Origin of the sequence: Peteryoungia wuzhouensis (genome assembly GCF_003205195.1) — a bacterium.
GTDB classification, from domain to species: Bacteria; Pseudomonadota; Alphaproteobacteria; order Rhizobiales; family Rhizobiaceae; genus Allorhizobium; species Allorhizobium wuzhouense.
In genome coordinates this window covers 337,101-391,699 of sequence record NZ_QJRY01000002.1, presented here as the reverse complement: position 1 = coordinate 391,699, position 54,599 = coordinate 337,101, and the positions used below count along the sequence as shown (strand labels likewise).

Genomic DNA, 54,599 nt, shown 5'->3' with positions numbered 1-54,599 from the left:
ATGGCGGTGATGCGTCCGACGAAGCTGTCGCCGTAGTCGGCGCTGCGTTCTGTCTCTGCCTGGATGCAGCCGCAGGCATAACCGTAGTAACCATTTGTCTGGACAAAATCGCCAGTGGTGAAATCGGGCATGTTTTCCATGCCGAGTGGTTCCTGCTCCGAGCCCTGCGCCATCAACATCCAGGAGCCTTCGCCATCATCCAGCCAGTAATTGCCGGGCGTGGGGTTTTGGATCCAGCCACAGCGGTTTTCCTTGGCGAAGACTGTCGCGGTCGCGGCGATGGTCAAGGCGAATGACAGAATGAAGGGGGTTGCGCGCATGTTGGGCTCCTTGTTTGTTGCCCGACAATAGACACGGGCCTCCATGGTGGGGAATGACCAAGTTTGGAGCGGCGTGCAAAAACGGAAAAAACCCCGGAGCGTGCTCCGGGGTTTTTCGCCACGCTCTGATGGATATCAGGATGCGTTGGAGATCGAGCGGTTGACGAGGGTCACCGACTTGTCGGCGTTGACCTTGTAGATCTCGCGAACGTCACGACCGTCACCGTTGGAGAAGGTGTGGAAGAAGGTCGAACCGGCCGGTGCCTTTTCGAGCTGAACGTTGGCGTTGTCATAGGTGATCGAACCCGGGATCGGCTGGACGGCGGCGAAAGCGGCCGAGCCGGCAACGAGGGAGATCAGGGCTGCGGAAATGATGGTCTTCATGGTCGTATTCCTTTTTCGATGAAGGCGGCGGCTCGGGGCGGTGGAAAGGGGCGAGCCTGCCACTCAAATTGCGTCTAGAGAGACGCGTTGATGCTGACGCTTCGGATTAGGACGCGTTGGAGATCGTGCGGTTGACGAGGGTCACGGTCTTGTCGGCGTTGACCTTGTAGACTTCGTTTACGTCACGACCGTCACCGTTGGAGAAGGTGTGGAAGAAGGTCGAACCGGCGGGAGCCTTTTCGAGCTGGACGTTGGCGTTGTCATAGGTGATCGAGCCTGGGATCGGCTGGACGGCGGCGAAAGCGGCCGAACCGGCAACGAGGGAGATCAGGGCTGCGGAAATGATGGTCTTCATGGTCGTATTCCTTTTCGTTTGGGGGCGGTCGGTTCGGCTAAAGGGGGGAGGGCCGAGCCAACCGCTTGAGGTCTTCGCGTCTTGGGAGGCGCTTAACGGGGGACGCTTCTGATTTAAGAAGCGTTGGAGATCGTGCGGTTGACGAGGGTCACGGTCTTGTCGGCGTTGACCTTGTAGACTTCGTTGACGTCACGACCGTCACCGTTGGAGAAGGTGTGGAAGAAGGTCGAACCGGCAGGTGCCTTTTCGAGCTGGACGTTGGCGTTGTCATAGGTGATCGAACCCGGGATCGGCTGGACGGCGGCGAAAGCGGCCGAGCCGGCAGCAAGCGAGATCAGAGCGGCAGAAATGATGGTCTTCATGGTCGTATTCCTTTTCGTTGGGGGCGGTCGGTTCGGCTAAAGGGGGAGGGCCGAGCCGACCGCTCAGTGCGTCTTGGGAGGCGCGTTATGCGGGAGGCTGCTCGATTAGGAAGCGTTGGAGATCGAGCGGTTGACGAGGGTCACCGACTTGTCGGCGTTGACCTTGTAGATCTCGCGAACGTCACGACCGTCACCGTTGGAGAAGGTGTGGAAGAAGGTCGAACCGGCAGGTGCCTTTTCGAGCTGGACGTTGGCGTTGTCATAGGTGATCGAACCCGGGATCGGCTGGACGGCGGCGAAAGCGGCCGAGCCGGCAGCAAGCGAGATCAGGGCGGCAGAAATGATGGTCTTCATGGTCGTATTCCTTATCGTGAATTGAGCTGGCTTTATCGTCTGCAGCTCAGGATTGTGATTGAACGCGTGGTTTACCTGTTTTCAGAGGGTGTCTTGGTCAGTCGTTCGACATGGAGCGAGAAACCAGGGACACCGTCCGATCTGAATTCACCTTGTAGACCTCGTGGACTTCGGAGCCTTTGAAGTAAAAGGTGTGAAAGAAGTTCGAACCGGCCGGAGCCTGTTCAAGCCGGGGCTGCGCACCGCCATATGTGATCGAACCGGAGATCGGCTCTAGCGCAAATGCGGCCGTCGTTCCTGCGAAGGTCGTAAGGAGTGCTGCTGCAATCATCTTCATCGTCGTGTACCTTTAGAACCTTGTTCAATCGAACTGTGCGGTTCGATGATGCTGATTTGGCGCAGGGCGGCGGGGAAATCAATACCCCTTTGCGCACAATCGAACTGACTGGTTCGGTGAAAGTACCCGGTATCACAAACGGTACTTGAAATTTAAAACATTCAAATTCAATGGCTTAAGTCGTCATTTTGCCGTCATTTAACTATGACATATAACGATTATTTTTTATTTGTTTCACCCTTTTGTGAGAGGCCGGCATCGGCTCTGGCGGTTGTTTGACGGTGAAGGCTGTGCGCACGGCACGTGCGTTTGCGCAAAAGACGGTCACGTCCGCGAGGCAGATGCCGTAAATTTCTTCAAAGTGCTCTTGACCTTGCTGATCGCTCCGGACATAAAAGGTGGCGAACCGTACCGTACGGTACCAGGAGCCTTCCATGTCGACCGACAATCCGACCTCCGAATTTACTCCGCGCCAGAATGCCGTTCTGGCAGAGGCTCTGCGTTTGCTCGTTGAAGGTGGGGACAAGGCCGTGACGACCGCTGGCCTCGCACGGGCGGCCAATTGCTCCAAGGAAAGTCTCTACAAGTGGTTCGGCGATCGTGACGGCCTGCTGTCGGCGATGATCTCCTACCAGGCGAGCAAGGTGCGCACCTTCGAGCGTCCGGGCGAGCGGCTGACCGTCGCGAGCCTCATCGAACATCTGGAGGTCTTCGCGCATGACCTGCTTGAGGTGCTGGCGGGCGATGTCTCCCTGGCGCTGAACCGCCTTGCCATCGGGCAGTCCAGCCGTGACGGATCGAAGCTCGGGACCTTGCTGCTCGAGCGCGGCCGTCGCCAGATTGACCGCCGGGCGCGGGCGCTGCTGGATGCCGGCCAGCGTGACGGTCTGCTGCGCTTCGGCGACGGGGAAGACGCCTATCGCACCCTTTATGGTCTGATCGTCAGCGACCTGCATGTGCGCATGCTGCTCGGCGAAGCACCCCAGACTCAGAAATTTGGCGCCCGTGCTGCGAAGGCTGTTTCCGCCTTTCTCGCGCTCTACGGCACCGACCGCGTTTCGGCGGGACTGGACGGAAATTCCCGTACCGGTTCGTCGATCAACAACATCCACCACAACTGACAAGCATAGGGAAGGACACTACAATGCGCGTCTATTACGATCGTGATGCGGACTTGAACCTGATCAAGTCCAAGAAGGTTGCCATCATTGGCTACGGTTCCCAGGGCCGCGCACATGCGCTGAACCTGAAGGATTCGGGCGCACAGAACGTCGTGATCGCGCTGAAGGCCGGTTCCGCCACGATCAAGAAGGCCGAAGCCGACGGCTTCAAGGTCATGACCGTTGCTGAAGCCGCTGCCTGGGCCGACCTGATGATGATGGCGACGCCTGACGAACTGCAGGCCGACATCTACAAGGCCGACATCGCCGGCAACATCCGTGACGGCGCGGCCATCGCGTTTGCCCATGGCTTGAACGTGCATTTCGGCCTGATCGAGCCGAAGTCGACCGTCGACGTCGTCATGATCGCGCCGAAGGGCCCGGGCCATACGGTTCGCGGCGAATACCAGAAGGGCGGCGGCGTTCCCTGCCTTGTTGCCATTCATCACAATGCTTCGGGCAATGCCCTTGAACTCGCGCTCTCCTACGCCTGTGGCGTTGGCGGCGGCCGTTCGGGCATCATCGAAACCTCGTTCAAGGAAGAGTGCGAAACCGACCTCTTCGGCGAACAGGTCGTTCTCTGCGGCGGTCTGGTCGAACTGATCCGCGCCGGCTTCGAGACGCTGGTCGAAGGCGGCTATGCGCCGGAAATGGCCTATTTCGAGTGCCTGCACGAAGTGAAGCTGATCGTCGACCTGATCTATGAAGGCGGCATCGCCAACATGAACTACTCGATCTCCAACACGGCCGAGTGGGGCGAATACGTCACCGGTCCGCGCATCATCACGGCTGAAACCAAGGCAGAAATGAAGCGCGTCCTGCACGACATCCAGACCGGCAAGTTCACCTCGGACTGGATGCAGGAATATCGCGCCGGTGCAGCCCGCTTCAAGGGCATCCGCCGCATGAACGACAGCCACCAGATCGAAGAAGTCGGCGCGAAGCTCCGCGCGATGATGCCCTGGATCGGCAAGAACAAGCTGGTCGACAAGGCGAAGAACTAAGTCCTTCGCATCTGTCTGATACGACAAAGCCGGGGAGGGCGACCTCTCCGGCTTTTGCGCGTCCGATCCATCGATGGGGCGGGTGTCGCCTCATGCGACGACCCGATGCCCTGTCGCGACGCGGGCCGCGAAAAGCAGCATGCCGAGGATCGTCAGCAGCGAGCCGGCGATCGCCGGTCCCTCAGTCATGCCGAGAACGGCCATCGCAACGCCTGGGATCATGATCCAGAGGCCGAGCGTGGTCACTCCGACATGGATCTTCGCCAGCCGCGTTTCTGCTGCGGCCGGGACGGAGTGATAATACAGACCGTAAATGGCCATCGATACCCAACCCATGAGGTTGAGGTGCGCATGGGCCGTCATCAGCGTGTGGTCGTGCGAGGCGGCCATGACCATTCCGAAGGCCATGCCGGCCAAGCCATAGACGGCTGCTGATACAATACAGAAATACGCCAATCCGCGCATGAGGCGAACCTTTCGAGACAGGATTCGTGAAAGTCTGGTGGGATGCACCAGGCGTGCTTGAATGTCCGATGCGGCCCTTAGTGGTGCGGCGTCGGCAGGATGGTGATGCCGAAGCGCTCGGCTTCCGTCGTGAGATACGCGACGTCGGGTGCCCCCATCGGCGGGAAGACAGGCGGTTCGGCGTTCACGGGTTCGCCGACGGCCTTGAAGAAATTCTCATGCGGGCCGCCCGGCAGATTGATGATCAGCATCCTGGACGGTGTGCTCGCGGCGTTGCGGAACGCATGGACCACGCCGGGGGCCACATAGACGAATTCTCCGGGTCCGCAACGACGCCAGGTCTCACCCAGCATGAATTCGAAGGAGCCTTCGGTGACGAGAAACGCTTCCGCATCGGCCTGAAGGTGGGGCGGTGCGCCAGCGCCTGGGGCTGAGCAGGATTCCACGATGGAGAACGTGCCTCCCGTGTCGGCCGCGCGGGCACGGAATGTCAGAAGGCTACCCAAAAAGTGGACAGTTTGCGGGTGGTCGGTCGTTGCGTTTGCGATTGTCGTACTCATCTTGCATTTCCTCTCCTTTGTGATACTTTATCCCGTAATGAGATTGTTGTCTCATAATGAGGTGGAAATGAGCAGTCAAGAGAAAAGTTTCGAGCGCATCAACCAGAAGCGGCGGACGCGTGCGGAGTTGCTCCGTGCGGCCCGTGAACTCACGGAGCGCGGCGCGCAACCGTCCGTGGCTGAGGTCGCGGACCACGCAGGGATCTCCCGTGCCACGGCCTATCGCTACTTCTCCAAGCCGGAGGAAATGATCCGCGAAGCTGTGCTCGACGCGGTTGCCACGTCGATCCGCATCGAGCCTGTTGCGTCCGGTGAGGGGCCCGAGGCTGTCGGGCAGCAGTTGCAACTCCTGGTCGGCCGCATCTTCGACATGGTCCACGAGAACGAACCGATGTTTCGGGCGCTTCTCGCCAGCACGGTCACCGGCGACAGCAAGGTGAAGCGCGGGGCGCGGCGGATCGGATGGCTGACGGAGGCGCTCGAACCCCTGCAGCCACAACTGCCGCCGCGCGATTTCCAGCGCCTGATCTACGCCCTGTCGCTGCTGACGGGCATTGAGACGCTGGTCGTGCTGAAGGATGTTTGCGGTTTGAACGTGCAGGAGGCGCGCGAGACCACCGTCTGGGCTGCAAAAACCATGCTGGCTGGGCTCATCGGCGGTCAATGTGCTTCCGCGCCGGACTGATCACAGCGGGGAGCGCCAGAGCGCAGTGATCAGGCCGTCACGTCCGTCTGGTTTGTTCGTTCGATCATGCGTGCGCAGTTGCGCCCGGCCTGCTTGGCCGCATAAAGCCCCTGGTCGGCGCGGTTGATGAGGGCGTGCACGCAGTCATCGGTGCAGTCCATGGTGGCAAGGCCAATGCTGACGGTCAATGCCGCTGCTGGTAGCGCTAACTCCGGAAAGTCCAAAGCGGATGCCATCGCTAGGATGTGCGCTGCGAAGATTTCGGCCTCCTGCCGGCTCGCCCCCGGCATGATGATGGCAAATTCCTCACCGCCGTAACGGGCGGGAGAATAGGATCGGGCTGCGCACTCCTCCTTCAGCATGCGACCCACCCTGCGAAGGCAATCGTCGCCGGCGAGGTGACCAAATGTGTCGTTGAAACGCTTGAAATGGTCGACGTCGAGAAGGAGCAGGGACAGGCTGGCACCCGACGCTGTCGTCTTGTCGACCGCTGTCTGGAGGCTGGCATCGAAACTGCGCCGGTTGGCAAGGCCCGTGAGGTCGTCGGTTGCCGCATGGCGCATCAGTTGCTCGTTGGCACGGCGCAGCTTCTCGTTGCTCTGGGCGAGTTCCAGGACCAGGGTGTCCGTCTGCCGCTCGGCGGCGGCGCGGGCCTGCTCGAGGCCGACCAGTCGCGTCATATAGCTGGCCTGGAACGCGACATAAGCCAGACAGATGGGGAGCATCAGCCAATTGTCCTCGCTGAGGGCGGTGGCATTGAAGATGCCGATCATGATCAGAATGACCAGCACGGTGGAGGCCGGCGCCATATAGGCGCGTGCGGCGCAGGACTGGACGATGCCGCAGCCGACGGCCAGCACCACCACCTGCGCTTCAGGACCCGATCCGCGATAAAGGATCGCGATCGAGGTTCCCCAGGCAATGCCGGACAGGAGCGAGATGACGACAAAGCCAATGAGCCAATGCTTGAACTCCGCATCTTCGGCGCGCCGGCGATATCGGTACTCCGCTGCAAAGCGCATCATGAGCTGGAGAGCCAGGATGACCGCGACGACAATCACCTTGTCGCTGCCACCCTCTGAATAGGGCAGGACGGAAGCGCACAGAATAGCCGCCGCTGCGAAGAGGTGCGGAAGGATCTTATAGAGTTCTGTCAGCTTTTCCCACGGAGGTGGTTGCCCCTTGTCGTTTGCGCCCACCATCGGGATAGCGAGTGTCGCAAACAGTGGTGGTCTGGAGCGTTCTGGCATGAGCGATTCGGTTTCCAATTTGACTTCTGATAACCCAAATTCTGCTAATATTCATGGGAATTAACGATGCGCAATTGCGTCAAATTTCGGCGGTGGCAGGAGGTCGCATTTCCGTCAAGGGCCGATAGGTCAGCATTGTTGACCTATCGGGGTTTTCGTGATCTTGTATGAGAATAACGACAAGCCTTGAGGAAACCCCGATGCTGAACTGGGACCATGTCTTTGCGACGCGTGCCTCGCGCATGCGCGCCTCTGAAATCCGCGAATTGCTGAAACTGCTCGATCGCCCGGAGATCATATCCTTTGCCGGCGGCATTCCTGATCCGGCCCTGTTTCCGACGCAAGCGTTCGAGGCGGCCTATGCGGAGATCTTCGCGGGTGGTCAGGCGGCGTCGGCACTGCAGTATTCGGTTTCCGAAGGTTATCTGCCGCTGCGCCAATGGCTGCAAAAGGAGATGGCCCGGCTCGGCATCGCATGCGGTGTCGACAATATCTTCATCACCTCGGGTTCGCAGCAGGCGTTGGATTATCTCGGCAAGCTGATGCTCTCGCCGCGGGATACGGCGCTGGTCAACTGGCCGACTTATCTCGGCGCACTGCAGGCCTTCAATGCCTATGAGCCGACCTATGATCAGCTGAGCTTCGGCAATCGCACACCGGACAGCTACCGGGCGGCGGCCGACAATGCCGGGGGGGAGGTCAAGTTTGCCTATCTCTCCTCGGACTTTGCCAATCCAACCGGTCAGACGGTCACGCAGGAAGAACGCCTCGCCTTGCTTTCACTGGCCGACGAACTGGATGTTCCGATCATCGAAGACGCGGCCTATCAGCATCTTCGCTACAACGGAGAGGCGGTGCGACCGATTTTGTCGCTCGACATCGAGCGCAGCGGGTCGATCGAAGACACGAGAACCATCTATTGCGGCAGCTTCTCCAAGACCCTCGCACCGGGGCTGCGCGTCGGCTACGTCGTTGCTGCGACCCCGGTCATTCGCAAACTGGTGTTGATGAAGCAGGCGGCGGATCTGCATTCCTCGTCGATCAACCAGATCGCCATCACCCATGTTGCAGAGCGCCATTTCGACGCGCAGGTGGCCAAGATCAGGGGCGCCTATTCAGCACGACGTGACGCCATGCTGAAGGCGCTGGCTGCCCATATGCCGGCGGGGACGAGCTGGACCGAGCCGGAAGGCGGCATGTTCATCTGGGTGACGCTGCCGGAGGGGCTGGATGGAACCGAACTTTTGGCACGATCGGTGGAGACGGAGAAAGTGGCCTTCGTTCCGGGGCAGGCCTTCTTTGCCGACCGCTCGGGGACGAATACGCTGAGATTGTCCTTCTCCTGTGCCAATGAGGCGATGATTGCGGAAGGTATCAAGCGGTTGGGGCGTCTGATTGCCGGGAGCCTGCCGGCTGCCGCCTGAGGCATGGGCTCGCGGATCGTGCGTGGGAGATATCTCGGTCTCTGTGGCACGCTCCGCATTCCGCTCGGCAGACCTCCTTCACGGTTGCCCGTCTTCGGGTGGCGTGATTGATTGGGGCACCTGCCCCTTGGAGGCCGATCCGGAATCACGCCATGACGCTTCGCATAGCCAGCTTCAACATCGAAAACCTCGTCGCGCGCTTCGATTTCACCGGCTTTCGCAACCAGTTGCGCTCGGACCGCGTGCTGAAGCTCTTCGAGATCCGCAGCGAGGTTGACTACCAGCGGCTGGAGGCGGCACGGGTCGTCGCGGCCACCGACGATACCCGGCAATTGTCGGCACTCGCCATCGCCGACACCGATGCCGACATCCTGTGCCTGCAGGAAGTCGACAACATGGAGGCGCTGAAGGCCTTCGAATACGGCTATCTCTTCCGCATGGTCGGCTCCGGCTATCGGCAGAAATATCTGGTGGAAGGCAATGACAGCCGCGGGATCGATGTCGCGGTGCTGATGCGCGAGGAGACGCGGCATGGTGAGCGGATCGAGGTGCAGGACGTCAAGAGCCACGCCGCGCTGACCTACCACGACCTTAATCTCTATACGCCGGCCCTCGGTCCCAATCTCCAGCCGCAGGACCGGATCTTCAAGCGCGACTGCCTCGAACTCGATCTCCTCATCGGCGGGCGTCCTCTGACGGTCTATGTCGTGCATTTCAAGTCGATGACCAACGGGCGCGACGGCGCCGACGGGCGGGCCAGCACGATGCCGGTGCGCGAGGCCGAGGTGCGGGCGGTTCGTCATATCATCGAAAACCGTTTCGGCCGCGACCATGCACGCGAGCGCAATTTCATCATTTGCGGTGACATGAACGACTACCAGGAGAGGATCGACGTCATCGGCGATCGTCGCCACGGATACGAGTTTGCACCGCGCGACGGGCTTGCGAGTGCACTCGACATTTTTTCACAAGATGGATTTGTCGAGAACGTGATGCGACGACGCGATGTCTTCGACCGCTGGACGCTCTACCACGCGCGCGGGCCGGAGGAGCAGCATCTTTGCCAACTCGACTACATCTGGCTGTCGGCGGGCCTCGCCAGGGCCAATCCGAAGGCGGTGCCCGACATCATCCGCAACGGCCAGCCGTTTCGCACGCCGTTCCCGCCAGGACAGGCGGTCGAGCGCTATCCGCGAATCGGCTGGGACCGGCCCAAGGCGTCGGATCACTGCCCGGTGGCCATTTCCCTCCATCTGCCCTAGGAGCCGTCATGATCGATGTGGATATCGGTCTGCCGATGGACGGACGCGTCGTGCCCGTGCGAGGGCTCGACCTCCGCGTGGATGACGCCCCGCATCCGCTGCAACTGGCGCATGCTGATGCCATCGCCGCCCATTGGCGCGACGAACAGGCCGCCAACCCTGCGCTCTACAATGGACGGCTGATCCTGCAGCGGGAGATGCAAGTCGACAATGGTTTCGTCCGAGCGGTCGGGCACGAGGCCTCCTTTGCCTGTTTCCTCTGGTGGCGAAAACAAACGGAACAGTTGGGCGCCTGTCACCTTTTTGGCTATCCTGTGCTCGTCGCAGGTGACGGGGCGCTGGTCGCGATCGAAATGGCGCCGCATACCGCCAATGCCGGGCAGGTCTATTTCGCGGCGGGCTCTCTCGATCCGTCCGATGTCATTGACGGCCGTTGCGATCTGGCCGGCAATATGCGCCGTGAAGTGCTGGAGGAAACCGGGCTCGACCTCGCCGATGCCGCTGCAGATCCGGTGCTCTATGCGAGTTATCGGCCGCACAAGCTGACACTTCTGCGGGTCCACCGTTTTGCGGAGCCGGCAGAAAGCCTGGTTGCGCGCATCGAACACTTCGCGAAGACGGCGGCAGAGCAGGAGATCGCAAGAGCTGTTGCCATCCGCAGTGCGGATCGCAGTGCAAATCGATATAGCCCCGCCATGTTGCCAATCCTCGATTGGTACTTCGCGGCCATGCCGTGAAGCTGCTTTCTTGCCTTGGGGGAGTTGCTCGGGCAGTGTGGCGGCGAGCGTGACCTTCAGAGCGGAGACGGCCCGTGGCGAGACAGTATGCCATTTATGACGTATTCACCGATCGCAAACTTGCGGGCAATCCGCTTGCCGTGATCTTTGATGGAGAGGGGTTGTCGGATGAGGCGATGCAATCCGTTGCGGCCGAACTGAACCTCTCGGAAACCGTCTTCGTGCAGCCCGCCGATCATGCGGCCCACACAGCCCGGCTGCGAATCTTCACGCCCGGCCGAGAACTGCCCTTTGCCGGACATCCGACCGTGGGCGCGGCCATTGCCCTTGCCGAGCGCAGCTATGCCGGTAGCCAGGACAGCCTCGACCTTGTCTCCATGCTTGAGGAGAACATCGGGCCCGTGCGTTGTGCGGTGCGGCTGCGCGAGGGCGAGGCGAGCTTTTGTGAATTCGATTTGCCCCGACTTTCGACCCGTCATCAGTTGTCGCTGGACCCTCAGGGCCTCGCTGACGCCTTGTCCCTGCAGGCGAGCGCCATCGGCTTCGAAAATCACATTCCGACCGTCTGGAGTGCCGGTGTGCCCTTTCTGCTGGTGCCAGTCCACGATCTCTCCGCCGTGGAAAGGCTCGAATTCGATCCGCATCTCTGGGAGCGGGTGGCGCCGATGAGCGAAGGGCGCCTGACATCGGCTTATGTCTATTGTCGAGGTGGGGTGCATCATGCCGCAAAGTTTCATGCGCGCATGTTTTCTCCCGATATGGGGATTGCCGAGGACCCCGCGACGGGATCTGCCGTCGCCGCGCTCTCTGGCGCGATCCACCATTTCGACGCGCTTCCCGACGGCCATCATCCGCTGATGATCGAGCAGGGTGTGGAGATGGGACGGCCTTCTCATATTCATCTGCATGTGGATGTGAAGGATGGCGCCGTGTCACGCGCCCGGATCGGCGGACAGGCCGTGCAGATTGCGTCCGGCGAACTGTTTCTTTGAAAAACAAAGATAATTTCGCTTCTGCGAAATTTTTTTGACCAGAAGGCCAAGATTTTTTGCAGACGCGCTGGACAAGGTCTCGGATCATGTTTATACGCCCGGTCACGCCACCGGAAACGGAGCGGACGCCACCAAAAACGGCGCGGTCGGGTGATTAGCTCAGTTGGTAGAGCAGCTGACTCTTAATCAGCGGGTCGTAGGTTCGAGCCCTACATCACCCACCAAATTCTCTTTCCATGTTAATGGTTTTCGTCGATTGCCTCAGGTTATGCCTGAAGTGCTGCGACGCAGAACTATTTTCACAATTGAAGATTTCCTGAGCCGTTGCGGTGAAGATCGGCGCTTTCTTGCGGGCCGGGCTTTAACGCCTGTATGCGTGCGTCTGTCCGCCCTTTGCCGATTCGGCGCGGTCGTTGGAATGGTCATTCGCTTTGAAGGATGTGCCTCGGCGACACCAGCGCAACCTCGGACTCGCACTGTAACGTGGCGCGGCGTTTGACCGGCGTATCAGTCTGTCGTCGTTATTCGCCGGCGATCAGTTCTGCAGCGCGATTTTCCTTCGCCACGAATTCATCCAGGGACATGTTGTCGAGGATCGTCGCGATCGCGTCGCGGACTTCGGTCATGGAAAGCCGGACCTGACAGGTTTCCGGATCTGCGCAGTCATCGCAGGTCTCAAAGGCTGTGCGGCTCGCGCAACGGATCGGCGCGAGCGGACCATCAAGCGCGCGTATCACTTGGCCAATGCGGATTTCGGCGGCTGGCTTCGACAGGGAATAACCGCCATTGGGGCCCTTTTTGGACCGCAAAATTCCAGTGTTCCGCAGTTCCAGCAGGATGGTGTCCAGGAACTTCTTGGGAATATTGTTGCGGACAGCGATTTCCGTGACGAAAGCGGTCTCGCCTGGCGCCAGTCGTGCAAGATCGACCAGAGCCTTCAGTCCGTACTTGCCTTTTTTCGTGAGCATTTTGATGCCTGGAGGTTCGCGTGCGGTGGGAGGAAACTACCATTTCCTAGTTAGTAAATAGTTTTTACCGGAATGCTTCTCAAGGCTCGTGTCGGGATTTGCCGCTTGTGCTGCTCATTTTCACTGGCAACGTTGCAAAATCGCCCATGGTGTCCGATGCCTGCAGGATCATCTATTTCTATTGAGTCCATCAGGAATGGAAGAATTTTCCTTTCATTGGCTTTTGCCGACGCTATGAATGGCGACGTGGTGCTGCGACGGTTGCTCCGGGGAGATGTGTATGAAAAGCGTGAGCAGAAGCAGTTGGCGGCAGCCGAGCATCTTGCCTGGATTTGGTCTGACGCTGGGCTATACCCTCGTCTATCTCACGCTGATCATTCTCATTCCGCTCGCCGCACTCGTCATTCGGGCAAGCTCCCTGGGGTTTCAGGATTTCTTCGCAGTCCTTATGGATGAGCGAACCTTGCTGGCGCTCCGGATCTCCTTCGGAGCTGCACTGATCGCTGCTCTGGTGAATGTGGTATTCGGCGTCTTGGTCGCCTGGGTCCTCGTTCGCTACGATTTTCCAGGGCGCCGGTTGCTGGACGCAATCGTTGATCTGCCCTTCGCGCTGCCGACGGCCGTTGCCGGCATCGCGCTTGCCGCACTCTATGCGAACAATGGCTGGATCGGCGCCTTGTTTGCGCCGCTCGGGATCAAGATCGCCTTCACACCGGCCGGCATCGTCGTGGCCTTGATCTTCATCGGACTGCCGTTTGTGGTGCGAACCGTGCAGCCCGTGATGGAAGAGGTCGACCGCGAGGTGGAAGAGGCCGCAGCGACGCTCGGCGCCAACCGTTTCCAGACCGTGCGGCTCGTGGTGCTGCCATCCCTGCTGCCGGCTATCCTCACCGGCTTTGCGCTCGCCTTTGCGCGTGCCGTCGGCGAATACGGCTCGGTTATCTTCATCGCCGGCAACATTCCCTATGTTTCGGAGATCGCGCCGCTTCTGATCGTGATCCGGCTGGAAGAATTCAACTATGCCGGCGCGACTGCCATTGCCGCGATCATGCTGATCATTTCGTTTGCCATGCTCTTCCTGATCAATCTGCTGCAGGCCTGGAGCCGTCGGAGGTACTCCAATGTCCGCTGATCTGCGTCCACGATTTCGCGATCCGGCCACCGAGACGCCGTTTGCACGCGTCGTGCTGATTGCCATCGCTGTCTTCTTCATGGCGGTGATTTTGTTGCTGCCACTGGTTCTGGTCTTCATCGAAGCCTTTCGCCGCGGTGCGCTGGCGTTCTTCGAGGCGCTGGCCGAGCCAGACACGCTGTCTGCCATCCGGTTGACGCTGACGGTTGCCGCCATCGCCGTGCCTCTCAACCTCGTCTTCGGGGTTTGTGCGGCCTGGGCCATCGCCAAGTTCGAATTTCGCGGCAAGTCGTTTCTGACGACGCTGATCGATCTGCCGTTCTCGATCTCGCCGGTCATCTCGGGTCTGGTCTACGTGCTGCTCTTTGGCGCAAACAGCTTTCTGGGTCCGATCCTGAAATCCTGGGGTATCGAGATCCTCTTCGCCATTCCGGGGATCGTGCTTGCCACTGTCTTCGTGACCTTCCCGTTCGTGGCGCGCGAACTCATTCCGTTGATGCAGGAGCAGGGGACGGGGGACGAGGAAGCGGCGCTGTCGCTCGGGGCTTCCGGCTGGCAGACCTTCTGGTATGTGACGCTGCCGAACATCAAATGGGGTCTGCTTTACGGCGTGCTGCTCTGCAACGCCCGTGCCATGGGCGAATTCGGTGCCGTCTCCGTCGTCTCCGGCCATATTCGCGGACTGACCGAGACCATGCCGCTGCATGTCGAGGTTCTCTACAACGAATACAATTTTGTCGCGGCGTTCGCCGTATCGACCCTCCTGGCTCTCCTCGCGCTCGTGACGCTGGCGCTGAAGACGATCCTCGAGATCCGGTACAGTGCCGAACTTTCCGGCACTCGCAAGCACTGAAAGGTTCCCCTCCATGGAAGTCGCGATCAAGAACATCAGGAAAGAGTTCGGACAGTTTCCGGCGCTTCATGATGTCTCTCTTTCCGTCAAGACGGGCGAGCTCATTGCCCTTCTCGGCCCGTCGGGCTCGGGCAAGACGACGCTGCTGCGCCTGATCGCAGGGCTTGAGCAGCCGACCGAGGGGCGGATCTTCTTCGGTGACGAGGATGCCTCCTTCAAGACCGTGCAGGAACGACATGTCGGGTTCGTCTTCCAGCACTATGCGCTCTTCAAGCATATGACGGTTGCCGAAAACATCGGGTTTGGTCTACGCGTGCGGCCCAAGGCCACCCGGCCATCGAATGCCGAAATCAAGGCGCGTGTGGCCGATCTCCTCGCCATGGTTCAGCTCGAAGGTCTCGACAAGCGCTACCCGGCGCAGCTTTCCGGCGGCCAGCGCCAGCGCGTGGCGCTGGCTCGTGCCATGGCGATCGAGCCGTCGGTGCTTCTGCTCGACGAACCCTTCGGCGCGCTTGACGCCAAGGTGCGCAAGGATCTGCGCCGCTGGCTGCGCGAATTCCACGACCGCACCGGCCATACGACCTTCTTCGTCACCCATGACCAGGAAGAGGCACTGGAGCTTGCGGACCGCGTCGTTGTGATGAGCCAGGGCAAGGTCGAGCAGGTCGGGACGGCCGATGATGTTTACGATCGGCCCAATTCTGCTTTCGTTTTCTCGTTCATCGGCGAATCCTCGCATCTTCCGGTTCAGGTGAAGAACGGGAGTGTCGTGTTCGAGGGTGTGACGATTGCAGCCGCAGGCGGGGAAGCCGACGGCGAGGGGCAGCTCTATTTCCGTCCGCAGGATGTTGTGCTGGCCGATGGCTCCGACAGTATCGTCGGGACGGTAACGGCGCAGCGGCGCCTTGCGGGAACGCGGATTGCTGAACTCGATGTCTCCGGGGGTGGCCCAGCCCATCACATCGAGATCGAGATCCCGCTCAGTGCGGAAGTCGCGATCGGTGCCCAACTGCGCTTCAAGCCGACGACGTGGAAGATCTTCCGCTAAGGCCGCCGCAGCCCTTTCGCGTCATCCAGAGATGGCAATCGTGCGGGTGGATACGCTCGCCTGACGGATCACCATGTCGGCAATCGCCGCCGCCTGGGCAGCGATCTCGGGAACGCCGGTGATCTCGCCGAAGGTGCCGCGGGTGAGGGGCCCCGCAATCAGCAGCGAGGCCTGTGGAACACCGGCTGACGAGACGGCGCGGCAGTGCGCGTCGCAGGCAATGCCAAGGCCGAGCGCATTGGGCACCAGATGGCCACTGTCGCGCATTGATCGCAACAGCGTCTGATAGTCAAGCATGTTGGCGGCATCGGGACCCGTTGCGATCACCAGACGATCAACTTCCAAGGGCGTATTGCCCTGTCCCATAGGTCGGCCAACCTGGACTTCGAGCTTCCCGTTCACGTCGCGAACCCTCTCGAGGCGACCCCGCGAGACATCGATCGGGCTTGAACCCTGCTTGTCCAGCAATGCCTCGACCTGGGGTGGCATCCGGAAGCGGTGCACCTCATAGATCCTCCGGAGATGGCGCAGCACGCGTTTCTTTTCCGGTTCGGGCAACTGGGTCCAGATCGCCTGACCCTGGTGGCGTAGGGCATCCATGACGCTTTGCCAGGGAAGACCGTTCCTTTCCGTCTCGGCCACCAGCGAGCGGACCTGGCGCAGCAAGCCACGGGCTGTCGCGTCGGTGGTCTCGAACACACCGTGTGGTGCGAAGTCGCCGGAAGCATGGGGACGCGGCAGCAAGCCACTTCGCGACATCAGGTGGATTGGCCCCGTATGTCCATGGGTTTTGAGGCTGGCCACCACGTCGAGCGCTGTGAGACCGGTTCCAAGAACCAGCACGCTTTCTGCCGGTGCAATTTCTGATATGGCCGCGTCCAGTCGGTCCGCCGGGATGCAGCGGCGCGAGCGCACCAGCGATGCCGGTATCTGGTCCGGGATTTTTGGGGAAGCGTGCCCTGTGGCGATGATCAGCGTGTCGGCCTCGTCGACCCGTCCATCGCTGCGCGTGATCGACCAGGACGATCGGTTTCGCTGGACCTCAGTCACGTACTGGCGGACATGGGCGATCTGTCCGGCTTCGATGAGCGGTTTCAGCAGGTCGTTCATGAAGAGGCCAAAGTCGCGCCGCCTCGAGAAGGTGCCACCTCGGGTGATCGAGGCCGGATCGGTCGAGAGGCGACTGTTGTCTTCCAGCCATTTGAAGAAGGCGGTCGGAACGCCGGGAACGGCCCGCATCCGGTGGGCGGCCACATTGAGGCGAAGATCGAGGTCGCCACTGCCATAGGCAAGGCCGGCACCAAGGGTTTCTCGCGGTTCAAAGACGGTGATGGATGCCAGGTTCTCGTGGCTTCGTTGGGCCAGGAGATAGGCCGTGATGGCGCCGGTGTAGCCGCCACCGATGATGGCGATCCGTCCCTTTCGGGCTGGACATGACCGGGACGCCTGCGGGATGGATATTGTGATGCGCAACATCGACAGCCTCCTCCATAGATTGTCTATAATAGTTATAGAAATACAGAAGTCCAGTCGAAGTTCCTCGGCCCAGGGGCTGTGAAGTCGAGAATTGGCGATCCGGTGATGCAGACGTGCCGGAACCTAAGCTCTGCCTGCCACGCCATCGCGGTGAATTCGAGGGGCGGCGAACAAGGCTGGAGGCGAGCCGATCATCGCTTGCCCGGCTAACATCTGCCGCCAAGCCAAAAGCATGACCTGACCCAGCCTCCCATCCCGGATATTCTCTTTCTGTTCCGTGGTCTGGTCGGGTGCGTTCTTTTAATGTTCCGAAATTCGGCTGATTTTGATGTGTTGCACCCTGTGGATAACTGTGGACAACTCGCGTAGCCGGCTAAGGTTTACACGCCTAGTCGCGCCTGGGGGAGAACGAAAGGCACGCCGTGTCCCGGAACGCGGCCGACCGCGCCGCTGATGCCATAGACGCTGCTGACGACATCGTCGGTCAAGGTGTCGCGGACCGGACCTTCCGCCACCAGTCTTCCCTGGTGCAGAACGGCCAGATGATCGGCGAATTCCGCAGCCAAGTTGAGGTCGTGGAGGATGGCGAGCACCGCACCGCCCTGTCGTGCGAAGTCGCGGGCAAGTTCCAGCACCGAGATCTGGTGGCCGATGTCGAGACTTGCCGTCGGCTCGTCGAGAAAGATCGCACGCGGCCGCCCGCCGGCGAGCGGATCCGGCATCTGCGCGAGGACACGCGCCAATTGAACGCGCTGCTGCTCGCCGCCCGAGAGGGCATTGTAGCTCCGCGCTTCGAAACCGCCGAGGCCAACGCGGGCGAGTGCCTGTCGGGAAGCCTGTCCCGGTTCCAGACTGCCGCTGGCAATCGCGCCCATGCGCACCACCTCAAGCGCGGTGAAGGGGAAGGAGAGGGCGGTGGACTGGGGTAGCACTGCGCGCTCGGCGGCGAGTGCAAGGGCAGTCAGGCTGCTGATGGGGCGATCCTGGTAGGTGACCTTGCCGTCTTCGGGCACGAGTTCGCCCGACAGAACTTTCAGAAGAGTCGACTTGCCCGCGCCATTGGGGCCAATCACGACGGTGAAGCGGCCCGGCTGCAGCGCGAGGTTGACGCGATCGAGAAGACGGCGACGGCCGCGGACCACCGTGATGTCATGCGCCTTGATCATCAGAGACCTTCCATGGCCTGGCGGCCGTTGCGGCCGAGCAGCAACATCAGAAACACCGGTGCGCCCAGCAAGGCCGTGATGATGCCGATCGGGAGTTCCGCAGGAGCGGCGATGGTGCGCGCGGCGGTATCTGCCAGCAGCAGCAGGGCGGCGCCACCCAGTGCAGATGCCGGCAACAGGAACCGGTGTGAGGGGCCGATGGCAAGTCGCAGGAGATGGGGAACAACGATGCCAATGAAGCCGATCGATCCGGCAACCGCGACGGTCGCGCCACAGGCGGCGGCGACTGCGAGGATCGTCAGACGTTTGAGTCGCTGCACGGGTATGCCCATGTGAAAGGCTGCGGCATCACCGAGGATCAATGCATCAAGACCACGCGCGACAAAGGGAATGATGCCGAGGACGAAACCGACAAAGGGCAGGATGGAGAGGATCTTTGTCGTGTTGGCCCCGCTGAGCGATCCCAGCGACCAGAAGGTGATGTCGCGCAATGCGCGGTCGTCCGCCATGAAGATCAGCATTCCGGTCGCAGCACCGGTAAGGGCGGCAATGGCAATTCCGGACAGGACGAGTGCGGTGGTCGAGGTGCGGCCGTCACGGGTGGCGATGACATAGAGGAGGAAGGTGTTGCCGAGGCCGCCCAGGAAGGCCATCAGCGGCAGGAAGAGATTGCCGAAAAGAGCAGCCAGCGGCAACAACACCGTCGGGCCAAGGACGATGGCAATGACTGCAGCGAGCGCGGCGCCGGAACTGACGCCGACGATTCCCGGATCTGCGAGCGGGTTGCGAAACAGTCCCTGCATCATGGCGCCCGAGACGCCGAGTGCCGCCCCAATCAAAAGGCCCATGCCCGTGCGCGGCAGGCGCACCGCTTCGAGGATGATCAGGTTTTGGCGGTCAAGCGTCTGCGCGTCGCCGCCGAGATAGGCGATGAGATCCGGCAGACCGACACCGGTTGGTCCGATCACGATCGAGACGAGCACGGAGACCGCAAGCAGCAGGATGAGCGCTGCTATGACGAGATGACCGATGCCGGACCGGTCGCCCGACATCCGATCGCGCATGCCAAGGAGGGGGATCGCGCTCACGGCTTGGTGCTTTCAGGATAGAGCTTTGCATGCAGCTCTGCGGCGGCTTCGGTGGCGCGCGGCCCAAGGCCGAGCAGGAAGAGGCCGTCCATGGTGAGGAAGGCGCCAGTCTGGCCTGCCGGGCTCGCTGCGAGTGCCGGGAGGGCGAATGCCTGTTCGGCGGTCAAGTGCATGGCCCCGCCGCTCATGACCAGCACCACGTCGGGCGCTGCGGCAATCACGGCTTCATCGGTGAGCGGCTTATAGCCGGAGATGGAGGATACGGCATTCTCGCCGCCGGCAAGCCGGATCATCGCGTCTGCCGAGCTGTTGGCGCCTGCCGCCATGATGCGGCCATTGGCGAGCGACAGGGCAAAAAGCACCTTCTTCTTTGGACCCGTCTGGGCGGCAACCTTCTCTTCCAGAGCCTTGAGCTTGCCTGCGACGTCGGTCGCCAGCGCCTCTGCCTTGTCGCTTTCGCCGATCGCCGCCCCCACGGCCCGGATCTTGTCCGGGATGGACGCGGTTTCGGGTGGCGAAGGAATCGAGATGAAATTGACGCCGCTCGTCTTGAGAATTTCGATCGCATCTGCCGGGCCTGCGCCGGATTCAGCGACAATCAGATCGGGTTTCTGCGACAGCACGCCCTCCGGCGAGATCTGCCGGACATAGCCGACATCCGGCTTGTCTGCGGCTTCCTTCGGATAGGTGCTGGTGCTGTCGACAGCGGCAATCCGGTCGCCTGCGCCGATTGCATAGAGGATCTCCGTTACGGTGCCGCCCAGGGCAACGATGTGGCTCGATTCGGCGGCCTCAGCCGGTTGAAAGAACGCAGGTTGCGTGACGAGCATAATGGCAGCGGCAGCCAGAACGGAGCGGCGGGAGGCGGCGGAAAAGGACATTGGCTGGATCGTACCTATGCTTGCGAAGGCGATGCCGGGGAGGCAGTTCCTGCCTTCGGCACCCACGAAATTGAAAAAATCCTGCCGCGAGCGCGTCGCGACAAATAACTTGACTATTATGCACAAGTTTATCTACCAAGGCAAGATATCGCGGTTGTTCCCTTTGTCCGACGATGCCGTCATACTCGGCATTCCGGCGAGTATCCGGCCGTGTCCGCCATCGTGTTTTTTGAAGAGAGGTAGCCACTCCATGTACATTGCCATGAACCGTTTCCGCGTCGTCCCGGGCTTTGAAGAAGCCTTTGAAAACCAGTGGCGTGCGCGCCAGGGCCGGCTCGCCGAAATGCCCGGTTACGTCGAGTTTCACATGCTGAAGGGTCCGAAGGCCGAGGACCATACGCTCTACGCATCCCACACCGTTTGGGAGACACAGGCTGACTTTACCGCCTGGACGAAGTCGGAACAGTTCCGTTCTGCCCATGCTCGCGCTGGGGAAAGCAAGGTGCAGTACCTGTCGGGCCCGCATTTCGAGGGTTTCGAAGTGATCATCCACGAAGACCGCTCCGGCAACCGTGCCGAAGTTGCAGCGGCCTGAGCGTCCGATGGCTGTTATTTCCCCCTCGACGCCCGCGCGCAGCGAACGGGCACTTGCGGCTCTTGCCGAAAAGCCGGATGGCGTGATCGAGCAGATTGCCGCCAAGGCGGATGTCACGCCGGCGGAAATTCTTGCCGTGCTTCCGGAAGGGGCGGCAGTTGTCGTTCCGGCCGAACGTTGGGAACCGATCTGGAAAGACCTGTCGTCCTGGGGCGATATCCTGATGATCGTGCATACCGAGGATATCGTGCTGGAAGTCGAAGGCAGCCTCCCAGCGGGCAGCGAAGGTCACGGCTGGTTCAACATCCATGGCGACAGTCCCATCGGCGGACATATCCGCAAGGAGCGTTGCGTCTCGATCGCCTTCGTCGATCGGGGCTTCCACGGTCGCCGTTCCTGTTCCGTCTGGTTCATGAATGCCGAGGGCAAGGCGATGTTCAAGGTCTTCGTTCGCCGCGACAAGGAACGGGCACTGATTGCCGAGCAGGTGACCCGTTTCGAGGCCTTGCGCGAAGCGAGCCTCTGAATCCGTCCTGATCACGGGCGTCGGCAGGAAATGCCGGCGCCTGTTCTGGCGATTGGTAAGTCGTTCTTTCTTTTGCCTATAACTGGTCCTATTGTCGCGCCATCGTCATCCATGACTGGACCTCCCCCTTGATCCGACTGCGCCCGCCTCGTCTCCTCCTCGCCCTGTCGCTTGCCACGATCCTGCTGTCCCCGCTTGTTTCGCCAACCGGCGTCAATGCACAACAGGATGCTGTCACGCCATCGGCCGCGAGTGAAACGCAGGCGCCTGCGGCCGCAGGAGATGCTGCGCCGGCCGCTGAAACACAACCTGCGCCGGCGGCTCCGGCGACGGCGGTGGTCGAGCCGACCCGTGACGAGCAGCTGGTCGCCGCCGGTGAACGCCTGGCCGCTGCCAAGAAGCAACTCGCAGCGCTGCGTGATCAGGTCGAAAAAAACAAGCAGGACGATTCCCTCCTCGCCGAACTGAAGGTGAAGGTCGATGCTTTGGTCCGCGACGTGCTGCAGATCTCGGTTGATCTGCGACCCCGGCTGAACGACGTCCAGACCCGGCTCACCGAACTCGGTTCTGCACCAGCGGACGGACAGCCGCCTGAGCCTGCCAGTGTCACAGACGAGCGCGGCCGTCTGAATGCGGCTCGCGCGGAGATCAATGCCATTACCGGTCAGGCGGAAGACCTGTCGATCGATGCCAAGTCGTTGTCCGACGAGATCTCCGACATTCGCCGCGCACTTTTCACCAATGCGCTGTTTGCCCATACCGATATCGACGGGCAGATGTTCGAGGAGGCAACGCAATCCTTCTGGAGCGATGCCGAACGGGTTCGACGCAGCATCAGCAGCTGGATCGTCTTCGTCATCAAGTTCAAGGCGCTGCCGCTGACGCTTGCGATCATCCTGTCGCTGGCGCTGGCCTCCGTGATCATGTTCGTTGAGAAGCGGGTGTTCAGCGATATCAACCGGCGCGATCTGACCATCGAAGATCCGTCCTATATGAGCCGGTTCTCGGTCGCCTTCTGGTCGACGATCCTCCCGTCGATGGCGCTGAGCTTCTTCCTCACGTCGGCCTATTTCCTGCTTGACACGTTCAATGTGCTTCGACCGGACATAGCGCCGATCGCCGCCTCTTTCTTTGCCCTGATTGGCCTGGTTTTCTTCGTTACGGCCGTTTCACGGGCCGTGCTTGCCCCCTCGGCTCCGCACTGGCGTCTGGTGAAACTGTCGAACAAGGGCGCGCGCGACGTCAGCATCGCCATCTTCCTGATGGCTGTCGTCAACGGTCTCGACTATTTGCTGGCGGTGATCAGCGAGACCTTCAGCTCGCCCGTGGTTCTCACCGTGATGAAGAGCCTCGCCTCGTCGGTCATCGTGGGCTTCCTTTTGTTCTTCGTCTCCTTCCTGCGGCCTGTCCTGTCGGAGAAGGGGGATCCCTATGCGCCTGGGCGACCATGGCCGCGCGCCGTCTCGGTGACGCTGCGGGTGATCGGCGTGATTCTGATCCTGTCGGCCGGCATAGGCTATATCGGGCTGTCGCGGTTCCTCGCGACCCAGATCATCGTGGCCGGCGCGGTCGTCGCGACCATGTATATCGGCATTCTCTCCGGCAAGGCGATCTCTGCCCCCAACCAGTTTGGCGAGACCCGGGTCGGCCGCTATCTCGCGGGCCGCTTCAAGCTGGGCCCGGTCGGGCTCGACCAAAGCGGCATTGCGGCTGGCCTTCTGATCTATGCCTTCGCCCTGGCGACCGGCGTGCCGCTGATCCTGATGTCCTGGGGCTTCCAGCCGCGTGACATGCAGCTCTGGCTGTTCAATCTGTTCACCGAGATCAATATCGGCACGATCCGCATCTCGATCTTCGGGATCCTCGGCGGACTGCTGCTGTTCGCCGCCGGGCTGACGTTGACGCGCTGGTTCCAGAAATGGCTTGATGGCAATGTCATGGCCCGGTCTCAGGTCGATGGCGGCGTGCGAAATTCGGTGAAGATGGGGGTCGGCTATCTCGGGGCGGGCCTGGCTGCAATCATCGGCATCTCCGCTGCCGGGATCGATCTTTCCAGCCTGGCGCTCGTTGCCGGTGCTCTCTCGCTCGGTATCGGTTTTGGCCTGCAGAACATCGTTTCGAACTTTGTGTCTGGCCTCATCCTGCTCGTTGAGCGGCCGTTCAAGGTCGGCGATCACGTGATTACCGGCGTCAACGAGGGCATCGTCAAACGAATCTCAGTGCGTGCCACGGAGATCGAGACGTTCCGGCGCCAGTCGATCATCGTGCCGAACTCGGAACTGATCAACGCGCCGCTCGGAAACTGGACCCATCGCAACAAGGTGCAGCGTTCGGAGGTGCCGGTCAGTGTCGCGTTCGATGCCGATCCGCAGGAGGTGATCGACCTGTTGCTTGCGGTGGTCAACGGGATGCCGGAAATCCTGCGCAATCCCGAGCCGCATGTCGAATTCCTCCGCTTCGGTGCGTCCTCGCTTGATTTCGAGTTGCGCTTCCATCTGGCCGACATGGGGGAGGGGTTGAATGTTCGCAATCGGGTGCGAATGGAAATTCTGCGCTCCTTCCGTGCGCGTGGGATCGTCATGCCTTACCCACACCAGGACGTGATGCTGCATGTGCGCGAGCAGGATCGAAACGCCCTGCTGCGGCGAAAGTCGAAATCGGAGGCCGAACGGAAGCCCCTGGCCGTCGAATTGCCAGCAGAGCCGGATGATGACAAACTCTTGCCATGAACGCCGCATTCAGCCGCCATTCAGGCGGAATGCGGCATAAGAGGGGCGTGGCTGATCGGAATTGCTCCGATCGCATTTGGCAAGGGACAGGGCTGATCAGGCCCTGCTGCAGGCATGACAATGCGAGTGGTGACGGGTGCGTTTTCAGTGATTGTTTCTGTGCTCGCTGCCGGGTTCGCATCCGCGGCATCGGTGCACAATGCCGGCCCCTCTTCCGTCGTGCTCGTCGTTGTCGAAGACGGCAACAAGATGGAGGTGCCGATCGACGCTGGCGGATCGGAAACGATCTGCCCGGCGGGCTGCTTCCTCACGCTGCCGAACGGCGACCGGATCGGTCTGGCCGGCGGCGAGACGGTCGAGATCGTCGATGGTGTCGCAACGGTCAAGTGAGCTGGGTCTTGCCGGTCGTAAATTGCGATACCGAAGCAACCCGTTTTCGTTATATTTGCACGCGCTTAACTATTTTTGCGGATGCAAGCCACTGACAAGCCTCAGTTAACGCTTCTGCAAACGAGCTTTGTTAGATGTCTCTGTGTTGAACACTTCACAGAAGGCACCCTCGATGGCTATCCTTGGTATATCCGGAATGCAGTATTCCGGGGAGACATTTCCCGACGTCCGGATCATCCTCGGGGAGGACTCGAATGTCTTCACGCAGATGATCAGCCAGCGCCTTCGAGAATTGATGGGTGTCGATGTCGAGATCTGCAGAACCTTCGAGGATCTGCAGATGGCCAATGAACTGTCCGACGAGCCGGTAACTCTTGCGATCTCCAACATCAACCTGCCGGGTGCCGAGAATGGCGAGGCCTTGGAATATCTGATCGACTGCAACATCCCGACCATCGTCTTTACCGGGACGTTCCACGATGAGATCCGTGAGAAGCTGCTGGCCAAGGACATCGTCGACTATATCCTCAAGGACAACATCTTCGCCGTGGAGATGCTGGCTGAATCAGTCTACCGCTTCCTGACCAATCACCGCCATCACGTCCTGATCGTCGACGACAGCGCAACGGCGCGCGTTCTGCTTTCCAGCCGCCTGAAGCGTTACAATTTCCGTGTCAGCCTGGCTGAAAGCGGGGCCAAGGCTATCGAGATCCTGAAGGCCAATTCCGACATCGGGCTCGTCGTCACCGACTACAACATGCCCGACATCGATGGTTTCGAACTCACACGACGCATCCGCGCTGTTCGCGGCTCGCACGAGTTGCGGATCATCGGCGTTTCCTCTTCGACCAACCGTCTCTTGTCGGCGCGCTTCCTGAAGGTCGGCGGCAACGACTTCATGCTGCGCCCCTTCATCGACGAGGAATTCTACTGCCGAGTCAACCAGAACCTGGATACGCTGGTCCAGATCAAGGCTGCACAGGCACGCTCGAAGTAATACGGGGCGCGTTGAACGTCCTTCTCTGTTGCGCTTGAGGCATCACGGTATGGCGTCGGAGTTTCCGGCGCCATTGTCTTTGACGGTGGACAGTGCGTCTCCGGCCGGGCTCTGGCGAAACTGGGCGAGGCGCCTATATAGGTCACACCTTTTCAGTGACCGAGCGCCCCATGCCCCCCATCATCTCCATTCGCTCCCTTTCCAAGACTTACGCCAATGGTTTCAAAGCCCTCGATGACGTCAGCTTCGATATCGAGGAGGGCGAGATCCTGGCACTGCTCGGTCCGAATGGCGCCGGCAAGACGACGCTGATCTCGATTATCTGCGGTATGACCAATCCAACGGCCGGCAGTGTCATGGTCGCCGGTCATGACGTGGTGACGGAGTTCCGCAAGACCCGCGGCGAAATCGGCCTCGTACCGCAAGAGCTGACCACGGACATGTTCGAGACGGTGTTCAATACCGTCAGCTTTTCACGCGGCCTCAACGGCAAGAAGGCCGACCCAGCCCTGATCGAGCAGATCCTGCGGGACCTGTCGTTGTTCGATAAACGGAACAATGCCTTGCGCGAATTGTCCGGTGGCATGAAGCGCCGTGTGCTGATTGCCAAGGCGCTGTCGCACGAGCCGCGCATCCTGTTTCTCGATGAGCCGACAGCGGGTGTGGATGTCGCCTTGCGCAAGGACATGTGGCAGTTGGTGGAGCGTTTGCGCAAGACGGGCGTCACCATCATCCTCACCACCCACTATATCGAGGAGGCGCAGGAGATTGCCGACAGGATCGGGGTGATCGACAAGGGGCGTCTGCTGCTGGTCGAGAACAAGGATGCGCTGATGCGCAAGCTCGGCAAGAAGCAGCTGGCGATCAATCTCCAGGCGCCGATTGCAGAGATCCCGGACAGCCTGGCGGACTGGGACCTGACATTGAACGATGCGGGTGATCAGTTGCTGCACAATTACGAGCTTGGCAGCAATGATGCGCATATCGGGCGGCTGTTGCAGGCGCTCGAAGCGGCGGGCGTTCGCTTCGACGATCTCTCGACGCGCCAGACCTCGCTGGAAGATATCTTCGTCTCGCTGATCGGAGCCAAGGCATGAACATTGAAGCGATCAAGTCGATCTATTTCTACGAGATGGCAAGGACCCGCCGCACCCTGCTGCAGAGCGTGATCTCGCCGGTTTTGTCGACCGCGCTCTATTTTATCGTGTTCGGCGCTGCGGTCGGATCGCGCATGCAGGAAGTGGGCGGGGTCTCCTATGGGGGCTTCATCACGCCGGGGCTGATCATGCTTGCGCTGATCACCCAATGCATCTCCAATGGCTCGGTCGGCATCTATTTCCCGAAGTTTACCGGGACCATCTACGAGATCCTATCGGCCCCCATCGCCATGGGCGAGATCCTTCTGGGTTACGTCGGTGCGGCGGCCACCAAGGGCATGATGATCGGCCTGATCATCCTGTTCACGGCCATGTTCTTCGTCGACCTTCATATCGCGCATCCGGTGTTGATGCTGCTGTTCATGGTGCTGACGGCGGTTACCTTCAGCCTGGCGGGTTTCATCATCGGCGTGCTCGCGAAGAATTTCGAGCAGCTGAATCTCGTGCCTTCGCTCGTCGTTCCGCCGCTGACCTTCCTCGGTGGCACCTTCTACTCGATCGACATGCTGCCGCCGTTCTGGCGGGCGGTCAGTCACCTCAATCCCGTGCTCTATCTCGTCAGCGGTTTCCGTTGGAGCTTCTTCGAGGTGTCGGATGTGCATCCGATGATCAGCGTGGCGATGATCGGCGTCTTCCTCGCCGTGTGCATGGCGGTTCTCACCTTCATCTTCCGCACGGGGTACAAGCTCAGGACCTGAACCTCAGTCGCGCAACCGCAACTCGTCCGTCTGCATCTGCAGTGAACCCAGCGTCGACAGGAAGCTCATGCCGAGGAGGCTCTGATCCAGTCGTCCCTCCTCGAGCACGACTGCGGCGACATCGGTGCGCACGATCGGCCCGAGACGCAGTTCCGGCAGGCGTAGAGGGGCTGCCTGTGCCTGGCCGTTTGCGGTCAGGACGGTGCGGGTGAATTGAAGCGTCGCGGGATCGATGCCGATCCGAACCGCATCCTCGAAGCGCAGGGCGACGGAGCTTGCGCCGGTGTCGATCAGGACCGGCACGGAGATCGGGCCGATCTCTATGCTGGTCTCGAAATGGCCGCCGAGCGACTTGTGAAGAACCACTTCAGTTGAGCCGTCGGGCGTCGTCACTGTAACCGCACGGCCAGGGACCAAGCCCGCGAGCACCCGCTCGCCCACGGTGCGCATGTCATGGCGGTAGAGATAGCCGGTGACCAGCGTCAGCGCGATCAGCACCCAGATGGACAATTGCCGCAGACTTTGGCCGAGCGAGCGCCGGCCGAGCAGGATGCCGCTCGAAATCATCAGCAGAATGGGGAGGGCAATCACGATCCGGCCGACGGCGTCATTGTCGATTCCGAAGGTCTGACCCTGGTTGTGATTGACGATCAGGAGCACGAGACCAACGGCGAGGATCGCAATACCGAGCAGAAATCGCATCAGCCGCGCTCGCGTTGCATGCGTGTCCGCCTTGTCTCGCGGCGGGGTTTGCGTTCCACCGTTTCGAGCCTGGCCGGCAGGCCTTGCATGATCGCCCGGCGCTCTTCGCTGGTATAGGCGGTCCAGCGGCCGATCTCGTCACGGGTGCGTCCACAGCCAAAACAGAAGCCGGTTTTGTCGTCGATCGAACAGATCAGAATGCAGGGGGATTCCATCGGGTTCCTCTCGGTCACATTCTATATCGGATGACTATAGGAGGATGGCAAGGGAGACGAGAAAACCGATCTCGGCGATCTGTTGGCTGGCGCCGATGGTGTCGCCGGTATGGCCCTCAATCTTCGATCTCACGAAGGCGGTAAATCCAGCCGACAGGAAGCCTGCCACAATCAGAGCAACGACTGTTGCGCCGAAGGGCAGGACAAGGACGCCGAGAAGAGCCGGTGCTGCGATCCCGAAGGCAAGGGCCATGCGCGTGGCGCCTGGGTCGGGTTGGCCAACGGATGCCGCGACACCCTCTGTCTTTGCTGGGGGGAGAGATGACCAGTGCCAGACCATGACGGCGCGACTGAGCGCCGCAGCGGCAAGCCAGGCAAGTGCTGTTGCCAGCGGCGGCCAGGCAGGCACAAGTGCGGCGATCGAAGCGATACGCAATCCGACCGACAGGATCAGGGCGAGAGCGCCATAAGTCCCGATGCGGCTGTCCTTCATGATCTCCAGGGCCCGCGCGCGGTTGCGGCCGCCTCCGAGACCATCCGCTGTGTCGGTCAGGCCGTCTTCATGCAGCGCGCCGGTCACCAGCATGTGCAGCGTGAGTGCTGCGAGGACGGCGACGAACGGTGGCGCTCCGACGAGAGCGAGGAGGCCAAGCAGGGCGGCTGCAGGAAGGGTAATCAGAAGGCCGGCGAGGGGAAATGCCGCAACAGTTCGCGCGAGGCTGCCATCATGCGTTTCGAAATACCGGTTTGGGACTGGAATACGGCTGAGGAAGGCCACGGCCCTTGCCGTTTCGGTTACCAGGTCACGTCCGCTCAGCATCAATGCGTCATCCATCCATATGACGACCGGTCGCGCCGCTTTTTGAGTTGAGACTGGCGAGCGCGGTCAGTATGAGAGATGCCACAAAGCCCGATTTGCCTGCAGATTACAAGGAAGCGCATCCCATGACCGTTACCGGCCTGCCATTCGACGATTTTCGCGTCCTGTTGCGCGATCTGCCGGGACCCAACACCGCAGCCCTGGTCGCCGCGCGCGACCGTGACCGGACGCTGACCAAACCGCCGGGTGCGCTCGGACGCCTGGAAGAAATCGCCATGTGGCTCGCGGCCTGGACGGGGCGCCCGCCGGCCGTGACCCGGCCGCTTGTTGCGATTTTCGCCGGCAATCACGGCGTGACCAAACACGGGATCACGCCGTTTCCTTCCTCCGTCACCCAGCAGATGGTGGAAAACTTCGCGGCAGGCGGTGCGGCGATCAACCAGATCTGCGTGACCCATGATCTCGGCCTGAAGATCTTCGATCTGGCGCTCGATTATCCGACCGGGGACATTACCTGCGAGCCGGCCCTTTCCGAGCGTGATTGTGCAGCGACCATGGCATTCGGCATGGAAGCGATCGCGGGGGGCACGGATCTGCTCTGCATCGGCGAGATGGGCATTGGCAACACCACCATCGCCGCGGCCATCAATCTGGCGCTTTACGGCGGTGAGGCCGAGGACTGGGTCGGTCCGGGTACCGGGTCCGAGGGCGACGTGCTGTCGCGCAAGATTGCTGCCGTGAAGCAGGCGGTCGAGTTTCACCGCGAACATCTGTCCGATCCGCTGGAAATCTTGCGCCGCCTCGGCGGTCGCGAGATCGCGGCGATGGCCGGTGCCATTCTTGCGGCCCGCATGGAGAAGATCCCAGTCCTGATCGACGGCTATGTCGCGACCGCAGCGGCGGCAATCCTGAAGGCGGCCAATCCGTCCGCCCTCGATCACTGCCTGATCGGCCATGTGTCTGCTGAACCGGGCCATCTGCGGGCCATCGAACGTCTCGGCAAGACGCCTTTGCTTGCTCTGGGCATGCGGCTGGGTGAGGGCACCGGTGCCGCACTGGCCGCCGGCATCGTGAAAGCGGCCGCTGCCTGCCATTCCGGCATGGCGACCTTCGACCAGGCGGGCGTGAGCAACAAGTCCCATGGCTAACATGAAGAAGAAGGGGCCTGCTGCCCCCCGCAAGCTTGCCGCCGAAGCGTTCGAGAAGAAGACCGGCATCGCCCATCTCTTCGCAGCGGGGCAATATTCGGCACAAGGCTTCAAACGCCTCATTCAGGAGGCCGCTTTCCGTCACGAGATCCTGGCGTTCGTGGCGGGCCTCGGCATTTTCGCGGTTGTCGGTGCCAGTCCGCTCGAATTCCTCGGTTTTGTCGTGCTGATGCTGCTGATGTTCTGTGTCGAGGCGCTCAATACGGCGATAGAGGAACTGGTCGACCGCATCTCGCCTGAGATTTCGACGGTCGGTCGCAATGCCAAAGATCTCGGATCCTTCGCGGTCTTCTGCCTGATTTTGGCCAATGCCGCGTTCAGCGGTTATGTCGTCATCACGCGTCTGCTCGGCTAATCTCAGGCAAACTGCCGACGGCGCGGTTCGACTGCACGGACTTCGCTGACGGCCGGCAGGCTTTCCAGCACGCGGTTCGAGGGCAGGATGGCGATGACTTCCGTGCCCTCGCGCAGCTTCGATTTGAGTTTGAATTCACCGCCATGCTTGGCGAGGATCGCCTGGACGATCGGCAGGCCGAGGCCGGTTCCCTGTTCGGCACTCTTGATGGCGATCGAGCCCTGGCCGAATGCCGAGAGCACCACCGGGATCTCGTCTTCCGGAATGCCTGGGCCGTTGTCGCGGATGGAGACATATTGTCCGCCACCCGCCGTCCAGCCAGCCTTTACCCGGATCTCGCCACCCTGGGGCGTGAACTTCACGGCGTTCGACAGCAGGTTCAGGATGACCTGGCGCATTGCTTTCTCGTCGGCCCAGACCGAGGGCAGGTTCATCTCGAACTGCTCCTCGATGCGGATGTTCTTCGACTTGGCGCGCAGCTGGATCATGCCGATACAATCTTCCGCCAGTTCAAGCAGAGAAACGGACTCCTCGTTCAGCTCATACTTTCCGGCCTCGATGCGCGACAGGTCGAGGATCTCGTTGATCAGTTCCAGCAGGTGTTTGCCAGAGCGATGGATATCGCCGGCATATTCCTTGTAGAGCGGGTTGTTGAGGGGCCCGAGAACCTCTGTCGCCATGACTTCCGAGAAGCCCAGAATGGCGTTCAAGGGCGTGCGCAGTTCGTGAGACATCGAGGCGAGGAAGCGGGATTTCGCCATGTTCGCCTCTTCCGCCCGGCGTCTGGCTTCGTCGGAGAGAGAGTTGGCGACTTCAAGCTCGGCGATCAGGTCGTCCTTCTCCGTCTGGAAGGACAGAAGCTTCAGGTTTGCCTGGTGAAGTCGGTTCGTGATGTAGATGAAGAAGATCAGGGCGGTGGTGAAGACGGTCGTCAGCCCGAGGTCGAGCATCCGATGACCGCTTGCCGCCACATAGCTCAGCGCTATCACGGTCGGCAGAAAACTGACCAGAACGGCCTGGCGCAACAGCATCGTCGCCATGGCCGTGATCGAGAGCGCCAGCAGAAGCACGCCGCCCTTGTAAAAGAGGAAGGCGGTCTGGTCGCATGCGGTGCAATCCTGCAGGGCGAAGACGGCCCAGCAGCTGCCCATCGCAACTTGCGCCAACAGAAGGATGTGGCGCCAGCGCTTCTGGTTCTGCGGTGTGATCTCCGTGCGGGCGGCACGTTTGACGACAATGATTCCGAGCGCGTGCATGGTCAGCCCGAACAGGGCCCAGACGAAAAATTCCGGCTGCGAGGTGAAATAGGACCCGAAGCCCGCGACGAGCAGCAGGAGCGCTGGAATGACCGCCGCACCCTGCAGGGTGGCGGTGATGTGCATGCCGAGAATTTCGACGTCGAATGCCGGCGAGATGCCCTGGCTGGACTGCAAGCGCTCACGGGTCGTGCGCACGGCCTTTGTCGCTGCCCTGTTGCGGTGTGCCCGCGTCAGGTCGACAACATTCTTGTCCGTCGATGTCGATACGCCGTTACTCATGGAGTTGCAGTCTTCCGCGCCTTGGTCGAACTTAGCGACCAATTCTTAAGAAGATCCTGCAGGGGAAGGATTTGTTTGCCATGTGTGAAAAGGTTTCGTTTTTGAAATGGGAGACAATGTGGCGCTGAGGGGTCGGCAATTGCGAGACGCGGGGGTGGGTGCTGCCATGCTGTTCCTGGCGTTGCTGATCATCGCGAAGCTGGAAAACAATCAGGCCCTCCGCTTCAGCGGTCCGTTCGTCGTGATCGATGGGGATACGCTTGCCGACAATGGCCGAAGGCTGCGCCTGCGTGGTCTCGATGCGCCGGAGCTTGGTCAGATGTGTACCAGGGCAGACGGCGCGTATGATTGCGGGCTGGCGGCGAGGGCAGGGCTTATCAGCCTCATCGAGGCAAATGCCGTCCAGTGCTTCGGACCGGAAGATGCTGAAGATCGTTATAGGCGGCGATTGGTTACCTGCCGGAGCGGCGAGGTGGATCTCGGCCACCAGCTTGTGGGTGCCGGACTTGCCGTTGCCGACGGCGACTACCACATGGCGGAACGCCAGGCCAAGGCTGACAGGCTCGGCCTTTGGGGCGGAACCTTCGAGCGGCCGGAAGACTGGCGGCGCCGAAGGCTTTTGGAGACACGGGAACAGGGAGGATGGTTTCGGACATTCCTGTTAGAGCCGCTGATCGGCTGGATGGTTAGAGGAGACACGCCATGAGTCCTGGAAGCGCCTTCGTGGCTTCTGGCAGAGCGATATCACACGCAGCCGATGAACAAGCGGTACCCGTCGATGCGCTCAGTCACGCCATCTCGCAATGTCGGATCTGCAGGGATTCTCCCGACGGCGGGCTGGACTACCGGATGCCGCACGAACCGCGACCGGTGGCCTATCTTTCCTCGACGGCCAGGGTGCTGATCGCAGGTCAGGCACCAGGTCTCCGGGTTCATGAAACCGGCATTCCGTTCAACGATGCCTCCGGGGATCGGCTCCGCCTGTGGCTCGGTGTCGATCGCGACACATTCTACGACCGTTCTCTGTTTGCGATTGCGCCCATGGGCTTCTGCTTTCCCGGATACAACGCCGAGGGCCATGACCTGCCGCCCCGGAGGGAATGTGCTCCGCACTGGCGTCAGACCGTGATGAGGTCCATGCCGCAGGTGGAGCTCATTCTCGCCATTGGGCAATATGCGCAAGCCTGGCATCTCGGTTCCCGTCGGGCACGGACAATGACGGAGACCGTCCAGAGGTGGCGGGAGACGCTGCTTTCCAATGTCCCGGGTCCAAGGGTGCTTCCTCTGCCGCATCCGAGCTGGCGCAATACAGGCTGGCTGAAAAGGCATCCGTGGTTCGAGGTCGAGCTCTTGCCGGTTCTCAGGCGGGAAGTTTCTCTGTTGATAGGGCGAAATGATTTTCCTTGAAACGCTGATTTTCGGCTATATCGGAGAAAATCAGTTTTTATGGGAATCATCATGGATCGCCTCGACCGTAAAATCCTCCGTATCCTTCAAGAGGATTCGACCCTCGCCGTGGCGGACCTGGCAAAGAAGGTCGGCCTGTCCACCACGCCGTGCTGGCGGCGCATCCAGAAGATGGAAGAGGACGGTGTCATCCGCCGCCGCGTGGCTCTGCTTGATCCGGTCAAGGTGAACACCAAGGTTACGGTTTTCGTCTCGATCCGAACCTCCAGCCACTCGATCGAATGGCTCAAGCGCTTTTCGGAAGTTGTGGCCGAATTCCCGGAGGTGGTCGAATTCTATCGCATGAGCGGCGACGTCGATTATCTGCTGCGGGTCGTCGTGCCCGACATTGCGGCCTATGACGCCTTCTACAAGCGGATGATCGCCAAGATCGAGATCCGCGACGTGTCCTCGGCATTCGCGATGGAGCAGATCAAGTATACGACGGAACTTCCGCTCGACTACATGATGCTGGACAATCAGAAATCCGGCGAGGAATAGATCGGGTTCGGCCTTATTTGAGCTTTGCGATCCGTTTGGGGTCGCTCAGCTCGCGCAAGGCGTCCTTGCCAACCCAGCGGGCGGCAGCATCGCTCGCGTCGGCGAGTCTGCTCGCCAGCAACAGAGCCTCAGCGCGGCAGCTGCGGCTCCGCTTGCCGATGTTGCGCAAGGCCCAATTCACGGACTTCTTGACGAAGTTGCGAGGATCCGTTGCATATCGCTCGATCAATGGCAGCCAGGCGATGAAGGTGGCGTCCGGCTCCTCCTTGTTGTGAACCGTGGCGCCGGCGATCATGGCAAAGGCGGCACGCCGAACGAACTCCCGCTCGTCTTTCGCGAAACCTTCGATCAGGTCGTGCCAATAAGGCGTTTCCGTCAGCAAATCGGCGGCCGCATCGACGATTTCCCAGGAATTGAAGTCTGCGGCGAGGCGGCTTACGTCGTCCGGTGACAGAAGCGCCGGATCGAAAGTCCAGATTGCCAGCATGCGGGCTTCACGAATGCCGGTCGCCCAGAGTTCAAACGCGCGTTGCTGGCTCTTGCCGACGGTTTTGGCCAGTTTCTGGATGGCAGGATTGCCAATGCCGAGCGCATCTTGCGTGACTATCCCGAAGCGGGCCATGCCGGCAATGTTCTCCTCCGACCGCATTGAGCGCAGGTGCGCTACAAGTTCCGTTGCGGTGGAGGAGGGGCCGATCATTTCGCTTCGAGCCTTGCCAGAAGAGACGAAGTGTCCCAACGCTTGCCGCCGAGTTTCTGCACCTCACCGTAGAACTGGTCGACCAGTGCCGTGACAGGCAGGTTTGCGCCGTTGTTGCGGGCTTCGCTCAACACGATGTCGAGGTCCTTGCGCATCCAGTCGACGGCGAAGCCGAAGTCGTATTTGCCGACATTCATCGTCTTGTGGCGGTTTTCCATCTGCCAGGAGCCGGCGGCTCCCTTGGAGATGACTTCAATAACTTTTTCGATGTCGAGGCCGGCCTTCTTGCCGAAATGGATGCCTTCTGCGAGCCCTTGGACGAGGCCGGCGATGCAGATCTGGTTGACCATCTTGGTCAACTGACCGGCGCCCGCCGGGCCCATGAGGCCGACCATGCGGGCATAGGCGTCGATCACGGGCTTCGCCTTCTCATAGACCTCAGGCTCTGCGCCGCACATGACCGTGAGGACGCCGTTTTCCGCACCGGCCTGTCCGCCCGACACGGGTGCATCGACGAAGCCGCAGCCACGGGCGGCGGCCGCTTCGGCCAGTTCGCGGGCAACTTCCGCCGATGCGGTGGTGTTGTCGATCAGGACGGCGCCCGCCTTCATGCCTGACAGGACACCATCCGGGCCAATCGTCACAGAGCGCAGATCGTCGTCATTTCCAACGCAGGTGAAGACGAAGTCGGCGTCTTTGGCCGCGTCTGCCGGCGTGAGGGCATGGGTGCCGCCGAACTGCTGTACCCAGGCTTCGGCCTTGGCGGTCGTGCGGTTGTAGACGGTGACCTCGTGGCCGCCCTTGACCTTCAGATGTCCGGCCATGGGATATCCCATGACGCCCAAACCGATGAATGCGACCTTTGCCATGACCATGCTCCTGTCTCGGTATTCCGTTGCGGCAGGCTTAGCCGAATGCGCGGCCTGGAGAAAGGCGTGCAACGCCTTTTTCGGATCGCCGTGGGCGCGGCCCATAGGCTCAAATGCAAATCACCGCCGGTGGTGGCCGGCGGCGATCCTTGATTGCGGAAACCCGTTCAGCCAGCGAGAGCCAGCTGCGGTTCGAACAGGGTGGAGGGCAGGGCCTTGTACCAGTCCGCAATCCGACCAGCGATCTCGCGGCTTGCCTCGACGCGGAAGTGGGTGCTGTCGGCCGCAAGGTCGGGGCTGAGGAAGCTGTCGACATCCATGAGGTCGATGCAGTCGTAGCTGGCGGCCAGTTTGCGCCAGACCGCCGACATGGCCTCCATGCGTTCCTTGGTGACGCCGCGAATGACCAGGAAGTCGCTCGGTTCGACACCGCTCGGGCTGGTGATCAGCAGCATTCGATTGCCATTCGCCTTCAGGTATTCGCAGAACTCGGTGGCGCAGACCTCGTAAAGACCCTTGTCGAGAATGCCGAGCAGTTCCGGCGGCCACATGATGTTGTAGAAGTCGGTACCGATGTAATAGACGAGCGCCGGCGGGAAATGCTGCTGCAGGTAGGACTTGTTCAGCACATGCGGCATCATGAAGACGCGCGGCATGCTGTCGATTTCAGCAACGTCCCGGAGGCCCGCATAGTGGCAGAAGATGCCGGACTGGCAGTTCGCCATGAAGCGGATGCGAATGTCGCGGTTGCCGGCGGCAATGCTCTTTTCTTCGGCGAGGATGCGCTCGCGAATGCCGGGCGCGTTGAAATTCTCGACCGTGATCCAGGCGGGGATCTCCGGCTTTACCGGCACGCTGTCCGGCACCTGCAGGTTCCGGAAGCGCTGGAAGGCCCGCTCCAGCAGAACGTTCTCGATGCCCATATGCATGATGCGGCAGGAGAAGGCCATGTGCTGCATCGATTCCGTCTCGGTCTCGGCGCTGATGAAGCCGACGAGGCCGTGATAGCCGAACTTGTCCCAGGCGAAGAGCGCGAAGCCTTCGCGCAGCGACGCCTCGGCGACGTAGTTGACCATGGAGCCGGGCTCGACCCGTGTCTTCAGGTAGTTCAACTGGTTTGTGCGGTTGATCAGTTCCTCGATGCGGGGCGCAAAGTCGATGAGGTCGGAACTGGTGGCGATCGCGACATGGATGTCGCAGGTGTGGAGGAAGCTTTCGCGGCTGCCCTCGAAGGTCTGGCTTTCCGTGACGCGGTTCTGCAGCGACCTGTATTCCTCGACACGCGACTTGTTCACGCCGGCATGGGCATCGACAAGCCGCGCGAGGAAGGCGTCGCACATCTCGTCCTTGGCGTCGAGCGTGTGCAAGTCGGGCAGCACGGCCTTCGCTTCGGCAAGGTTGATGTCGTTGTCGTCGATGAAGAGGCAATTCTTCGGCTTCAGCTGCATGTCCGAGATCAGCGCCTGGATCGCAGCCCCCTTTGGAACGAAAGCGATGCGGGGGAAGACGAACTCGTCCCAGAGGCCAAGGGATTCGAGCTTTTTGCGGGCCGTCTCGAAATCGTTCTTGGAGCAGATGGCAGAGACGACCCCGCTGCTGTTCAAACGGCGAATGGCCTCGACGCGGCTCTCATGCAGGGTGATGGCATCGGCATCGTCGAGCGTACCCTGCCAGAGCGTCTCATCGAGATCCCAGATGACCAGTTTGATCGACTTGGCGACATCTTCGTTGATGGTCTTTTTCTTAAGCGGCCGAATGCCGCGTGCGCCATGGGCTCCCTGCAGGAAGAACATGGCGGAATCGGCGCCGAGATCGTCGACCTGATGGTCCAGACCCGGCCTGAAGCAGGCTGTAACCGGCACATCGGCTTCCGACAGGCGGCTGTAATTGTTGAGAAACGTGCCTGGCAGAACGACATCGTCCTTTTCGCCATGTACCAGCAGGACCGGCGGGCGGCTGGAGATCTCAGAGCGCAGATCGGCAAAGCCGGCCATGTCGCCGCTGAAGCCGATGATGGCGCAGAGGGACTGCGTTTGCTTCAAACCGTAATAGAGGGCGAGTGTCATGCCTTCGGCGTAGCCGACCACGGCGATCTGACTGTTGTCCAAGCCGTATTCGTCTCGGATCTGCGCGATATAGTCTTCGAGAGCTGTGGCCCCCAGCCCGAGTTCGACGGCCGCCCTGTAGGACGCGCCCGCCTGGGCTGCTCCGGCACTCAGCTGATGGTTTTCGACCTGTGGCAAGGCGAAGAGCGCCTTGCTGAGGTGACCGCGCCAGCGTTCGGCAAGCAGGCGGGGTGTCGGGTCGCCTGGGCGTGCAGCATTGATGAGGATCACGGCAAGCTGCGGATCACATCCATCGAAGGGCATGAGCTTGGTGTCAAAACTGATCTTCAACGGGAAATCCTCGAACACGACTCACCGACTCATTCAGGAGACAGACTTCTGTCGCGAATCAGACTTCATGTTCAGACAGGTGTATTTTCGCCAAATACGCGTGCCTGTCCAGAGGAGGCGTCACGTCGGATCCGGATTTGCCGCCGCCGCCTGTGGTTCAGGTTCCTCCGGATGGTTTGGTTGCGGGGCCGACGTTGGTGTGTCGCCCTTGATCTTCCGGTCCGACGTCAATTCGAGACTTGTCGGTCCGAGGCGATCGGAGATCTCGTTCCAAAGCCGGCGCAGTCTTCTCACATGCAGGTCATCGCCGATCCAGTCCATCAAATGCTCTGTTGCACGCGAGGCGCTGCCGTCATCCTTGCTGATTGTCTGCATCGCCCAGATACTGAAATCGGTGGCATCAACCTCCTTGATCCCGTCGCCATCGGGAATCAGAAATTTGGCGGTGCTTTCTTTTTGCAGGCCTTTCATCGGGCCGGTCGGCGCCAGCAAGACAGCGGCATAGATCCGATCGAACTGATCTATCGCCTTTCGGTCTTCTGCGGACATGTCCTCCTTGTTCTGCTTGAGCGCGCGTTCAAGATCAAAGATCGTTCTCACGTTGAATTGCCGCAGCAGCAGGAAACGGTCGAGGCCGACGACGCAGCAGAGCTGTGCCTGAGCGATCCAATCGACGGTCTGGTATATCCCGTAGGGTGTCTCGATGTGCAGCATGATCGGATTATAAGTTGCGAGCGACTGGACGTCGGAGATGCCGCATTCCTCAAGGCGGAAGCGGGTGAAGAAGTCGATGCCGTCGATCGCGTCGAGGGGCACGACACGGGTCCAGGCGATGAAGCGGTTGTCCGACTGCTTGATCCAGTCGAAACGCGTTCCAAGCTTTACCAGGACGAATTGCAGCACGCTGCCGGGCAACAGACCGAAGGCGAGTGCCAGAAGGATCCATCCCGCGGAGAGATCGTTTACCGCCGCGCTCTGCGCCATGCCGACCACGGAAAGCGCTGCGTCCATATCGGGGAGAGCGCGATAAAGCGCTGCTGACGCGAGCACCGAGATGGTGATGACCGCCGCCTGCCGAATTAAGGTGAAGCCGCTGAGATCGAAGACCGAGAGGGCCTGCACGAGATAGCGTAACGACGACAGATAGGCCCCGACAAAGGTGATGGCAGCCACCGTCAGGACATTCTCCGTCAGCTTGCGCAGCTGTTCCGGGGCAATCGTGGCTTCGAATGTCACACCTCCTGCGGTCAGGAGATTTCGAGCGACGTGTTGGATGCAGCCTTGAGCTTGGGACGGGCAGGTCGTGCCGGAAAGGGTCAGCGAAAAGCCGGCGAAGACCACCAGCATATAGGGCACGGAGGCCACCAGCAGGCGAATGTCGCCGCGGTTGAGAAACACACGGGTCTTTGCGATCGTCCCGTTGATCTCCGCGACGATCGCCATTTGAGACTGTGCGTCCGCAACGAGATCGTCATCCTCCGGGGTCTCGCCACTGCCCTTGACGTCGGCGGTATATTTGCTGCGGACGAATTCGAAGGAGGGGTTCGTCGACTTTGTCTTACCCTCGGTGGTATCCCAAACTGGGAAGGCTTTAACGTATTCTCGGATGAGGCGTAGCCGTCGGAGCCGAATTTCATAGCGCCCGAAGATCAGCGCGAAGGTTGTGACGGCCGAAATGACGAGCGCGGTCCATTCTGCGAAATGGCCCTCGAAGACGTTGAAAACAACTTCCATTTGCATCTGCTTTCCCCTTTCCCAGGAAAAGCCTAGCAAAACGCAAGATCATAACCACCAATTCGACGCAATCAAAGGTGGATTTATCAATCTATGATTGTTTTTCAGATCTTTTTTGCAACAATCAGATGGCCGGGAGACGGATTTCCGTCCTGCATGCGCACGTTGATGTCGGTCATCTCGATCAGTTCGAAGCCGGTGGCGGTCAGGCGTTCGCGTACATAGGCCTCGGCATGGACGAAACGCTGGTGCGGGCCGACAATGAATGGCCGTCCGGCCAGGGTATCCTCGTTTGCCGTCTCCGAGGAGAAGACGAAGATGCCGCCCGAAACCATGTTTTCGGCAGCGCCGAAAAAGAGGGGTTCGAGAGCCCCGAGATAGGGCAGAACGTCGGTGGCCGTCACGAGGTCAAAGGGCTCGTCGTCATTGTCTTCGAGGAAGTCCTCGATTTCTGCGACATAGAGGGTCTCGTAGAGATCCTTTTCGTGGGCGATCTCGACCATCTTTTCTGAAATGTCGATGCCCGTGATATCGGCGACCATGTCGCGCAACGCGCCGCCGGTCAGGCCAGTGCCGCAGCCAAGGTCAAGCAGGCGCTGGAAGGGGCCGAGATTGAGGCTCTGCAGACGTTGGCGCACCATGACTGGAACGGCATAGCCGAGTTGCTCGACCAGAATATCCTCGAAGGCTTCGGCGTGCTGATCGAACAGGGTTTCGACATAGGCGTCCGGCGCCTTTGGCGGGGCTTCGCCGCGCCCGAGCGCCGCGATCCGCACCGAGGCGCCGCCATGGTCGTCTGGGTCAATGGCGAGGACCTCTTCATAGGCCTTCACGGCGGCGTCGATGTCGCCGGCTTTTTCCAGCGCCAGAGCCCGGTTATAGGCTTCCGCCAATGCTTCTTCATCAATCTTGGCCATGGGGCGCGCTCCTGTCTCGGGGGCCTTTGAGGCCGTTGTCGGTCGTCTAGCCCGTCCGTGCTGGCTTGGCAATGGAGAGGGAACCGTGGCTTGCAGCCGGACGTTCCGTCATCAGGGAGCCAGATCATGCCACAGCCATCCTCCGAGACTGACGCCATCCCGCAGCTGGCGCCGCCGCCGCCCCGGCTTGCTCCGGCGCTGCCGTCCAATTCGGCCGAAAAGGCCAATATGATCATTCACTACTATCGCGGCGAGATCGGGCGGATGACCAGTTGGCGCGATCGGATTGACCGCACGACAAACTGGTCGATGACCGTGGTCGCCGGCCTCCTGTCGGTATCCCTTTCGACGCCGTCCTCGCATCATGGCGTGGTGCTGTTCGCGATGCTGCTGATTTCGGTCTTTCTGTTGATTGAGGCTCGGCGTTATCGCTTCTTCGATGTCTACCGGGCGCGCGTGCGGCAGCTCGAACGCCACTATTTTGCCCAGGCACTCTGCCCACGCGCCGAACTGCGTGTCGATTGGGCGGAGGCGATCGCGGCGAGCCTGAGGGCGCCCGTCTTCCTGATCAGCTATCGGGAAGCTCTTTTCCGCCGCATCCGACGCAATTACATCTGGATGTACTTCATCCTGCTGCTGGCCTGGGGGCTCAAGATCTCAAGCCCGAAACTGCAGGCGGACGAAAGGCCGGCGGAGTTCATCGGCAACCTTCAGCAGTTGATGATCAATGCCCATCTGGGTCCTCTACCCGGGGCTGTCGTCCTCGCTGTCGTCGCTGCCTTTTATGTCGCGCTCATTGCAGCCATCTTTTACCCCGAGCCTGATGATGGCGAGTTTGCCCATGGCGAGGTGCATGTATGAGCGGCGCGTATAGCTGAGCGCGGTCAGTGGAGAATGAACTCGCCCTTGAGCGCCCGCCATTCGCTGGCTGCAATCATCTTCTTGTGCACATAGGTGACTGAATGCAGCGGGCCTTCGATCTTGTCCTGCCAGAAGCGCAAGAAGCCGCGCATCTCGGGGAAGTCCGGCGCGAGGTCGTAATGTTGCCAGATGTAGGTCTGCAGGAGGGAAGGGTGGTCCGGCAGGCGGTAGAGGATTTGCGCTGTGGTCAGGCCGTAGCCCTTCAGCATCAATTCCATTTCGGTGTTCATGTCCGTGCGTCCGTGTCCCGTGCAAGAGGATCGGTGCGGACGGTAACCGCTTCCGCGACCGACCGGGGCTGCGACCGACGCAGGCCCCATAACAATGGAACCACTGCAGGGTAAATGAAAGCTTAAGGCTTCGGTGATCGGGCGGAAATCGTCTTTTATTGCAATGGCTTGGCAGCGTCTCGTGGTGAGTGCTGCCAAGGTTTCCTGCTCTATCGCTTCAGGTGCCTTGTCAGCCTTGCCTCAAGCGCGGCCCAGGTGTTGCGCAGCAATTCGACGATGGCGAGATAGAAGAGCGCTGCCCATAGATAGGTCTGGTAGTCGAAGGTTCGCGAGAAGGCGTAGCGGGTCTGGCCCATCAGATCGAGAACCGTCACGACCGCCACGACGGCCGAGGCCTTGATCATCAGGATGATTTCGTTGCCATAAGGGCGAAGTGCCACGATCAGCGCCTGGGGCAGGATAATCTTCCAGAAGGTCACGGATGGCGGCAGACCCAGGGAATTTGCCCCTTCCGTCTGGCCACGCGGAACGCTCTGGATCGCGCCGCGCAGGATTTCCGCCTGATAGGCCGCCGTGTTCATGGTCATGGCAAGAATGGCGCAGTACCAGGCTTCGCGAAAGAACCACCACAGGCCGACGGCTTCGATCTCAGCGCGGAAGGAGCCGAGGCCATAATAGATCAGGTAGATCTGGGCCAGCAGCGGCGTTCCGCGAAAGACGTAGACATAGGCGTAGGCGATGGATTTCAGCACAACATTCTTCGACATCCGGCCATAGGCGACCGGTATGGAGAGAAGCGCCCCAAGCGTGATCGAACTCGCCACCAGGCCCAGCGTCGTGCCGAGGCCCTGGAGATAGCGCGGGCCGTATTTGACGAACTTGTCCGTGTCCCAGCCCGAGACCATCATGTAGGCCAGCGCGATGCCGAGGAGAAGCCAGAGACCGAGGGCTCCGTAGCCCAAGGCACGTGTCCATGTCATGGCCGGGTGCACCTCGGGGGGCGCAGGGCGTGCGGGGATCAGTTCCAAAGAGTGGCTCATCGTCTTGCCTCGGCGCGATTGGCCCAGTTGGAAATGGCGTTCAATCCGACAGAGGAGAGCGTGGCGAGCACGAGATAGAGCGCACAGGCGATCCCGTAGAACAGAAAGGCCTCCTTGGTGACCTTGGTGGCGACGCCCGTCTGGCGCAGGATATCGGTGAGACCGATGACCGAGACCAGTGCCGTGTCTTTGAGCAGGTTCATCCAGAGGTTCCCGAGGCCCGGGAGGGCGATGCGGATCAGTTGTGGCACGATCACCAGCCGCATCGTTCGGCCGCGCGACAGGCCGACCGCGTTGCCGGCCTCATACTGCCCCTTCGGGATCGCCCTGAAGGCAGACAGCAGCACTTCCGAACAGTACGAAGAGAAAACCACTGAGAGAGCCAGCATGCCCGCAAAGAAGGCGTTGATTTCAACGCGCTGGTCGCTGCCGAACCAGCTGAAAACAGCCTGAACCATCATCTGGAAGCCGTAATAGACGATGAAAAGGGTGAGCAGCTCCGGCAGTCCGCGAAAGATGGTGGTGTAGATGCCCGCCGCCGTCCTCAGACTTCTTTCTTCCGATTGCAGGGCAAGCGCGACCAGGAAGCCGAGCAAAAGGCCGACGGGCAGAGTGATCAGCGCAAGGATGATTGTCACCTTGACGCCCAGTGCGATTTCATCGGCCCAACCGACATCGCCGCAGGACAGCAGGCCGTCACCACCGAAGAGCGAGAAAATGCCGATCGGGCCGCAAAACGGATCGAGCCAATAGGATAAAGTGGCCCATAGCGAGCCCAGTGCGGAAGACAGTCCGCCCATGCCATTCCCCCTCGGCGGTATTTTCCGCCTTTTCATGCTTGTCATTAACGCAAGATGGCGGAAGCGCTGTGCTCCCGCCATCTCCATAATCAAAGGATCGGGATATCAGTTCCCATAGACGTCGAAGTCGAAATACTTCTTGTTGATCTCGGCATATTTACCGTTGGCACGGATGGCCTCGATCGCGGCGGAGAACTTGTCGGCGAGGGCCGTTTCACCCTTGCGAACGGCGATGCCAGCACCTTCGCCGTTGATCTCAACGTCAATCGGCAGCGGCGTCAGGATCTTGCAGCAGGCGCCGGCATCGGTCTTCAGCCATTCCGAGAGAACGACGATGTCGTCGACGACGGCGTCGACACGGCCGCCTTCGAGGTCGAGCTTGTATTCGTCAGCGGTCGGATAAAGCTTCAGCTCCGAATCGGGCATGTGCTTTTCGGCGTAGTTGGCGTGGGTCGTCGAGGATTGGGCGCCGATCGTCTTGCCCTTGAGGCCAGCGACGTCGGCGATGGTCGAATCCTTCGGCACGGCGACGGCCGGCGGCGTGTTGTAGTACTTCTTGGAGAAGTCGACCTTTTCCTTGCGCTCGGGAGTGATCGACATCGACGCGATGATTGCGTCGAACTTCTTCGCCTGGAGGGCCGGAATGATGCCGTCCCAATCCTGGGTGACGAATTCGCAGGTGACCTTCATTTCATCGCAGAGCGCCTTGGCGATATCGATGTCGAAGCCGACCAGGGAGCCATCGGCTTCCAGGTTGTTGAAGGGCGGGTAGGCGCCTTCCGTGCCGATGATGAGTTTTTCCTGCGCCATGGCAGAACCGGCAAAGAGCGACAGTGCCGCAATCGAGGCGGCTGCCAGAAAACGTGTCGGAATACGCATGAGATCCCTCTCTGTTGGTGGATGCCGTTTGTCTTTTTAACGCGGCTATCCTGGATCGTGTGGCGTGAGCGGCCACACTTGGGCCCAATATTCGTCTGCTTTCGATGCCGAAATCAACAACAAAGAGTGCTGTATCCCTATTTTCGGTGGCATGCGGCGAGCGAAGATGACTTGAGGCTTCAAATCCTTCTCTTGCCTGATGGAGCAAAAGTGGTTCCAACTCGTTCAGACGAGGTTAATTTTGCGGAACCTAGCTTGGCGGCACTCTCGGTTCGCAGAATCGACTTGGATATTTAACGGCGCTGAGACAAACAGTCGGAAAGACTGCAATCGGCGTGAAGGAAGGAAACGCAGGGCATGTTCAAAAATAGATTGCTGAACACGGTGGCGATCCCGGTGCTGTCCATGGCAGTGCTGGCCGAGCCTGTGGCCGCTTCGGCCATCAGTCAAGGGATGTCGAAGACGCATTCACGTCAGGCCGAGGACGGTCTGATCCAACTCGCCCAGGCCGTGGTCTGCAGCGACGGTTCGGAAGCTGCGGACCAGGAAACCTGCGACGCGCGCGATGCGCAGGCCCAGGCGGAAGCGGAAGCACGGGCGCAGGCTGAAGCAGAAGCGGAAGCCCAGCGCCAGGCCGAAGCCGAGGCACAGGCTCAGGCGGAGGCAGAAGCCCAGGCCCAGGCAGAAGCACAGGCGCAGGCTGAAGCGGAAGCGGAGGCCCAGCGTCAGGCTGAGGCCGAAGCGCAGGCCCAGGCCCAGGCTGAGGCGGAAGCACAGGCACAGGCAGAAGCTGAAGCGCAGGCTCAGCAACAGCAGCAGGAAGCCGAAGCCGAGGCGCAACGACAGGCAGAAGCCGAGGCGCAAGCTCAGGCGGAAGCGCAGGCCCAGGCCCAGGCCGAAGAACAGGCCAAGGCCGAAGCAGAAGCCCAGGCGCAGGCCGAAGCTGAGGCACAGGCTCAGGCAGAGGCAGAAGCTCAGGCCAAGGCTGAAGCCGAAGCGCAGGCCCAGCAGGCAACCGAGCAGCCAGCCCCCGAAAGTGTCACCTGCGCGGATGGCTCGACCGCTGCCAGCGAGGCTGAATGCCCCGTTGCGCCGGCTCCGCAGACCGAAGAAGCCGCGCCGGAGCAGCAGACCGAGCAACCCGCAGAGGAGCAGGCTGCCCCCGAACAGACGGAGCCCGCTCAGCCTGAAACCGCTGAACCGGAAACCGAGCAGCAGCCGGCTGATCAGCAGGCAGAGACTCCGGCCGATGGCAGCACGGAGAGCCAGGAGACCACTGGTCAGGACGCACCGGCCACAGACGGCACGGAGGCGCAGACCGACGGCGAAGCGCCGGCCGATGGCACCGCTGCACCGGAACAGGCAACCGAACAGACCGAACAGGCTCCGACCGAAGAGGTCGTCGTGCCGGCCGTTGTGCCGCCGGAAGATCAGCCGGTAGAGCAGATCACCGACAACCGCACGGAAGAGGAAAAGCAGCAGATCGCTGAAGATCCTTCACAGAGCACCGAGACGGTGGTTCTGCCGGTCGACAATGGTGCTGCCGTTCTCGACAGCGACAAGGATGCCGACAACAGCGGTGGCGAAGCGTCCCGCGAAGAACGGAGCCAGCTCCGCGCCCAGGAAGACGTCGCACCGCCGCCGACAACGGATGCGGAGGCCCAGGCGAGCTTCACGCAGGTCGAGCCGCAGGCAGTGCAGGCGACCATCACGGAAGATGGCACGCGTCTTGACGCGGCCCCAACCTTCGATGTGCCGACCACGGTGACCAACAACATCACCAATGTCACGAACATCACCAACAACACGACGAACAATACGGTCAACAACACCACCAACAACACGGTGATCCAGAACAACGTTGTGAACCAGGTGACCCAGATCCAGGTCATCGAACAGGTTGACAACCGGACGGTCATCAATGTCGGCAACCAGATCATCGTCCGTGGCGACGACCGCGAACGCCTGCGCTACGACTCGCAGGAAAGCTACTACGAGGAACTGCCGCGTGGCCGGACCCGCGAAACGATCATCCGTGAGGACGGATCGCGGATCGTGACCGTCTACAACCGCTACGGCGACATCGTCATCCGTTCGCGGATCTCGCCCCGCGGTCGCGAATATGTTCTGATGTACTCGCCCGAGGCAGACAACGAACGTCCGCAGGTCTTCATCGACGTCGGCCTGTCGCTGCCGCCGATGCGCCTCACCGTTCCGGTGCAGGATTACATCATCAGCACCTCGCGTGCGCCGGATCGGGACTACTACGACTTCCTCGGCCAGCCGCCGGTGGAGCGCGTCGAGCGCGTCTATTCGATCGACGAGGTGAAGTCGTCTGCCCGTCTGCGTGACAAGGTCCGTCGTATCGACCTTGATACGATCACCTTCCCGACCGGCTCGGCCGAAGTGCCGCTTGCCCAGGCGAAGACCCTGCGCAAGGTCGCGGACGCGATGAGCAAGCTGCTCGAGAAGGATCCGGGTGAAGTGTTCCTGATCGAAGGCCATACGGATGCCGTCGGTTCCGACAAGGCGAACCTCGTCCTGTCTGACCAGCGCGCGGCAACGGTTGCGGGCCTGCTGACCGAAGTCTACGGCATCCCGCCGGAAAACATGTCGGTCCAGGGTTATGGCGAGCGTTACCTGAAGATCCGTACGGAAGCGGCTGAACAGCAGAACCGCCGCGTTGCCATCCGCCGCGTCACCTCGCTGGTGCGCCCGGCCGGTGTATCCGCCAAGAACTGATCGGGATCGTCCGACACAAAAAAAAGGGGCCGCCGGCGTGATCCGGCGGCCCCTTTTTCAGTTTGTCAGGGTCTCATGTGTGCTGTGGCAGTCCCGTCACCGCAATGATGAAGTCGGCGATTGCCGCTGTATCGTCCAAATCGAAGACGGGAAGATCTGTCTCCGTCACCCCATGATCGGCGGCGATGGCCTTGATCCATGGGTCGGTTGGCGCGAGCGGTTCCCGTTTGTTCGCTTCCAGCCGTCGCGCCTCGATCTTCGGCACCGGTTCCCGTTTGTAGCCCTCGATCAGGACCAGGTCGCAAGGGGCGATCCGGCTCAGGATTTCCTCGAAGCTCGGTTCCGGCGCGCCGCGCAGCTCATGCATGATCGCAAACCGTGTGCCGGATACGATCGCCACTTCGTGCGCGCCCGCCTGGCGGTGGCGAAAGCTGTCGGCACCGACCTTGTCGATGTCGAAGTCATGATGGGCATGCTTGATCGTCGAGATGCGGTAGCCACGCCGCGTGAATTCCTCGACGAGCCGGACTGCAAGGCCTGTCTTGCCCGAATTCTTCCAGCCGGCGATGCCAAAGATCCTCGGTTTGTCCGTCATGCGCCGCCTCCGTCGATCACCTCGCGGGCGAGGGCAAGGTCCGCAGGCGTATTGATGTTGAAGAAGGGATCCACCTCTCCGCGCCCGTCCATCCTCGTCAGCATGTCAAAATGCACACGGCGGAACGGATGCCGGCGGATGAAGTCGCGGACCCGGCGATGATCCGGATCGTCGATCCAGGATCGCAGATCCTCTGCCAACCGGATCGGCCAGAGCGCGACGACCGGGTGGTCCCGACCGCCTGAGGATGCCATGACGATCTCGCCCGGCGATAGCTCGGTTGCAAGGCGTGGCACGAGGTCGGGGGGCAGAAAAGGTGCGTCACCGGGCACCGTCAGCAGATGGCTGGCTTCGCCCGAGAAGGCCTGCATGCCGGCCAGCACGCCGGCGAGGGGTCCTGGGCGCTCTGCCACCGTGTCGGGACAATTGCGGTAAGACCCGGCGAATGGATGATCGGGCGGCAGATTGACCGCAAGTGTCGATACTTGTGGTCGCAAGCGGGCGACGATGACATCGAGGAGCGGTTTGCCGCCGAGAATGGCCCGGGTCTTGTCCTCGCCCAGTCGCCGTGACAGCCCGCCGCCGAGGACCAGGCCCGGTATGCCAATTGGTCCCATCAACGTGTCGCTCCGACGGAAATATGCCGTTGCAGCCAAAGCCAACCGATTGCGAGAAGTGCCAGCACGCAGCAGGCGAACATCACGAGAAGGAGGGGCATGGCGCCTGTCTCTACTGACAGGAAGGCGGAGGCGAGCCAGGACACGAATGCACCTCCGCCCATGGTAATCGCACCGCCCAGGCCGGAGGCGGAGCCCGCCAGTTCCGGGCGTACGCTGACGATCCCGGCATTGGCGCTCGGCAGCGACAACCCGTTGCCGAAGCCGACAATGATCTGCGGGGCGAAGAAGGCAAGGGAGGTCGTCAGATCCTGAGAGAAGAAGAGAATGGGGAGGGATGCACCGGCCAGGGCGACGCCGCCACCGATCAGCATCATCGCCTCGATGCCGGCACGGCGGGCATAACGGCCGGACAGGAAATTGCCGGCAATATAGCCTGATGCGATGAACATGAATTGCAGACCGAGCACACTCGGTGTCATGCCCATCAGCGTGCCGCCGACAAAGGGTGCGCCGCCGAGGAAGGCGAAGAAGGCGCCTGACGTGAAGGTGGCCGCCAGCGTGAAGGCCCAGAAGCGGCCAGAGGCTAGCAGGCCGGGCCAGGCGCGGAACTGGGCGGTGAAGCTGCTGCTCTTTTGCCGGTTGGTCTCGCCGAGATCGCTGCGCACCAGCACGAGGACGAGAAAGCCTGCGATGGCGATGGCAGCGAAATTCGCCCTCCAGCCGAAGGCGTCACTCAGGAGGCCGCCGACGGTTGGTCCCAGCATGGGGACGAGGGTCATGCCCATCGTGACATAACCGATCATGGATGCGGCCTCCTCGACTGGCACCATGTCCCGGATGATGGCGCGCGACAGGACAAGACCGGCCACGACGGCGGTCTGCGCCATTCGGGCCACGGTCAGGACCTCGATCGAGGTGGCTGTCATGCAGACGAGCGAGGCGGCAAGAAGGATGGCCAAGGCACCCAGCATGACCGGCCGGCGGCCGTAACGGTCGGACAAGGGGCCAATGATCAGCTGGACCAGGGCGGTCATCGCAATATAGCCGGAGACCAGGATCTGGACACGGTCATAGTCGACGGCCAGATCCTTTGCCATGGCCGGCAGGGATGGCAGGAAGATGTTCATCGTCAGTGCCGAGAGCCCGGCGATCGAGACGAGGCTCACGATGTGCGGCGGGCTGGTCCGGTCGAAAAAGCGGGTCGGCGGCACGAGCATTCCTTCTGACGATGATCGGGGTGATCAGCCGGGCGAGCCCGGTTCGGAGGCGCTGGCCACGGCCGCCTTCCTCTGCTTTTCCCTGTAGAACGTATAGAGGCCGGAGCCGATGACAATGGCGGCACCAATGCCCATCGAAAGATCCGGTGTCTCGCCGAAAAACAGCATACCCAAGGCCACAGCCCAAAGCAGGCTCGTGTAGCGGAACGGTGCGATGAAGGAGATTTCGCCGAGCCGCATGGCCATGATGATTGCCTGATAGCCGACGAAGAGGAAGGCAGAGGCAAGAGCGATGGTGGCAAAGGTGTCGAGCGACACCGGATTCCAGCCGCCGAAAGCCGGTACCAGCAGGAGGCCGGCGAGCGAAATCGACGAGGCGGTGAAGAGGGTCACGGTCAAAGAAGAGACGTTCGGGTCGATCTTTCGAGTGACCAGATCGCGGCCGGCTGCGGTGATGACGCTGAGGAGCACATAGAGCGAGGCCAGCGTGAAGCCTTCCGGGCCGGGTTTGATGATGACCATGACGCCGAGGAAGCCCAGGCCGATTGCCGTCCAGCGGCGCCAGCCGACGGGTTCGCGGTAGACGAGTGCGGCGCCTAAGGTGACCGCGAGCGGCAGGGACTGCAGAATGGCCGAGGCGTTGGCCAGCGGTACCTGGCCGAGCGCCGAGAGAAAGGCGATGGCGGCGATCGTCTCGAAGGCAATCCGGCACAGAATGAGGGGCTGCAGGATGTTGCGCAGATGATCGAGAGCGCCCAGTCGACGCGCGACGGCATAGACCAGGATTGTCGTGATGGCACCGCGCACGAACATGATCTGCGCGACCGTCAACTCGTCGGTGACCGACTTCGTCAGGGCATCGTTGAAGGTGAAACCTGCCATCGAGGCCGCCATCAAAAGCGCGCCGCGGGTATTCTCGGATAAGGCCATTCCAGGGATTCCCATGCTTGCGAAGCGGTTGTAGACCATGGTGTCGGGCGGCGGAACCGGATTTCTTCATCAAACCGCCCTTGCCAGGCCGTAGAGGGCCAAAAAGCCGGTTTCGGATTAACCATTGGTCAAGGGCCGACGGCGAAGCTTCGGGCGGCTCCGCATGAGGTGGCGCCGCCCGCTCGACGCTGCGCCGATGTTGGCCGCAGAACGGTCGATCCTCCCGAGGGTTCCATGAGTTTCATTGATCGCCTCCTGCAAAGCCGCAGGATCGTCACCAAAGTATTGCTATTCGTTATTCCTCTCGTTGTTCTTATGGCAGGCGTCGGTCTGCTCGGTTACCGCACTGCCACCATGCTCAACGGTCACATGACCGTCACCCGTGCCACGATCGGCAATATCAGCGATCTGGAGCAATTGCAGACGGGACTGCAGGAATTCAGCCTTGATCCGACCGAAGCGAGCAGGGAGGCTCTGCTGACGGCGATTGAGGCACAGGAAAAGGGTCTCGGCGTTCTCGACGGCGTCCTCGCCAAGCAGGCAGAGGCCGCAGATCTCGGTGCGCTGCGTAACCTGCCGTCTCTGATGCGCGACGAAACGGCAGCGCTCTGGGACAACAAAGTCCGTCGCGATGCACTGGATGCGCAGCTCACACAAGTGGTCGGTTCCCTCAATGCCGAGGGGCAGACGATTCTGAAACAGGTCGAGTTCGTTCGCACGGATCTTGCCGGCAAAGAGCTCTTCGCCAAGGAGCTGCTGTTCGATGCCGCAGCGTTCAAGAGCCTGCTCGACCGGCTCGGCAAGTTGCGTGTCGGCGTGCAAATGGCATTCACGCCCGAGGAGCAGCTGTCCGAGACGAAGCTCTATATCGCGCCGCTGAAGAAGGACATCGGCAAGGCCGAAGTCATCGTGTCGGAGAAGGGAAAGCTGTTGGTCGATGAGGTGTCGGCTTCGATCGCCAAGATCGAGGCCACGTTGAATGGCAATGCGGCTGATGATGCGAAGGCGCAGGATATCGGTCGCGTGCTGTCAGAGCTGGTCCTGATCGAGCAGAAGATTACGCTGCAGGGGGCCAAGAATTCGGATGTGGCAGCGGATCGCTTCGTCAGTCTCGACAAGCTGGTGGCCGAGCAGAAGGAGTTGATGGGGCTTGTCGATACGGCGATCATGGAGATCGCGACGACCGAACTCAAGGTTCAGCAGATGCTGGGTACGCTCGACGATCAAAGTCGCCAGGCCCTGGTCGAAAAGGTTGAATCCTTGAAGGGGATTGCGACCCGGATCTCCGAACTCGGTGTGAAAAACAGTGCGCTTCGTGATTTTCCGCAGAAGATCGCACCGTCGCTGGAAGCCCTTATCACGGGCTCGCAGGAACGGCTCGACGCCGGCCGTGACTGGCAGGCCCGGCGCCTGTCGGCCAACGGTCACGTTTCGGAGGCGATGGAGACGCTGCGCAACTTTGTCAGCCATGCCCAGGAGATCGGCCGCGAGGATAGCGAACGCTCGGCATCCATCTCGGTGGTCACGATGGTTGTCGGGACACTGCTTGCTATCATTGGCGGTCTGATGCTGATCGAAACGTTGCGAGCGCCGCTCAAGCGCATTACCGGCGTGATGTCGCGGCTTGCCAGCGGCGATCTCTCGGTGCCGATCGAGGGTCGCAATCGCGGCGACGAGATCGGCGACATGGTGCGCTCGGTCACCGTCTTCCGCGATGCAGCACTGGAAAACAAAAGGTTGGAAGAAGAGGCCGCTGCCGCGCGCGCGCAATCGGAACAGGAAAGCGCCCATCGCTCGCAGGAGCGGGCGCGTGTCGAGGCCGATCAGCGCGCCGCTCTAGAAGCGCTGTCTTCGGTGCTGCAGGCGCTCGCCAATGGCCAGCTCAACGTCACCATGCGCGATGATCTGCCTGCAGATTTCGTGGCCATGGCGTCAACCTACAATCAGGCTGTCGAGACCCTGCGGGCAACGCTGGAAGAGGTGCGGGCAGCAAGCGCGGATATCAATGCCGGGACCGAGAACCTCGCTGTTTCGGCCGACGATCTCGCCCGTCGCACCGAACAGCAGGCTGCAGCTCTCGAGGAGAGCGTGCGGGCCCTGTCGCATCTGAGCGATGTCGTGCGCTCAACCGCAGACGGAGCAGGGCGCACGGCCCAATCCGTCCAGGTGGCACGCGACCATGCCCGCCAGTCCGGCGTGGTGGTGCGCAAGGCGGTCGAAGCCATGTCGGAGATCAGCCGTTCTTCCGAGAAGATCTCGACCATCATCGGCGTGATTGACGAGATCGCCTTCCAGACCAATCTTCTTGCACTCAATGCCGGTGTCGAGGCTGCCCGCGCCGGCGAGGCGGGACGTGGCTTTGCGGTCGTTGCCCAGGAGGTTCGGGAACTTGCCCAGCGTTCGGCCAACGCGGCGAAGGAAATCAAGACCCTCATCACAGCATCCGGCGGGCAGGTTCGCTCGGGTGTGGAACTTGTCGAACACACCGGTGTCGCACTGCAGTCGATCATCGATCAGGTCGAGGAAGTGCAGGGGCTTGTCGAGACGATCTCGGCTGCAACCCGCGAACAGTCGACGGGCATCAGCGAAGTCACGCATGCCGTGCGCGACGTCGAACTCATCACCCAGCAGAATGCCGCCATGGTCGAGGAGAACAATGCCGAGATCCATGGACTGCGGCAGCGGGTGGATATCTTGATGCACAAGATCGGCCACTTCCGCACAGAACTCGCTGTTTCCGGACGGGACGAGTTCCGGCGCTCGGCCTGATCGGCCAAATAACTTGCGTTGTCGGCGGCGATCAGCCGCCGGTGACGCTCATGTGCCGCCCGACGGCCGGCTTCCTGTGGCTGCGGTCGATGATGAAATCGTGACCCTTCGGCTTGCGGCCGATCGCTTCGTCTATGGCCGAGGCGAGGAAGGCGTCACTGTCGAAGGCGCGCAGGGCCGTGCGCAGATCTGCGGCATCGTCCTGGCCGAGGCACATGTAGAGCGTGCCGGTGCAGGTCAGCCGCACGCGGTTGCAACTTTCGCAGAAATTATGGGTGAGGGGCGTAATGAAGCCCAGCCGCCCGCCTGTTTCCTTGACCTCGACATAGCGTGCCGGGCCGCCGGTGCGAAAGGGAATGTCGGTCAGTGTGAACCGGCTCTCCAGCCTTTCGCGCACAAGCGACAAAGGCAGGTACTGGTCTGTCCGATCCTCGCCGATCTCGCCCATGGGCATGGTTTCGATCAGCGTGAGCTCCATGCCTTCGGCATGGGCGAATTCCATCAGCGACGGGATTTCGTGTTCGTTGAAGTCTTTCAGAGCCACGGCATTGAGCTTGATCGCGATTCCAGCCTTTTGTGCCGCTCGAATGCCGTCCATCACCCGATCGAAATCGCCCCAGCGGGTGATCGCCTTGAACTTGGCCGGATCCAGCGTGTCCAGCGAGACGTTGATGCGACGCACGCCGGCATCTGCAAGTTCGGCGGCAAAGCGGGCAAGCTGCGAACCGTTGGTGGTCAGCGTCAGCTCGTCGAGGCCGCTGCCCAGATGCCGCGAGAGGCCGCGGATCAAATGCATGATGTTCTTGCGCACCAGCGGCTCGCCGCCGGTCAATCGCAACTTGCGCACGCCCTTGGCGATGAAGGCCGAACAGAGCCGGTCCAGTTCTTCCAGCGTCAGCAAGTCCTTCTTCGGCAGAAAGGTCATGTCTTCCGCCATGCAATAGGTGCAGCGGAAGTCGCACCGATCGGTCACGGAGACGCGCAGATAGCTCACGGTACGGCCGAACGGGTCAATCATGGGGCTTGCCCCATCCCCGAGAGGTGTTGCCGCCAGCGTGCCTGAAATCTGCTGCAAGTCTTTGCTCCGTGTTTCAGCTGTA

At 61.1% G+C, this 54,599-nt stretch carries 57 protein-coding genes and 1 tRNA gene (1 of these 58 only partly in view); 26 read left to right on the top strand and 32 right to left on the bottom strand.

The window, feature by feature from the left end; genetic code table 11:
- From DMY87_RS07775 to DMY87_RS07750, 6 genes are all read right to left on the bottom strand, one after another.
- Positions 1–320 carry the 5' portion of a DUF4087 domain-containing protein gene (locus DMY87_RS07775; protein WP_110790719.1) on the bottom strand. Its footprint begins 67 nt before the window's first position, so the window shows 320 of its 387 coding nt (coding positions 1–320); it begins with the start codon at positions 318–320; its stop codon lies off the left edge, out of view.
- Positions 321–455: 135 nt separating this feature from the next.
- Entirely contained in the window at positions 456–704 is a 249-nt protein-coding gene (locus tag DMY87_RS07770) for a hypothetical protein (RefSeq protein WP_110790718.1), read from the bottom strand.
- Between the two features lie 106 nt (positions 705–810).
- Positions 811–1,059, bottom strand: coding sequence for a hypothetical protein (locus DMY87_RS07765; protein WP_110790717.1), 249 nt, complete (start codon positions 1,057–1,059; stop codon positions 811–813).
- Between the two features lie 113 nt (positions 1,060–1,172).
- Positions 1,173–1,421, bottom strand: coding sequence for a hypothetical protein (locus tag DMY87_RS07760; protein ID WP_110790716.1), 249 nt, complete (start codon positions 1,419–1,421; stop codon positions 1,173–1,175).
- A 105-nt stretch (positions 1,422–1,526) separates the two neighbouring features.
- Entirely contained in the window at positions 1,527–1,775 is a 249-nt protein-coding gene (locus tag DMY87_RS07755; protein WP_110790715.1) for a hypothetical protein, read from the bottom strand.
- Positions 1,776–1,872: 97 nt separating this feature from the next.
- Positions 1,873–2,112, bottom strand: a complete 240-nt coding sequence (locus tag DMY87_RS07750; protein ID WP_110790714.1) for a hypothetical protein — start codon at positions 2,110–2,112, stop codon at positions 1,873–1,875.
- 434 nt (positions 2,113–2,546) lie between these two features.
- Here DMY87_RS07750 and DMY87_RS07745 point away from each other — a divergent pair, with 434 nt between their 5' ends.
- Positions 2,547–3,233 (top strand): TetR/AcrR family transcriptional regulator, encoded by a 687-nt coding sequence (locus tag DMY87_RS07745; protein WP_110790713.1) that lies wholly within the window; start codon positions 2,547–2,549, stop codon positions 3,231–3,233.
- 23 nt (positions 3,234–3,256) lie between these two features.
- The gene (ilvC, locus tag DMY87_RS07740; protein ID WP_062278836.1) at positions 3,257–4,276 is read left to right on the top strand and encodes a ketol-acid reductoisomerase; all 1,020 of its coding nucleotides are present in this window, start codon (positions 3,257–3,259) and stop codon (positions 4,274–4,276) included.
- A 90-nt stretch (positions 4,277–4,366) separates the two neighbouring features.
- Here ilvC and DMY87_RS07735 read toward each other — a convergent pair whose 3' ends face one another.
- Positions 4,367–4,741 (bottom strand): hypothetical protein, encoded by a 375-nt coding sequence (locus tag DMY87_RS07735; protein ID WP_110790712.1) that lies wholly within the window; start codon positions 4,739–4,741, stop codon positions 4,367–4,369.
- A 77-nt stretch (positions 4,742–4,818) separates the two neighbouring features.
- Complete coding sequence (locus tag DMY87_RS07730; RefSeq protein ID WP_110790711.1) at positions 4,819–5,301, bottom strand: cupin domain-containing protein; 483 nt, start codon at positions 5,299–5,301, stop codon at positions 4,819–4,821.
- 67 nt (positions 5,302–5,368) lie between these two features.
- On the opposite strand from DMY87_RS07730, the gene DMY87_RS07725 reads away from it, so the two are divergent.
- The gene (locus DMY87_RS07725; protein WP_110790710.1) at positions 5,369–5,986 is read left to right on the top strand and encodes a TetR/AcrR family transcriptional regulator; all 618 of its coding nucleotides are present in this window, start codon (positions 5,369–5,371) and stop codon (positions 5,984–5,986) included.
- A 29-nt stretch (positions 5,987–6,015) separates the two neighbouring features.
- On the opposite strand, the gene DMY87_RS07720 is transcribed toward DMY87_RS07725, so the two are convergent.
- Positions 6,016–7,236 carry a GGDEF domain-containing protein gene (locus tag DMY87_RS07720; RefSeq protein WP_110790709.1) on the bottom strand — a complete coding sequence of 407 codons (1,221 nt, stop codon included), beginning with the start codon at positions 7,234–7,236 and terminating at the stop codon, positions 6,016–6,018.
- A 200-nt stretch (positions 7,237–7,436) separates the two neighbouring features.
- Here DMY87_RS07720 and DMY87_RS07715 point away from each other — a divergent pair, with 200 nt between their 5' ends.
- From DMY87_RS07715 to DMY87_RS07695, 5 genes are all read left to right on the top strand, one after another.
- On the top strand, positions 7,437–8,660 hold the full coding sequence (locus DMY87_RS07715; RefSeq protein ID WP_110790708.1) for an aminotransferase-like domain-containing protein: 1,224 nt from the start codon (positions 7,437–7,439) through the stop codon (positions 8,658–8,660).
- Positions 8,661–8,812: 152 nt separating this feature from the next.
- The gene (locus DMY87_RS07710; protein ID WP_110790707.1) at positions 8,813–9,922 is read left to right on the top strand and encodes an endonuclease/exonuclease/phosphatase family protein; all 1,110 of its coding nucleotides are present in this window, start codon (positions 8,813–8,815) and stop codon (positions 9,920–9,922) included.
- Between the two features lie 8 nt (positions 9,923–9,930).
- On the top strand, positions 9,931–10,659 hold the full coding sequence (locus DMY87_RS07705) for an NUDIX hydrolase (protein ID WP_110790706.1): 729 nt from the start codon (positions 9,931–9,933) through the stop codon (positions 10,657–10,659).
- Between the two features lie 74 nt (positions 10,660–10,733).
- Entirely contained in the window at positions 10,734–11,651 is a 918-nt protein-coding gene (locus DMY87_RS07700) for a PhzF family phenazine biosynthesis protein (RefSeq protein ID WP_110790705.1), read from the top strand.
- Between the two features lie 148 nt (positions 11,652–11,799).
- Positions 11,800–11,875 (top strand) — tRNA-Lys (locus tag DMY87_RS07695).
- Positions 11,876–12,172: 297 nt separating this feature from the next.
- Here the strand turns inward: DMY87_RS07695 and DMY87_RS07690 are convergent.
- The gene (locus tag DMY87_RS07690) at positions 12,173–12,619 is read right to left on the bottom strand and encodes an RrF2 family transcriptional regulator (protein WP_110790704.1); all 447 of its coding nucleotides are present in this window, start codon (positions 12,617–12,619) and stop codon (positions 12,173–12,175) included.
- Between the two features lie 274 nt (positions 12,620–12,893).
- Between DMY87_RS07690 and cysT the strand changes: the two genes are divergently transcribed.
- From cysT to DMY87_RS07675, 3 genes are read left to right on the top strand one after another with little or no spacing between them, the layout of a single operon-like run.
- Complete coding sequence (cysT, locus tag DMY87_RS07685; protein ID WP_110790703.1) at positions 12,894–13,751, top strand: sulfate ABC transporter permease subunit CysT; 858 nt, start codon at positions 12,894–12,896, stop codon at positions 13,749–13,751.
- A complete protein-coding gene (cysW, locus tag DMY87_RS07680) occupies positions 13,741–14,604 on the top strand; it encodes a sulfate ABC transporter permease subunit CysW (RefSeq protein WP_110790702.1) in 864 nt (287 codons plus the stop codon). The genes cysT and cysW overlap by 11 nt, the downstream gene beginning before the upstream one ends.
- 13 nt (positions 14,605–14,617) lie before the next feature.
- Positions 14,618–15,652 carry a sulfate/molybdate ABC transporter ATP-binding protein gene (locus tag DMY87_RS07675; RefSeq protein WP_110790701.1) on the top strand — a complete coding sequence of 345 codons (1,035 nt, stop codon included), beginning with the start codon at positions 14,618–14,620 and terminating at the stop codon, positions 15,650–15,652.
- A 21-nt stretch (positions 15,653–15,673) separates the two neighbouring features.
- Here the strand turns inward: DMY87_RS07675 and DMY87_RS07670 are convergent, their stop codons facing one another.
- From DMY87_RS07670 to DMY87_RS07655, 4 genes are all read right to left on the bottom strand, one after another.
- Positions 15,674–17,128, bottom strand: coding sequence for an FAD/NAD(P)-binding protein (locus DMY87_RS07670; RefSeq protein ID WP_110790700.1), 1,455 nt, complete (start codon positions 17,126–17,128; stop codon positions 15,674–15,676).
- A 380-nt stretch (positions 17,129–17,508) separates the two neighbouring features.
- On the bottom strand, positions 17,509–18,270 hold the full coding sequence (locus DMY87_RS07665; RefSeq protein ID WP_425353487.1) for a heme ABC transporter ATP-binding protein: 762 nt from the start codon (positions 18,268–18,270) through the stop codon (positions 17,509–17,511).
- A 23-nt stretch (positions 18,271–18,293) separates the two neighbouring features.
- Entirely contained in the window at positions 18,294–19,358 is a 1,065-nt protein-coding gene (locus tag DMY87_RS07660) for a FecCD family ABC transporter permease (protein ID WP_110790698.1), read from the bottom strand.
- A 20-nt stretch (positions 19,359–19,378) separates the two neighbouring features.
- A complete protein-coding gene (locus DMY87_RS07655) occupies positions 19,379–20,263 on the bottom strand; it encodes a heme/hemin ABC transporter substrate-binding protein (protein WP_110790697.1) in 885 nt (294 codons plus the stop codon).
- Between the two features lie 250 nt (positions 20,264–20,513).
- On the opposite strand from DMY87_RS07655, the gene hmuQ reads away from it, so the two are divergent.
- From hmuQ to DMY87_RS07620, 7 genes are all read left to right on the top strand, one after another.
- Positions 20,514–20,858: a heme-degrading protein HmuQ gene (gene hmuQ, locus DMY87_RS07650; RefSeq protein ID WP_110790696.1), complete on the top strand. Its 345-nt coding sequence runs from the start codon at positions 20,514–20,516 to the stop codon at positions 20,856–20,858.
- 7 nt (positions 20,859–20,865) lie between these two features.
- Positions 20,866–21,384: a heme utilization cystosolic carrier protein HutX gene (hutX, locus tag DMY87_RS07645; protein ID WP_110790695.1), complete on the top strand. Its 519-nt coding sequence runs from the start codon at positions 20,866–20,868 to the stop codon at positions 21,382–21,384.
- Positions 21,385–21,512: 128 nt separating this feature from the next.
- Entirely contained in the window at positions 21,513–24,113 is a 2,601-nt protein-coding gene (locus DMY87_RS07640) for a mechanosensitive ion channel domain-containing protein (protein ID WP_110790694.1), read from the top strand.
- 120 nt (positions 24,114–24,233) lie between these two features.
- A complete protein-coding gene (locus tag DMY87_RS07635) occupies positions 24,234–24,503 on the top strand; it encodes a hypothetical protein (RefSeq protein ID WP_110790693.1) in 270 nt (89 codons plus the stop codon).
- A 172-nt stretch (positions 24,504–24,675) separates the two neighbouring features.
- Positions 24,676–25,500 carry a response regulator gene (locus DMY87_RS07630; RefSeq protein ID WP_110790692.1) on the top strand — a complete coding sequence of 275 codons (825 nt, stop codon included), beginning with the start codon at positions 24,676–24,678 and terminating at the stop codon, positions 25,498–25,500.
- A gap of 170 nt (positions 25,501–25,670) precedes the next feature.
- Positions 25,671–26,597, top strand: a complete 927-nt coding sequence (locus DMY87_RS07625) for an ABC transporter ATP-binding protein (protein ID WP_110790691.1) — start codon at positions 25,671–25,673, stop codon at positions 26,595–26,597.
- On the top strand, positions 26,594–27,355 hold the full coding sequence (locus DMY87_RS07620; protein WP_110790690.1) for an ABC transporter permease: 762 nt from the start codon (positions 26,594–26,596) through the stop codon (positions 27,353–27,355). Before DMY87_RS07625 ends, DMY87_RS07620 begins: the two co-directional genes overlap by 4 nt.
- Before the next feature lie 3 nt (positions 27,356–27,358).
- On the opposite strand, the gene DMY87_RS07615 is transcribed toward DMY87_RS07620, so the two are convergent.
- From DMY87_RS07615 to DMY87_RS07605, 3 genes are read right to left on the bottom strand one after another with little or no spacing between them, the layout of a single operon-like run.
- On the bottom strand, positions 27,359–28,060 hold the full coding sequence (locus tag DMY87_RS07615) for a TIGR02281 family clan AA aspartic protease (protein ID WP_110790689.1): 702 nt from the start codon (positions 28,058–28,060) through the stop codon (positions 27,359–27,361).
- On the bottom strand, positions 28,057–28,272 hold the full coding sequence (locus DMY87_RS07610) for a DUF1289 domain-containing protein (RefSeq protein WP_110790688.1): 216 nt from the start codon (positions 28,270–28,272) through the stop codon (positions 28,057–28,059). Before DMY87_RS07610 ends, DMY87_RS07615 begins: the two co-directional genes overlap by 4 nt.
- Before the next feature lie 34 nt (positions 28,273–28,306).
- On the bottom strand, positions 28,307–29,092 hold the full coding sequence (locus DMY87_RS07605; protein ID WP_110790687.1) for an adenosylcobinamide-GDP ribazoletransferase: 786 nt from the start codon (positions 29,090–29,092) through the stop codon (positions 28,307–28,309).
- 125 nt (positions 29,093–29,217) lie between these two features.
- Between DMY87_RS07605 and cobT the strand changes: the two genes are divergently transcribed.
- The gene (gene cobT / locus DMY87_RS07600) at positions 29,218–30,240 is read left to right on the top strand and encodes a nicotinate-nucleotide--dimethylbenzimidazole phosphoribosyltransferase (protein WP_110791007.1); all 1,023 of its coding nucleotides are present in this window, start codon (positions 29,218–29,220) and stop codon (positions 30,238–30,240) included.
- The gene (locus DMY87_RS07595; protein ID WP_425353475.1) at positions 30,233–30,655 is read left to right on the top strand and encodes a diacylglycerol kinase; all 423 of its coding nucleotides are present in this window, start codon (positions 30,233–30,235) and stop codon (positions 30,653–30,655) included. Before cobT ends, DMY87_RS07595 begins: the two co-directional genes overlap by 8 nt.
- 2 nt (positions 30,656–30,657) lie before the next feature.
- Here DMY87_RS07595 and DMY87_RS07590 read toward each other — a convergent pair whose 3' ends face one another.
- Positions 30,658–32,193, bottom strand: coding sequence for a sensor histidine kinase (locus tag DMY87_RS07590; protein WP_110790685.1), 1,536 nt, complete (start codon positions 32,191–32,193; stop codon positions 30,658–30,660).
- A gap of 118 nt (positions 32,194–32,311) precedes the next feature.
- Between DMY87_RS07590 and DMY87_RS07585 the strand changes: the two genes are divergently transcribed.
- The 3 genes from DMY87_RS07585 to DMY87_RS07575 are packed head-to-tail and all read left to right on the top strand — an operon-like array spanning position 32,312 to position 34,140.
- Complete coding sequence (locus tag DMY87_RS07585) at positions 32,312–32,899, top strand: thermonuclease family protein (protein WP_165826173.1); 588 nt, start codon at positions 32,312–32,314, stop codon at positions 32,897–32,899.
- Positions 32,896–33,600 carry a uracil-DNA glycosylase family protein gene (locus DMY87_RS07580; protein WP_110790683.1) on the top strand — a complete coding sequence of 235 codons (705 nt, stop codon included), beginning with the start codon at positions 32,896–32,898 and terminating at the stop codon, positions 33,598–33,600. Before DMY87_RS07585 ends, DMY87_RS07580 begins: the two co-directional genes overlap by 4 nt.
- A gap of 51 nt (positions 33,601–33,651) precedes the next feature.
- On the top strand, positions 33,652–34,140 hold the full coding sequence (locus tag DMY87_RS07575) for an Lrp/AsnC family transcriptional regulator (protein ID WP_062278778.1): 489 nt from the start codon (positions 33,652–33,654) through the stop codon (positions 34,138–34,140).
- Positions 34,141–34,153: 13 nt separating this feature from the next.
- Here DMY87_RS07575 and DMY87_RS07570 read toward each other — a convergent pair whose 3' ends face one another.
- The 5 genes from DMY87_RS07570 to DMY87_RS07550 all read right to left on the bottom strand — a co-directional run bounded on the left by DMY87_RS07570 (position 34,154) and on the right by DMY87_RS07550 (position 40,756).
- On the bottom strand, positions 34,154–34,840 hold the full coding sequence (locus DMY87_RS07570) for a DNA alkylation repair protein (protein ID WP_110790682.1): 687 nt from the start codon (positions 34,838–34,840) through the stop codon (positions 34,154–34,156).
- Positions 34,837–35,709 carry an NAD(P)-dependent oxidoreductase gene (locus DMY87_RS07565; RefSeq protein ID WP_110790681.1) on the bottom strand — a complete coding sequence of 291 codons (873 nt, stop codon included), beginning with the start codon at positions 35,707–35,709 and terminating at the stop codon, positions 34,837–34,839. Before DMY87_RS07565 ends, DMY87_RS07570 begins: the two co-directional genes overlap by 4 nt.
- A 167-nt stretch (positions 35,710–35,876) precedes the next feature.
- Positions 35,877–38,105 carry an HAD-IIIC family phosphatase gene (locus DMY87_RS07560; protein WP_133253009.1) on the bottom strand — a complete coding sequence of 743 codons (2,229 nt, stop codon included), beginning with the start codon at positions 38,103–38,105 and terminating at the stop codon, positions 35,877–35,879.
- Positions 38,106–38,225: 120 nt separating this feature from the next.
- Positions 38,226–39,845 carry a hypothetical protein gene (locus DMY87_RS07555; protein WP_133253008.1) on the bottom strand — a complete coding sequence of 540 codons (1,620 nt, stop codon included), beginning with the start codon at positions 39,843–39,845 and terminating at the stop codon, positions 38,226–38,228.
- Between the two features lie 98 nt (positions 39,846–39,943).
- Entirely contained in the window at positions 39,944–40,756 is an 813-nt protein-coding gene (locus tag DMY87_RS07550; protein WP_110790678.1) for a class I SAM-dependent methyltransferase, read from the bottom strand.
- 126 nt (positions 40,757–40,882) lie between these two features.
- On the opposite strand from DMY87_RS07550, the gene DMY87_RS07545 reads away from it, so the two are divergent.
- Positions 40,883–41,617, top strand: a complete 735-nt coding sequence (locus DMY87_RS07545; protein ID WP_110790677.1) for a DUF2270 domain-containing protein — start codon at positions 40,883–40,885, stop codon at positions 41,615–41,617.
- A gap of 23 nt (positions 41,618–41,640) precedes the next feature.
- On the opposite strand, the gene DMY87_RS07540 is transcribed toward DMY87_RS07545, so the two are convergent.
- The 4 genes from DMY87_RS07540 to DMY87_RS07525 form a co-directional block, all read right to left on the bottom strand.
- A complete protein-coding gene (locus tag DMY87_RS07540; RefSeq protein ID WP_110790676.1) occupies positions 41,641–41,907 on the bottom strand; it encodes an usg protein in 267 nt (88 codons plus the stop codon).
- Between the two features lie 209 nt (positions 41,908–42,116).
- Complete coding sequence (locus DMY87_RS07535) at positions 42,117–42,947, bottom strand: ABC transporter permease (RefSeq protein ID WP_110790675.1); 831 nt, start codon at positions 42,945–42,947, stop codon at positions 42,117–42,119.
- The gene (locus DMY87_RS07530; protein ID WP_110790674.1) at positions 42,944–43,747 is read right to left on the bottom strand and encodes an ABC transporter permease; all 804 of its coding nucleotides are present in this window, start codon (positions 43,745–43,747) and stop codon (positions 42,944–42,946) included. The genes DMY87_RS07535 and DMY87_RS07530 overlap by 4 nt, the downstream gene beginning before the upstream one ends.
- Positions 43,748–43,852: 105 nt before the next feature.
- On the bottom strand, positions 43,853–44,626 hold the full coding sequence (locus tag DMY87_RS07525; RefSeq protein ID WP_110790673.1) for an ABC transporter substrate-binding protein: 774 nt from the start codon (positions 44,624–44,626) through the stop codon (positions 43,853–43,855).
- Between the two features lie 357 nt (positions 44,627–44,983).
- Here DMY87_RS07525 and DMY87_RS07520 point away from each other — a divergent pair, with 357 nt between their 5' ends.
- Entirely contained in the window at positions 44,984–47,368 is a 2,385-nt protein-coding gene (locus DMY87_RS07520) for an OmpA family protein (protein ID WP_110790672.1), read from the top strand.
- A gap of 73 nt (positions 47,369–47,441) precedes the next feature.
- Here DMY87_RS07520 and mobB read toward each other — a convergent pair whose 3' ends face one another.
- Genes mobB through DMY87_RS07500 form a run of 4 tightly spaced genes read right to left on the bottom strand, consistent with a single transcriptional unit; the run spans position 47,442 to position 50,730 of the window.
- On the bottom strand, positions 47,442–47,963 hold the full coding sequence (gene mobB, locus DMY87_RS07515) for a molybdopterin-guanine dinucleotide biosynthesis protein B (RefSeq protein WP_110790671.1): 522 nt from the start codon (positions 47,961–47,963) through the stop codon (positions 47,442–47,444).
- Positions 47,960–48,580 (bottom strand): molybdenum cofactor guanylyltransferase MobA, encoded by a 621-nt coding sequence (gene mobA / locus DMY87_RS07510; protein ID WP_110790670.1) that lies wholly within the window; start codon positions 48,578–48,580, stop codon positions 47,960–47,962. Before mobA ends, mobB begins: the two co-directional genes overlap by 4 nt.
- A complete protein-coding gene (locus tag DMY87_RS07505) occupies positions 48,580–49,800 on the bottom strand; it encodes a multidrug effflux MFS transporter (RefSeq protein WP_110790669.1) in 1,221 nt (406 codons plus the stop codon). Before DMY87_RS07505 ends, mobA begins: the two co-directional genes overlap by 1 nt.
- A 24-nt stretch (positions 49,801–49,824) precedes the next feature.
- Positions 49,825–50,730 carry a DMT family transporter gene (locus DMY87_RS07500; protein ID WP_165826171.1) on the bottom strand — a complete coding sequence of 302 codons (906 nt, stop codon included), beginning with the start codon at positions 50,728–50,730 and terminating at the stop codon, positions 49,825–49,827.
- Positions 50,731–50,964: 234 nt separating this feature from the next.
- On the opposite strand from DMY87_RS07500, the gene DMY87_RS07495 reads away from it, so the two are divergent.
- Positions 50,965–53,499 (top strand): methyl-accepting chemotaxis protein, encoded by a 2,535-nt coding sequence (locus DMY87_RS07495; RefSeq protein ID WP_110790668.1) that lies wholly within the window; start codon positions 50,965–50,967, stop codon positions 53,497–53,499.
- A gap of 31 nt (positions 53,500–53,530) precedes the next feature.
- On the opposite strand, the gene moaA is transcribed toward DMY87_RS07495, so the two are convergent.
- Positions 53,531–54,517, bottom strand: coding sequence for a GTP 3',8-cyclase MoaA (gene moaA, locus DMY87_RS07490; RefSeq protein WP_110790667.1), 987 nt, complete (start codon positions 54,515–54,517; stop codon positions 53,531–53,533).
- Positions 54,518–54,599 lie beyond the last annotated feature (82 nt).

Coding starts and splice junctions, on each gene's coding strand:
- DMY87_RS07770 (WP_110790718.1), bottom strand. CDS start 704: ATGAAGACCATCATTTCCGCAGCCCTGATCTCCCTCGTTGCCGGCTCG.
- DMY87_RS07765 (WP_110790717.1), bottom strand. CDS start 1,059: ATGAAGACCATCATTTCCGCAGCCCTGATCTCCCTCGTTGCCGGTTCG.
- DMY87_RS07760 (WP_110790716.1), bottom strand. CDS start 1,421: ATGAAGACCATCATTTCTGCCGCTCTGATCTCGCTTGCTGCCGGCTCG.
- DMY87_RS07755 (WP_110790715.1), bottom strand. CDS start 1,775: ATGAAGACCATCATTTCTGCCGCCCTGATCTCGCTTGCTGCCGGCTCG.
- DMY87_RS07750 (WP_110790714.1), bottom strand. CDS start 2,112: ATGAAGATGATTGCAGCAGCACTCCTTACGACCTTCGCAGGAACGACG.
- DMY87_RS07745 (WP_110790713.1), top strand. CDS start 2,547: ATGTCGACCGACAATCCGACCTCCGAATTTACTCCGCGCCAGAATGCC.
- ilvC (WP_062278836.1), top strand. CDS start 3,257: ATGCGCGTCTATTACGATCGTGATGCGGACTTGAACCTGATCAAGTCC.
- DMY87_RS07735 (WP_110790712.1), bottom strand. CDS start 4,741: ATGCGCGGATTGGCGTATTTCTGTATTGTATCAGCAGCCGTCTATGGC.
- DMY87_RS07730 (WP_110790711.1), bottom strand. CDS start 5,301: ATGAGTACGACAATCGCAAACGCAACGACCGACCACCCGCAAACTGTC.
- DMY87_RS07725 (WP_110790710.1), top strand. CDS start 5,369: ATGAGCAGTCAAGAGAAAAGTTTCGAGCGCATCAACCAGAAGCGGCGG.
- DMY87_RS07720 (WP_110790709.1), bottom strand. CDS start 7,236: ATGCCAGAACGCTCCAGACCACCACTGTTTGCGACACTCGCTATCCCG.
- DMY87_RS07715 (WP_110790708.1), top strand. CDS start 7,437: ATGCTGAACTGGGACCATGTCTTTGCGACGCGTGCCTCGCGCATGCGC.
- DMY87_RS07710 (WP_110790707.1), top strand. CDS start 8,813: ATGACGCTTCGCATAGCCAGCTTCAACATCGAAAACCTCGTCGCGCGC.
- DMY87_RS07705 (WP_110790706.1), top strand. CDS start 9,931: ATGATCGATGTGGATATCGGTCTGCCGATGGACGGACGCGTCGTGCCC.
- DMY87_RS07690 (WP_110790704.1), bottom strand. CDS start 12,619: ATGCTCACGAAAAAAGGCAAGTACGGACTGAAGGCTCTGGTCGATCTT.
- cysT (WP_110790703.1), top strand. CDS start 12,894: ATGTGTATGAAAAGCGTGAGCAGAAGCAGTTGGCGGCAGCCGAGCATC.
- cysW (WP_110790702.1), top strand. CDS start 13,741: ATGTCCGCTGATCTGCGTCCACGATTTCGCGATCCGGCCACCGAGACG.
- DMY87_RS07675 (WP_110790701.1), top strand. CDS start 14,618: ATGGAAGTCGCGATCAAGAACATCAGGAAAGAGTTCGGACAGTTTCCG.
- DMY87_RS07670 (WP_110790700.1), bottom strand. CDS start 17,128: ATGTTGCGCATCACAATATCCATCCCGCAGGCGTCCCGGTCATGTCCA.
- DMY87_RS07660 (WP_110790698.1), bottom strand. CDS start 19,358: ATGCGCGATCGGATGTCGGGCGACCGGTCCGGCATCGGTCATCTCGTC.
- DMY87_RS07655 (WP_110790697.1), bottom strand. CDS start 20,263: ATGTCCTTTTCCGCCGCCTCCCGCCGCTCCGTTCTGGCTGCCGCTGCC.
- hmuQ (WP_110790696.1), top strand. CDS start 20,514: ATGTACATTGCCATGAACCGTTTCCGCGTCGTCCCGGGCTTTGAAGAA.
- hutX (WP_110790695.1), top strand. CDS start 20,866: ATGGCTGTTATTTCCCCCTCGACGCCCGCGCGCAGCGAACGGGCACTT.
- DMY87_RS07635 (WP_110790693.1), top strand. CDS start 24,234: ATGCGAGTGGTGACGGGTGCGTTTTCAGTGATTGTTTCTGTGCTCGCT.
- DMY87_RS07630 (WP_110790692.1), top strand. CDS start 24,676: ATGGCTATCCTTGGTATATCCGGAATGCAGTATTCCGGGGAGACATTT.
- DMY87_RS07625 (WP_110790691.1), top strand. CDS start 25,671: ATGCCCCCCATCATCTCCATTCGCTCCCTTTCCAAGACTTACGCCAAT.
- DMY87_RS07620 (WP_110790690.1), top strand. CDS start 26,594: ATGAACATTGAAGCGATCAAGTCGATCTATTTCTACGAGATGGCAAGG.
- DMY87_RS07610 (WP_110790688.1), bottom strand. CDS start 28,272: ATGGAATCCCCCTGCATTCTGATCTGTTCGATCGACGACAAAACCGGC.
- DMY87_RS07605 (WP_110790687.1), bottom strand. CDS start 29,092: ATGCTGAGCGGACGTGACCTGGTAACCGAAACGGCAAGGGCCGTGGCC.
- cobT (WP_110791007.1), top strand. CDS start 29,218: ATGACCGTTACCGGCCTGCCATTCGACGATTTTCGCGTCCTGTTGCGC.
- DMY87_RS07595 (WP_425353475.1), top strand. CDS start 30,233: ATGGCTAACATGAAGAAGAAGGGGCCTGCTGCCCCCCGCAAGCTTGCC.
- DMY87_RS07590 (WP_110790685.1), bottom strand. CDS start 32,193: ATGAGTAACGGCGTATCGACATCGACGGACAAGAATGTTGTCGACCTG.
- DMY87_RS07580 (WP_110790683.1), top strand. CDS start 32,896: ATGAGTCCTGGAAGCGCCTTCGTGGCTTCTGGCAGAGCGATATCACAC.
- DMY87_RS07575 (WP_062278778.1), top strand. CDS start 33,652: ATGGATCGCCTCGACCGTAAAATCCTCCGTATCCTTCAAGAGGATTCG.
- DMY87_RS07570 (WP_110790682.1), bottom strand. CDS start 34,840: ATGATCGGCCCCTCCTCCACCGCAACGGAACTTGTAGCGCACCTGCGC.
- DMY87_RS07565 (WP_110790681.1), bottom strand. CDS start 35,709: ATGGCAAAGGTCGCATTCATCGGTTTGGGCGTCATGGGATATCCCATG.
- DMY87_RS07555 (WP_133253008.1), bottom strand. CDS start 39,845: ATGCAAATGGAAGTTGTTTTCAACGTCTTCGAGGGCCATTTCGCAGAA.
- DMY87_RS07550 (WP_110790678.1), bottom strand. CDS start 40,756: ATGGCCAAGATTGATGAAGAAGCATTGGCGGAAGCCTATAACCGGGCT.
- DMY87_RS07545 (WP_110790677.1), top strand. CDS start 40,883: ATGCCACAGCCATCCTCCGAGACTGACGCCATCCCGCAGCTGGCGCCG.
- DMY87_RS07540 (WP_110790676.1), bottom strand. CDS start 41,907: ATGAACACCGAAATGGAATTGATGCTGAAGGGCTACGGCCTGACCACA.
- DMY87_RS07535 (WP_110790675.1), bottom strand. CDS start 42,947: ATGAGCCACTCTTTGGAACTGATCCCCGCACGCCCTGCGCCCCCCGAG.
- DMY87_RS07530 (WP_110790674.1), bottom strand. CDS start 43,747: ATGGGCGGACTGTCTTCCGCACTGGGCTCGCTATGGGCCACTTTATCC.
- DMY87_RS07525 (WP_110790673.1), bottom strand. CDS start 44,626: ATGCGTATTCCGACACGTTTTCTGGCAGCCGCCTCGATTGCGGCACTG.
- DMY87_RS07520 (WP_110790672.1), top strand. CDS start 44,984: ATGTTCAAAAATAGATTGCTGAACACGGTGGCGATCCCGGTGCTGTCC.
- mobB (WP_110790671.1), bottom strand. CDS start 47,963: ATGACGGACAAACCGAGGATCTTTGGCATCGCCGGCTGGAAGAATTCG.
- mobA (WP_110790670.1), bottom strand. CDS start 48,580: ATGGGACCAATTGGCATACCGGGCCTGGTCCTCGGCGGCGGGCTGTCA.
- DMY87_RS07505 (WP_110790669.1), bottom strand. CDS start 49,800: ATGCTCGTGCCGCCGACCCGCTTTTTCGACCGGACCAGCCCGCCGCAC.
- DMY87_RS07500 (WP_165826171.1), bottom strand. CDS start 50,730: ATGGCCTTATCCGAGAATACCCGCGGCGCGCTTTTGATGGCGGCCTCG.
- DMY87_RS07495 (WP_110790668.1), top strand. CDS start 50,965: ATGAGTTTCATTGATCGCCTCCTGCAAAGCCGCAGGATCGTCACCAAA.
- moaA (WP_110790667.1), bottom strand. CDS start 54,517: ATGATTGACCCGTTCGGCCGTACCGTGAGCTATCTGCGCGTCTCCGTG.